Source organism: Stenotrophomonas sp., assembly GCF_032056425.1.
Classification (GTDB): domain Bacteria; phylum Pseudomonadota; class Gammaproteobacteria; order Xanthomonadales; family Xanthomonadaceae; genus Stenotrophomonas.
On record NZ_DAMBCN010000004.1, the window covers coordinates 169,538 to 227,208 of the forward strand.

The 57,671-nt window shown below is 67.2% G+C and carries 35 protein-coding genes (2 of these 35 running past the window's edge); 23 read left to right on the forward strand and 12 right to left on the reverse strand.

What is annotated here, in order from left to right; translation table 11 throughout:
* From RTY46_RS05060 to RTY46_RS05070, 3 genes are all read right to left on the reverse strand, one after another.
* Window positions 1–1,115: the 5' portion of an efflux RND transporter permease subunit gene (locus RTY46_RS05060; protein ID WP_312706972.1), read on the reverse strand. Its footprint begins 2,008 nt before the window's first position; only the first 1,115 of its 3,123 coding nucleotides appear in the window; its start codon is at window positions 1,113–1,115; its stop codon lies beyond the left edge, outside the window.
* Between the two features lie 31 nt (window positions 1,116–1,146).
* Window positions 1,147–4,380 carry an efflux RND transporter permease subunit gene (locus RTY46_RS05065; protein ID WP_312706973.1) on the reverse strand — a complete coding sequence of 1,078 codons (3,234 nt, stop codon included), beginning with the start codon at window positions 4,378–4,380 and terminating at the stop codon, window positions 1,147–1,149.
* Window positions 4,381–4,454: 74 nt separating this feature from the next.
* Window positions 4,455–5,696, reverse strand: a complete 1,242-nt coding sequence (locus tag RTY46_RS05070) for an efflux RND transporter periplasmic adaptor subunit (RefSeq protein ID WP_312706974.1) — start codon at window positions 5,694–5,696, stop codon at window positions 4,455–4,457.
* Between the two features lie 185 nt (window positions 5,697–5,881).
* On the opposite strand from RTY46_RS05070, the gene RTY46_RS05075 reads away from it, so the two are divergent.
* The 11 genes from RTY46_RS05075 (at window position 5,882) to RTY46_RS05125 (ending at window position 17,630) form a co-directional block, all read left to right on the forward strand.
* A complete protein-coding gene (locus RTY46_RS05075; protein WP_312706976.1) occupies window positions 5,882–7,189 on the forward strand; it encodes a M20 family metallopeptidase in 1,308 nt (435 codons plus the stop codon).
* Between the two features lie 583 nt (window positions 7,190–7,772).
* Entirely contained in the window at window positions 7,773–8,591 is an 819-nt protein-coding gene (queF, locus tag RTY46_RS05080) for an NADPH-dependent 7-cyano-7-deazaguanine reductase QueF (protein ID WP_312706977.1), read from the forward strand.
* A 205-nt stretch (window positions 8,592–8,796) separates the two neighbouring features.
* Entirely contained in the window at window positions 8,797–9,090 is a 294-nt protein-coding gene (locus RTY46_RS05085; protein WP_312706978.1) for a LysM peptidoglycan-binding domain-containing protein, read from the forward strand.
* A 57-nt stretch (window positions 9,091–9,147) separates the two neighbouring features.
* Complete coding sequence (locus tag RTY46_RS05090; RefSeq protein WP_312706979.1) at window positions 9,148–9,657, forward strand: hypothetical protein; 510 nt, start codon at window positions 9,148–9,150, stop codon at window positions 9,655–9,657.
* A gap of 354 nt (window positions 9,658–10,011) precedes the next feature.
* Window positions 10,012–12,234 carry an NADP-dependent isocitrate dehydrogenase gene (locus tag RTY46_RS05095; RefSeq protein WP_312706980.1) on the forward strand — a complete coding sequence of 741 codons (2,223 nt, stop codon included), beginning with the start codon at window positions 10,012–10,014 and terminating at the stop codon, window positions 12,232–12,234.
* A 342-nt stretch (window positions 12,235–12,576) separates the two neighbouring features.
* Window positions 12,577–13,524, forward strand: coding sequence for a hypothetical protein (locus RTY46_RS05100; protein ID WP_312706982.1), 948 nt, complete (start codon window positions 12,577–12,579; stop codon window positions 13,522–13,524).
* Window positions 13,517–14,065 carry an ATP/GTP-binding protein gene (locus RTY46_RS05105; RefSeq protein WP_312706984.1) on the forward strand — a complete coding sequence of 183 codons (549 nt, stop codon included), beginning with the start codon at window positions 13,517–13,519 and terminating at the stop codon, window positions 14,063–14,065. Before RTY46_RS05100 ends, RTY46_RS05105 begins: the two co-directional genes overlap by 8 nt.
* Entirely contained in the window at window positions 14,058–14,474 is a 417-nt protein-coding gene (locus RTY46_RS05110; RefSeq protein WP_312706986.1) for a roadblock/LC7 domain-containing protein, read from the forward strand. The genes RTY46_RS05105 and RTY46_RS05110 overlap by 8 nt, the downstream gene beginning before the upstream one ends.
* Window positions 14,475–14,528: 54 nt before the next feature.
* The gene (locus RTY46_RS05115; protein ID WP_312706987.1) at window positions 14,529–14,888 is read left to right on the forward strand and encodes a hypothetical protein; all 360 of its coding nucleotides are present in this window, start codon (window positions 14,529–14,531) and stop codon (window positions 14,886–14,888) included.
* A 76-nt stretch (window positions 14,889–14,964) separates the two neighbouring features.
* Window positions 14,965–16,695: a bifunctional isocitrate dehydrogenase kinase/phosphatase gene (aceK, locus tag RTY46_RS05120; protein WP_312706989.1), complete on the forward strand. Its 1,731-nt coding sequence runs from the start codon at window positions 14,965–14,967 to the stop codon at window positions 16,693–16,695.
* A gap of 62 nt (window positions 16,696–16,757) precedes the next feature.
* Complete coding sequence (locus tag RTY46_RS05125; RefSeq protein WP_312706991.1) at window positions 16,758–17,630, forward strand: energy transducer TonB; 873 nt, start codon at window positions 16,758–16,760, stop codon at window positions 17,628–17,630.
* A 25-nt stretch (window positions 17,631–17,655) separates the two neighbouring features.
* Here the strand turns inward: RTY46_RS05125 and RTY46_RS05130 are convergent, their stop codons facing one another.
* The 3 genes from RTY46_RS05130 to RTY46_RS05140 form a co-directional block, all read right to left on the reverse strand.
* Window positions 17,656–19,230: a sensor domain-containing diguanylate cyclase gene (locus RTY46_RS05130; RefSeq protein ID WP_312706992.1), complete on the reverse strand. Its 1,575-nt coding sequence runs from the start codon at window positions 19,228–19,230 to the stop codon at window positions 17,656–17,658.
* Window positions 19,231–19,336: 106 nt separating this feature from the next.
* Window positions 19,337–20,353 (reverse strand): cupin-like domain-containing protein, encoded by a 1,017-nt coding sequence (locus tag RTY46_RS05135; RefSeq protein WP_312706993.1) that lies wholly within the window; start codon window positions 20,351–20,353, stop codon window positions 19,337–19,339.
* A 62-nt stretch (window positions 20,354–20,415) separates the two neighbouring features.
* On the reverse strand, window positions 20,416–23,406 hold the full coding sequence (locus RTY46_RS05140) for a TonB-dependent receptor (RefSeq protein WP_312706995.1): 2,991 nt from the start codon (window positions 23,404–23,406) through the stop codon (window positions 20,416–20,418).
* Here RTY46_RS05140 and RTY46_RS05145 point away from each other — a divergent pair.
* Window positions 23,405–23,794, forward strand: coding sequence for a hypothetical protein (locus tag RTY46_RS05145; RefSeq protein ID WP_312706996.1), 390 nt, complete (start codon window positions 23,405–23,407; stop codon window positions 23,792–23,794). The genes RTY46_RS05140 and RTY46_RS05145 overlap by 2 nt on opposite strands.
* A 176-nt stretch (window positions 23,795–23,970) precedes the next feature.
* Here the strand turns inward: RTY46_RS05145 and RTY46_RS05150 are convergent, their stop codons facing one another.
* Entirely contained in the window at window positions 23,971–24,978 is a 1,008-nt protein-coding gene (locus RTY46_RS05150; protein WP_312706997.1) for a LacI family DNA-binding transcriptional regulator, read from the reverse strand.
* Window positions 24,979–25,319: 341 nt separating this feature from the next.
* Here RTY46_RS05150 and RTY46_RS05155 point away from each other — a divergent pair, with 341 nt between their 5' ends.
* Together RTY46_RS05155 and RTY46_RS05160 are read left to right on the forward strand one after the other, a co-directional pair.
* Window positions 25,320–27,851, forward strand: coding sequence for a glycoside hydrolase family 3 N-terminal domain-containing protein (locus tag RTY46_RS05155; RefSeq protein ID WP_312706998.1), 2,532 nt, complete (start codon window positions 25,320–25,322; stop codon window positions 27,849–27,851).
* Between the two features lie 117 nt (window positions 27,852–27,968).
* On the forward strand, window positions 27,969–29,042 hold the full coding sequence (locus RTY46_RS05160; RefSeq protein ID WP_312706999.1) for a hypothetical protein: 1,074 nt from the start codon (window positions 27,969–27,971) through the stop codon (window positions 29,040–29,042).
* 104 nt (window positions 29,043–29,146) lie between these two features.
* On the opposite strand, the gene rho is transcribed toward RTY46_RS05160, so the two are convergent.
* The gene (gene rho / locus RTY46_RS05165) at window positions 29,147–30,898 is read right to left on the reverse strand and encodes a transcription termination factor Rho (RefSeq protein ID WP_108754357.1); all 1,752 of its coding nucleotides are present in this window, start codon (window positions 30,896–30,898) and stop codon (window positions 29,147–29,149) included.
* 227 nt (window positions 30,899–31,125) lie between these two features.
* The gene (gene trxA / locus RTY46_RS05170; RefSeq protein WP_025878607.1) at window positions 31,126–31,455 is read right to left on the reverse strand and encodes a thioredoxin; all 330 of its coding nucleotides are present in this window, start codon (window positions 31,453–31,455) and stop codon (window positions 31,126–31,128) included.
* 521 nt (window positions 31,456–31,976) lie between these two features.
* On the opposite strand from trxA, the gene rhlB reads away from it, so the two are divergent.
* The 5 genes from rhlB to ung all read left to right on the forward strand — a co-directional run bounded on the left by rhlB (window position 31,977) and on the right by ung (window position 37,015).
* The gene (gene rhlB, locus RTY46_RS05175) at window positions 31,977–33,695 is read left to right on the forward strand and encodes an ATP-dependent RNA helicase RhlB (RefSeq protein ID WP_312707000.1); all 1,719 of its coding nucleotides are present in this window, start codon (window positions 31,977–31,979) and stop codon (window positions 33,693–33,695) included.
* A 122-nt stretch (window positions 33,696–33,817) separates the two neighbouring features.
* The gene (gene ftsE, locus RTY46_RS05180; protein ID WP_312707001.1) at window positions 33,818–34,504 is read left to right on the forward strand and encodes a cell division ATP-binding protein FtsE; all 687 of its coding nucleotides are present in this window, start codon (window positions 33,818–33,820) and stop codon (window positions 34,502–34,504) included.
* Window positions 34,505–34,507: 3 nt separating this feature from the next.
* Window positions 34,508–35,455 carry a permease-like cell division protein FtsX gene (gene ftsX, locus RTY46_RS05185; RefSeq protein ID WP_312707003.1) on the forward strand — a complete coding sequence of 316 codons (948 nt, stop codon included), beginning with the start codon at window positions 34,508–34,510 and terminating at the stop codon, window positions 35,453–35,455.
* Between the two features lie 7 nt (window positions 35,456–35,462).
* Entirely contained in the window at window positions 35,463–36,305 is an 843-nt protein-coding gene (locus RTY46_RS05190) for a response regulator (protein WP_312707005.1), read from the forward strand.
* Window positions 36,302–37,015, forward strand: a complete 714-nt coding sequence (ung, locus tag RTY46_RS05195) for a uracil-DNA glycosylase (RefSeq protein ID WP_312707006.1) — start codon at window positions 36,302–36,304, stop codon at window positions 37,013–37,015. Before RTY46_RS05190 ends, ung begins: the two co-directional genes overlap by 4 nt.
* 23 nt (window positions 37,016–37,038) lie before the next feature.
* Here the strand turns inward: ung and RTY46_RS05200 are convergent, their stop codons facing one another.
* Window positions 37,039–37,389: a helix-turn-helix transcriptional regulator gene (locus RTY46_RS05200; RefSeq protein WP_312707007.1), complete on the reverse strand. Its 351-nt coding sequence runs from the start codon at window positions 37,387–37,389 to the stop codon at window positions 37,039–37,041.
* Between the two features lie 433 nt (window positions 37,390–37,822).
* Here RTY46_RS05200 and RTY46_RS05205 point away from each other — a divergent pair, with 433 nt between their 5' ends.
* The 4 genes from RTY46_RS05205 (at window position 37,823) to rpoH (ending at window position 55,820) form a co-directional block, all read left to right on the forward strand.
* On the forward strand, window positions 37,823–39,907 hold the full coding sequence (locus RTY46_RS05205) for a hypothetical protein (RefSeq protein WP_312707009.1): 2,085 nt from the start codon (window positions 37,823–37,825) through the stop codon (window positions 39,905–39,907).
* A gap of 110 nt (window positions 39,908–40,017) precedes the next feature.
* Window positions 40,018–51,000 carry an Ig-like domain-containing protein gene (locus tag RTY46_RS05210; protein ID WP_312707010.1) on the forward strand — a complete coding sequence of 3,661 codons (10,983 nt, stop codon included), beginning with the start codon at window positions 40,018–40,020 and terminating at the stop codon, window positions 50,998–51,000.
* Window positions 51,001–51,010: 10 nt separating this feature from the next.
* Window positions 51,011–54,625, forward strand: a complete 3,615-nt coding sequence (locus RTY46_RS05215) for a hypothetical protein (RefSeq protein WP_312707012.1) — start codon at window positions 51,011–51,013, stop codon at window positions 54,623–54,625.
* 319 nt (window positions 54,626–54,944) lie between these two features.
* Entirely contained in the window at window positions 54,945–55,820 is an 876-nt protein-coding gene (gene rpoH, locus RTY46_RS05220; RefSeq protein WP_108751041.1) for an RNA polymerase sigma factor RpoH, read from the forward strand.
* 135 nt (window positions 55,821–55,955) lie between these two features.
* Here rpoH and purD read toward each other — a convergent pair whose 3' ends face one another.
* Window positions 55,956–57,239, reverse strand: coding sequence for a phosphoribosylamine--glycine ligase (gene purD, locus RTY46_RS05225; protein WP_312707013.1), 1,284 nt, complete (start codon window positions 57,237–57,239; stop codon window positions 55,956–55,958).
* Window positions 57,240–57,297: 58 nt separating this feature from the next.
* Window positions 57,298–57,671, reverse strand: partial view of a hypothetical protein gene (locus tag RTY46_RS05230; RefSeq protein WP_312707014.1) — the 3' portion only. Its footprint extends 493 nt past the window's final position; the window shows 374 of its 867 coding nt (coding positions 494–867); its start codon lies off the right edge, out of view — the gene reads right to left on this strand; it ends in the stop codon at window positions 57,298–57,300.

The window sequence follows — 57,671 nt, forward strand, 5'->3', positions numbered from 1 at the left end:
CCGGCCAGCGACAGCGGCACGGTGACCGCGGCGATCAGGGTGGGGGCCAGGCGACGCAGGAACAGCGCCATGGTCAGCACCACCATCGCAAGGCTGATCAGCAGGGTGATCTGCACTTCATGCAGCGACGAGCGGATGGTCGGCGTGCGGTCGAAGTACGGGGTCATGGTGGTGCCGGGCTGCAGGTAGTCGCGCAGCGCGGGAATCTGCGCCTTCACCCGGTCCACGGTTTCCACGATGTTGGCGCCGGCGCGGGTGAACACGTACATCACCACCGCAGGTTTGTGGTCGAACCACGCGGCCTGGTAGGCATCCTGCTGGCCGTCGTAGACGTTGGCGATGTCCTTCAGGCGGATCACCCGGCCATCGCCCTGGGTCTTCACCACCAGGTTGGCGAAGTCGGCCGCACGCGCCACCGAGTCGTTGGCAATGATCGCGGTGGTGGTGTTGCCGTCGCTGAGGAAGCCCGTGGGCGAGGTGACGTTGGCCGCGCGCACGGCGTTGCGCAGGTCGTCGGCGGTCAGGCCCAGCGCGTTCATCAGGCGCAGGTTCACGTCCACGCGCACGGCCGGCGTTGAAGCACCGGCGATGTCCACCGAGGCCACGCCGCCGATCTGGCGGATACGCTGGGCCAGCAGCGAATCGGCCACGTTGTACAGCTCGTCGGCCGACTGCGTCTGCGAGGTCAGCGCGATGGCGATCACAGGGTCGTCGTTCGGGTTCGCCTTCTGGTACATCGGCGAGCCCATGCCCGAGGGCAGGTCGGCCTGCGCCGAGTTGATCGCGGTCTGCACGTCCAGCGCCGCCGAATCGATATCGCGGTCGGTCTGGAAGATCATGAACACCAGCGAGCTGCCTTCCGAACTGGAAGATCGCATGCGGTCGATGCCGGGCAGCTGGCCCAGGTGGCGTTCCAGCGGCGCGGTGACCGTGGACGCCATGGTGGCCGCGTCGGCGCCGGACTGGCTGGCGTGCACGAAGATCACCGGAATCTGGATGTTCGGCAGGGCCGACACGCCCAGCTTCAGGTAGCAGATCAGGCCGATGATGAACAAGCCGATGGCCAGCAGCGCGGTGCCGATCGGGCGGCGGATGAAGGGGCCGGACAGGTTCATCGTGCGGCCCCCCGCAGGTGCGGGGCCTGGGTCATGCCTGCGGCTCCTGCAGCGAACCGTCGCGCAACGCGCGCTGCTCGCGGCGGCGGGCCAGCCATTCCGAGAACCGTTCCATGTACAGGTAGATCACCGGCGTGGTGTACAGCGTTACCAGCTGCGACAGCAGCAGGCCGCCGACGATGGCGATGCCCAGCGGGCGACGCAGTTCCGAACCGATGCCGGTGCCCAGTGCCAGCGGCAGCGCACCCAGCATGGCCGCGGCGGTGGTCATCATGATCGGGCGGAAGCGCAGCAGGCAGGCGCGGCGGATCGCTTCGTGGGCGTTGGCACCGGCGCGGCGGGCTTCGATCGCGAAGTCGACCATCATGATGCCGTTCTTCTTCACGATGCCGATCAGCAGCACGATGCCGACGATGCCGTCCACCGACAGGCTCAGGCCGCACACCATCAGCGCCAGCAGCGCGCCCACGCCGGCCGGCGGCAGGGTGGAAATGATGGTGATGGGGTGGATGTAGCTTTCGTACAGCACGCCCAGCACGATGTAGATCACCACCAGCGAGGCCAGCAGCAGCCACACCACATCGGTCTGGCTGCCGGTGAACTCGGCCGCCTTGCCGATGAATTCGGCGTGCAGGTGGGCCGGCATGTCCAGGCTGGCCTTGGTCTCTTCAATCGCCTTGACCGCATCGGACAGCGAATAGCCCGGCGCCACGTTGAACGAGACGGTGACCGCCGGCAGCTGCTGCTGGTGGCTGACCACCAGCGGTGCACTGGTCACCTTGCCTTCGGCCAGCGCCGACAGCGGAATGATGCTGCCGGCACCCACGGTGATGCCGGTGTTCTGCGCGCCGATGCCGGTGGCGGTGGACGAGTTCGACGAGGTGACCTGGCCGAAGCTGGTGGCATTGGTGCCGGTCAGCGCGCCGGCGCCGTTGGAGGCGACGGCCAGCTGTTCCATCAGCGCGGTGCTGGTACGGAACTCCGGCGCCACTTCCAGCACCACGCGGTACTGGTTGAGTTCGGTGAAGATGGTGGAGATCTGGCGCTGGCCGAACGCATCGTAGAGCGTGTCGTCGATGGTCTGCATCGGCACGCCCAGCACGCTGGCCTTGTCGCGGTCGATGTTCAGTTCCAGCGCACGGCCCTGGTTGGACAGGTTGTTGTCCACGTCGGCCAGTTCCTGGCGCTGCCGCAGTGCCTCGGTCAGGCGCGTGGCCTGGGTGGCCACGGTGGCACTGTCTACGTCCGACAGCGAGTACTGGTACTCGGTGGCGGCCACGCGCGTATCCAGGGTCACGTCCTGCACCGGCTTCAGGTACAGCGCCACGCCGGGAATGCCGGCCACGGCCTTCTGCAGGCGCGGCAGGATCTCATCCAGGCCATCACGCTGGCCGCGCTCCTTCAGCACGATCGACAGCTGGCCCTGGTTGAGCGTGGGGTTCATGCTGCCGGCACCGATGAAGGCTGATACGCCGGTCACGTCCGGATCCTGGCGCAGAGCCTCAGCCACCTGCCTGGTGCGCTGTTCCATCTGCGGGAAGGCGATGTTCTGGTCGGCCTGCACCACGCCGGTGATCAGGCCGGTGTCCTGCTCGGGCAGCAGACCCTTGGGGATCAGCACGTACAGCAGCACGGTCAGCACCAGCGCAGCGGCCGCCACGACCAGCGTGGCGCGCTGGTGGTCCAGCACCCAGTCAAGGCTGCGCTCATACACGCCCACGGTGCGCGTCCACAGGTTCTGCTTGCCGGCGGCCGCTGCGCGCTCATGGGCGTCCTCGCCCTCGGGCAGGGCGTCGGGCTTGAGCAGGTAGGCGCACATCATCGGGGTGAGCGTCAGCGAGATCAGCATCGACAGCACCACGGCGATGCTGAGCACCCAGGCGAATTCGTGGAACAGGCGGCCGGTGACGCCCGGCATCAGCAGCAGCGGCAGGAACACGGCCACCAGCGAAACGGTCAGCGACAGCACGGTGAAGCCGATCTGGCGCGCGCCGATCTCGGCCGCTTCGCGCCCACTCTTGCCTTGCTCGATATAGCGCACGATGTTCTCGATCATCACGATCGCATCGTCCACCACGAAGCCGGTGGCCACCACCAGCGCCATCAGCGAAAGGTTGTCCAGCGACATGCCGGTGAAGGCCATCACCGCGAACGTGCCGGCCAGCGACAGCGGCACCGCCACCGAGGGAATGATGGTGGCCCACAGCCGGCGCAGGAACACGAAGATGACCGCCACTACCAGGCCGATGGTGAGGATCAGGGTGAACTGCACCTCGTGCACCGACGCGCGGATGGTTTCGGTGCGGTCGTTGAAGATCTCCAGGTGCACGTCGGCCGGCAGCACGCCCTGCAGCTGCGGCAGGATGGCGCGGATGCGCTCGACGGTCTGCACGATGTTGGCACCGGGCTGGCGGCGCACTTCCAGCAGCACCGCCGGCTTGCCATCGGCCCACGCGGCCAGCTGGTCGTTCTCCACACCGTCTACCACTTCGGCCACGTCGGACAGCCGCACCGGGCGGCCGTTCTTGTAGCTGATGATTGTGTCGCGGTACTCGGCGGCACTGGCCAGCTGGTCGTTGGTGCCGATGCTGTAGGACTGGGTCTTGCCGTTCAACGAACCCTTGGGCGCATTGACGTTGGCCTGGGTGAGCGCGCTGCGCAGCTCCTCCATGGTCAGGCCCATGTTCGACAGCTGGGCCGGATTGACCTGGATGCGTACGGCCGGGCGCACGTTGCCGGCGATCGACACCAGGCCCACGCCCTGCACCTGCGACAGGCGCTGGGCCAGGATCGAATCGGCGTAGTTGTTGACCTCGCGCAGCTGTCGCGTGTCAGAGGTCAGCTTCAGGGTGACGATGGCCGCGTCGGCCGGGTTCACCCGGTTGTAGACCGGCTGGTAGGGCAGCGACGAGGGCAGGGTGGCCTGGCGGATCGCCGCCTGCACGTCCTGCGCGGCGATGTCGATGTCGCGGTCCATCGAGAACTGCAGGATGATCGTGGACAACCCGGCCGACGAATCGGAGGTCATCAGTTCCAGCCCGGAAATCTGCCCGAACTGGCGTTCCAGCGGGGTGGTGACCAGCGACGCCATGGTGGTGGCGTTGGCACCGGGGTATTGGGTGGTGACCACCAGACTGGGCGCATCGATTTCCGGCAGCGCCGACACCGGCAGCTTGCGGTAACCCAGGATGCCCAGCAGCAACAGGCCCGCCATCAACAGCGAGGTAGCGATGGGACGGCGGATGAAGATCGTCGAAAAGCCCACGGACTGATCCTTGCTGGCGCTTCAATGGCTGCGCCGGCAGCAGGGCCGGCGCGAAAGGAAAGGGTGGCCTGCGCTCAGCGCGGGCCACCACCGGGACGGCCGCGGCCGCCACTCTTCTGTTCGGCGGCCTTCAGTTCGGCCTCGGTGGGCGCAGCGGGGGTTTCGCCCGGCTTCAGCGCCGTCACCTTGCTGCCCGGCTTCAGGCGGAACTGGCCTTCGCTGACCACCCGCTCGCCGCCCTGCAGGCCTTCGGTGATCTGCACGTGGCTGTCGCCCACTTCCACGCCACTGCGCACGGTCTGCATCTTCACCGTGTTGTCGCCCTGCACCAGATACACGTACTCGCCATTGGGCCCGCGCAGCACGGCCTGGGTGGGAATGACCACGCCACCGGCAATGGTGCGCAACTGCATGCGCACGTTGACGAACTGGCCCGGCCACAGGCCGTTGTCGGTGTTTTCAAATACCGCGCGGGCCTTGAACGTGCCGCTGTCGGCGCTGATCAGGTTGTCCACCACATCCAGCGAGCCGTCGCCGGACAGTACGTGCGAGTCGGCGCGGTCCAGCGCGGCTACCGGCACCTTGCCTGCGGCCTGCGCCTGGCGAACATCGCCCAGCTGGCGTTCGGGCAGGTTGAACAGCACATGGATCGGGTGGATCTGGGTGAGGGTGACCAGCGCGGTACCGGCATTGACCACGTTGCCAGCGTCGACCGCACGGATGCCGGCGATGCCCGAGATCGGCGCGGTGATGCGGGTGTACTGCAGCTGCACCTGTGCGGCGCGCGCGCTGGCTTCATTGGCGGCCACCGCGCTTTCGTACTGTGACACCTGGTTTCGTTGGGTATCCAGATCCGTTTTCGCCACGAACTGGCGGTACTCCGGCGCATTTGAACGCTGGTAGTTGGAACGGGCGGTGGCCAGCAGCGCCTCGTTCTGGCGCTTGGCGGCCACGGCCTGGTCATAGCTGGCCTGTGCGCTGCGCGGGTCGATCTGCGCCAGCAGGTCGCCCTGCTTCACTTCCTGGCCTTCGCGGAAATTCAGGCTCATCAGCTGGCCACCCACCTGCGGGCTGACCGTGACAGTGTTCATGGCGGTCACCGTCCCCAAGGCGCTGGCATATACCGGCACGTCCTGACGGGTGGCATCGACCACCGTAACCGGTACCGGGCCGGCATCGGGATCTTCGCCGCCCTGGCGCGCCGCGGCGCCCGGGCCTGCTGCCTTGTCCTTGCCACCGCCCAGTACCCGCAGGCCCACCACCGCCAGCACCAGCACGGCCACGACCAGCAGCACGATCTTCCAAACACGTGACATTCAAGGACTCCAAGAGGGCTGGACGGGGCGGCGCCCCGGTTGGCAATGCGCAAAGCATACCTGTGACCCATGCCATTTCCTGCATGACGGATGGGACGGGCGCTCAGACCCGGTGCGGCGAAAGAGGTTCCCGTGGCAGCGACCTTGCCCTACATTCAGGGTCACCCCCTTCCGTGGAGCCCGTGATGCGCCGTTCGCTGCTGCTGTCCGCCCTGCTGCTGGCTCTGCCGGCCCTTGCCCATGCCGACGTGGCCGAGCGCCCGGAGGTGACCGCCGCCGCGCAGCGCCTGCAGGCGCAGGTGGTGGAATGGCGCCGCGACTTCCACCAGCACCCGGAGCTGTCCAACCGCGAAGCACGTACCTCGGCCGAAGTGGCCAAGCGCCTGCGCGCAATGGGCCTGAAGCCGAAGACCGGCATTGCCCACCATGGCGTAGTGGCGATCATCGAAGGCGGCAAGCCGGGCCCGAAGATTGCCCTGCGCGCAGACATGGACGCGCTGCCGGTGACCGAACACACCGGTCTGCCGTTTGCCTCCAAGGCTACGGCCCAGTACCGCGGGCAGACCGTGGGGGTGATGCACGCCTGCGGTCACGATGCACACACGGCCACCCTGCTGGGCGTGGCCGAGGCGCTGGTGGCCATGAAGAAGGACCTGCCCGGGCAGGTGATGCTGATCTTCCAGCCGTCGGAAGAAGGTGCGCCGCCGCCGGAAGAGGGTGGTGCCGCGCTGATGCTGAAGGAAGGCCTGTTTGCCGACTTCAAGCCCGAGGCCGTGTTCGGCCTGCATGTGTTCTCCAGCGTGCAGGCCGGGCAGATCGCGGTGCGCGGTGGCCCGCTGATGGCCGCTTCCGATCGCTTCGGGATCAAGGTGATCGGCCGCCAGACCCATGGCTCGGCACCGTGGAACGGCGTGGACCCGATCGTGGCCACCGCCGACCTGATAGGCACCGCGCAGACCATCGTCAGCCGCCGCACCAATCTGTCCAAGCAGCCGGCGGTGCTGACCTTCGGCGCGATCAATGGCGGCATCCGCTACAACATCATTCCCGACGAAGTGGAGATGGTCGGCACCATCCGCACCTTTGATGAAGGCATGCGCCAGCAGATCTTCGCCGATCTGCGCAACGTGGCCGAGCACACGGCCGCCGCGCACGGGGCCAAGGCGGTAACCGAGATCTACGAGGCCGAAGGCAACCCGGCCACGGTGAACGACCCGGTGTTGACTGCGAAGATGCTGCCGAGCCTGCAGGCGGTGGTGGGCAAGGACAATGTCTACGAGCCGCCGCTGCAGATGGGGGCGGAGGATTTCTCGCTGTACGCGAAGGAAGTGCCGGGCATGTTCTTCTTCGTGGGTTCGACCAGCGTGGGCATCGACCCGGCGACGGCGCCGGCGAACCATTCGCCGAAGTTCCTGCTGGATGAGAAGGCGCTGGACGTGGGCCTGCGTGCGTTGCTGCAGGTCAGCCTGGATTACCTGCACGGCGCCGGCTGAGGGGTAGCGGCAGGGCTTGCAGCCCTGCACCCGCTGCAATCAAAGGCAACATCAACGTCAACGTCAAAAGCGGGGCTGGTTTTCTGTGGGTTGGGCGGGGCGGTGTGGGCTTGCAGGACACGCCGTAAATCCATCCATGGAGGCTCGTAGGCGCCATCCATGGCGCCTGCGGTCCTGCAAGCCCACACCACCCCGCCCCCGACAGTTTCCCGCAACTGTCGGAAAGGCACGGGGTCTGATCCCGTTCCTGCTCTGGTAGGTGTCGACCTTGGTCGACACGGCGGACGTCATGAACGTCCGAAGCATCGGCTTTTGAATTTGATTTTCCTGATCTTTCCCGTGGTGGCGCGGGAAACTGTCCTCGGGCGGGTTGGGCAGGACGCCCAACTCCGGTCTTGCCGTGGGCGCAGGACAGCGCACACGAGCAAGCGGCGACCGAGCCTCCATGGACGGATTCACGGCGTCCCCCAGCCAACCCAACCTCCCGGCCAACCCCGGGATCCTGCTCTTGACCACCACGGAGGGGCTCCGCCGTTGGCCGGCCCGGCCGAAGGCCCGCCCTGTGCGCGATACAATGACGTCCATGAACACCCCCCAGGACTCCAGCCTCGGTCGCGAGGTCAGTTACCCGTCGCAGTACGATCCCGGCCTGCTGTTTCCCATCCCGCGCATCGGCGCCCGTTCGGAAATCGGCCTCGACGAAGCCGCGCTGCCGTTCGTCGGCCACGACCGCTGGCACGCCTTCGAACTGAGCTGGCTCGACCCGCGTGGCAAGCCGCAGGTGGCCGTGGCCACCGTGCAGGTGCCGTGCACCTCGCCGCGGCTGATCGAATCGAAGTCGTTCAAGCTGTATCTGAACTCCCTCAACAGCGCGCGCATCGACAGTGCCGAAGCACTGCGCGAGCGGCTGGTGGCCGATCTGTCGACCTGCGCCGGCGCGCCGGTCGACGTGGTGTTCGGCCTGCCGCCGCTGCGCGAGGTACCGCTGGGCGATTGCATCGACGGGCTGGAGGTGGAAATCGACTGCTACGGTCCGCCGCAGGCCGGTTTCCTGGCCGCCGACGATGCGGAGGTGGTCGAAGAGACGCTGGTCTCGGCGCTGCTGAAGTCCAACTGCCCGGTGACGGGCCAGCCGGACTGGGCGACGGTCAGCCTGCGCTACCACGGCCCGAAGATCGACCGCGCCGGCCTGCTGCGGTATCTGGTCAGCTACCGCGAGCACGCCGAGTTCCACGAGCAGTGCGTCGAACGCATTTTCAGCGAGGTGTCGGCGCGCTGCCGGCCGCAGTGGCTGGAAGTGGAAGCGCGCTACACCCGCCGTGGCGGCCTGGACATCAACCCGTGGCGTGCCAGCCCGGGTATCGCAGCCCCGACTGCGACCTACCGCGAGCTGCGCCAATAAGCGCCGCCGGGCATGGCCCGGCGCTACCGCAGGGCATGGCCGGCGTGTACGGGTAGCGCCGGTCCACGCCCGGCGAGCACAGCGGCCATCGAGCACCCCGATTGTTCAGCCGCCCCCGGGGGCGGCTTCACATCTGCACCATCCCCATTTAACAACCGTCGTGGCACCGTGCGTATCACGTAGTCATGCAGACGGGAGTGTGTGGATGAGTACCGACAAGAAGGCCGATTTCTCCGGCGTAAGCGCCAGCGTCGACAGCACCGCCCAACAGGTTCCCAAGGCGGACTTTTCCGGCGTAAGCGCATCGGTGGACAGCACGGCTGACGTCGTCAGCGGCGGCAGCTACACCGTGCAGAAGGGAGATTCGCTGTCGAAGATCGCCAAGCAGCACCTGGGCGATGCCAATGCCTGGAAGAAGATCTTCGAGGCCAACCGCGATGTGCTTGACGACCCGGACAAGATTTTCCCGGGCCAGACCCTGAAGCTGCCGCCGAAGTAAGCCGGCCCCGCAACCGGCCCACGAACGCTATCCGAACATGCCTGGGAGAAACCACGAATGATCAAGACCACACCGCTTCAGAATGCCCTGATGGCCGCCCTGCTGGGCAGTGTTGCCCTGGTGGGCTGCAAGAAGAAGGAAGAATCCACCGACACCAACGCCGCTCCGGCCGCCACCGCGCCGGCCGAGCCGGCACCGGCGCCGATGACGGGCGCACCGCCGCCGATGGCGGCCGCAAGCGCCGTTGCCGTGTCCTCGGTGACCGTAGGCAAGAGCGCTGCCGCGGACAAATCGGTAGCCACCGCCGCCCTGTTCGCCCCGAAGGATGATGTCGTGGTGTCGGTGAAGACCGATGGCGCGGCCAGCAATGTCAACGTGGGCGCCAAGCTGACCTTCCAGGATGGCCAGGTGGCAGGGGAGCAGAGCGCGACCCTCAATACCAGTGGTGCCGAAACCACCAACATCACCTTCAAGAATGCCAATGGCTGGCCGGCCGGCAAGTACCGCGCCGAAGTCATGGTTGATGGTAAGGCGGCAGGAACGCCGCAGGAGTTCGAGGTCAAGTAAGTCCCGCCGACTCTCTCCCGGTTGGACTCACGATGGACGCAGCCGCGAGGCTGCGTCTTTTTTGTTGGGCGGTGGCAGGGGGCATCCACGCATGGCGTGGGGGAGGTCCACGCCACGCGTGGATGCGCGGAATTGGTTGCAGCCGTTACCACACCCGCGGATCACAGCGTTGCCGCAGCGCAGTACCTTGGCGTATGGCATGGCTTTGCCCCGCGCGGCTGAAAACGCGACAATGCAGGGGTTTCCCCGGCGCGCGCCCACCCTGACGGCGACGAGGGAAAGTGACACGGTTGCACGTGGCCCGGCACTGGCGCCGGCCTTCCCCTGAGAACTGCTACAGAGTCCAAGTCCCCCATGTCCAAGATCCTCTATACGCTGACCGACGAAGCACCGTTCCTGGCGACCCAGTCGCTGCTGCCGATCATCGACGCCTATACCGCCACCGCTGGCATCGTGGTGGAAACCCGTGATATCTCGCTGTCTGGCCGCATCCTCTCGCAGTTCCCGGAACTGCTCAGCGATGCGCAGAAGGTCAGCGACGACCTGGCCGAGCTGGGCCAGCTGGCAACCACCCCGGATGCCAACATCATCAAGCTGCCGAACATCTCCGCCTCGGTGCCGCAGCTGAAGGCGGCCATCAAGGAACTGCAGGACCAGGGTTACCCGCTGCCGGCTTACCCGGAAACTCCGGCCGACGACCAGCAGCGCGACTACAAGGCGCGCTATGACAAGGTCAAGGGCAGCGCGGTGAACCCGGTGCTGCGCGAAGGCAACTCCGACCGCCGCGCACCGCTGTCGGTGAAGAACTACGCCCGCAAGCACCCGCACCGCATGGGCGCCTGGGCGTCGGATTCGAAGTCGCACGTTTCGCACATGGCGTCCGGTGATTTCTACGGCAGCGAAAAGTCGGCCACGCTGGCCAACGCCGGTGCGCTGAAGATCACCTTCCACGGCAAAGACGGCAGCGCCGTCGTGCTGAAGGAAAAGACCGCGGTCAAGGCCGGCGAGATCGTCGATGCCGCGGTGATGAGCCGCAAGGCGCTGGCCAGCTTCATCGCCGCGCAGATCGAAGATGCCAAGGCGCAGGGCGTGCTGTTCTCGCTGCACCTGAAGGCCACCATGATGAAGGTCTCCGACCCGATCATGTTCGGCGTGGTGGTGAACGAGTTCTACAAGGACGTGCTGACCAAGCACGCCGATGCCATCAAGCAGGCCGGTTTCGATGCCAACAACGGTATTGGTGACCTGGCTGCGCGCCTGCCGTCGCTGCCGGAAGCCACCCGCGCCGCCATCGAGGCCGATCTGAAGGCCGAGTACGCACAGCGCCCGGGCGTGGCCATGGTCAACTCGGACAAGGGCATCACCAACCTGCACGTGCCCAGCGACGTGATCGTCGACGCCTCGATGCCGGCGATGATCCGCGACTCGGGCAAGATGTGGAATGCCGAAGGCAAGCTGCAGGACACCAAGGCGATCATTCCCGACCGCTGCTATGCCGGTGTGTACCAGGCCGTCATCGACGACTGCAAGGCCCACGGTGCGTTCAACCCGGCCACCATGGGTTCGGTGCCGAACGTTGGCCTGATGGCGCAGAAGGCCGAAGAATACGGCTCGCACGACAAGACCTTCCAGATCGCCGCCGACGGCGTGGTCAAGGTCACCGACGAGGCCGGCAACGTGGTGTTCGAACACGCCGTGGAAGCCGGTGACATCTGGCGCATGTGCCAGACCAAGGACGCGCCGATCCAGGACTGGGTGAAGCTGGCCGTCGAACGCGCCCGCCTGAGCAGCACCCCGGCCGTGTTCTGGCTGGATGCCGCCCGCGCCCACGACGCGCAGGTCAGCGCCAAGGTCGAGAAGTACCTGAAGGACCACGACACCAGCGGCCTGGATATCCGCATCCTGCCGCCGGTGGAAGCCACCGCGTTCTCGCTGGATCGCATCCGCAAGGGCGAGGACACCATCTCGGTCACCGGCAACGTGCTGCGTGACTACCTGACCGACCTGTTCCCGATCATGGAACTGGGCACCAGCGCCAAGATGCTGTCGATCGTGCCGCTGATGGCCGGTGGCGGCCTGTTCGAGACCGGTGCCGGTGGTTCGGCCCCGAAGCACGTGCAGCAGTTCGTGGAAGAGGACTACCTGCGCTGGGATTCGCTGGGTGAATTCCTGGCCCTGGCCGCGTCGCTGGAACACCTGGGCAACCGCTACGACAACGCCGCTGCCCGCGTGCTGGCCAAGGCGCTGGATGAAGCCAACGGCCAGTTCCTGGACAACGACAAGTCGCCCTCGCGCAAGCTCGGTGGCATCGACAACCGCGGCAGCCACTTCTACATCGCCCTGTACTGGGCGCAGGCGCTGGCGGCGCAGAACGACGATGCCGCATTGAAGGCACGTTTCGCCCCGCTGGCCAAGGCACTGACCGACAACGAGCAGAAGATCGTTGACGAGCTGGTGGCGGTGCAGGGCAAGGCCGTGGATATCGGCGGCTATTACCGTCCGGACGTGGCCAAGGCCAGCCAGGCCATGCGCCCGAGCGCCACCCTGAATGCTGCGCTGGAACAGCTGCGCGGCTGATCCATCGTCGCCCGGTTGTAGAAACGGAACCCGCGCTTCGGCGCGGGTTTTTTTTCCTGCGGCGAGGGAGGCGGCAATGGGGTCAGAGCCCTTCTGCACACAGAAGGGATCCGACCCCTCGTCGCCTGGGGTCGGATCCCTCTGCGAAGCAGCGGGCTCTGACCCCACTCCCCAACATCGTCAAAACGGCATGAAACTTGCCCTCGATCGCCGTCGCAGAACCGCGGTGTGCGGTTTCACTACCCACCGCAATCTGAGCAATGTGTCACGGCCGGCCGTGTCTCACTTGCCCTAGCCTTGGCCTGCGAAACCGCCGGGGAGGCGGTTGCCCGGGGAACTCGGATGGCGCGCGTACTGGTGGTGGGAACCGATATCCAGGGCGAACAGGCGCTGCTGCAGCGCTTGCGGGTGGCGTCGGCGCTGCCTGCCGGGCAGATCCGCCGCAGCCAGGATCTGGATGACTGCGATCTGCTGGTGATCCGCGATACACCGGCGCTGCGCAACGCGGCGCTGCGCATGCGCCAGCAGCGGCCCCGCCTGCAATGCTGGATCGAAAGCACGGGTGGGCAGCTGCGCCGCGGCGATGGTGGCCAGGATGTGCTGGATGACGGCGCCATCGGCCATGCCCTGCGCGGCATGCAGCGCGCGGCCGAACCCTCGCCGGTGCGCCTGGCCGATGGTGCCCATGCCATCACCCGCCTGCTGCGCGAGCGACTGCCGCTGCGCCAGGGCCAGGCGCTGCTGGGGTTGGGCGGGGAACCGGTGCTGCTGATGGACATCGAACAGGACCAGGCCGTGCTGCTGCACGAGCCGCCTGCGGTGCTGGTGGAACACTTGGCCCACGGCTTCGAGCAGTTGCATCTGGATGCGTTGACCAGCGCGCAGCTGCAGGCCCTGGCCGGCACCCGCGCGCGGCAACCACTGCGCCCGCTGCTCTGGCAATGGGCGCAGCGCAGCCCGCATTGGCAGGCGCTGGATGAACGCCTGCGCGTCACCACGGTGAAGCTGCTGCGCTGGCCGGACTTCCGCGTGCTGGGCCACGACCACGACGCCTTCCGTCTGTGCTCGCTGCTGCTCAAGCGCGCCAGCACGGTGGAAGAGTGCGCGATGCTGCTGGATCTTCCCGCCACTGCGGTGCGTGACTTCGTGCATGCCGCCTATCTGTGCGGCTATGCGCAGTTGCAGCCGGCCGCTGCCACCGCGCCGCTGGCCCCGCGCGCCGGGGCCGGCGACAGCGGTCTGTTGGCACGCCTGTGGCGCAGCCTGCGCGGGAGCGAGCGCCATGCGTGAGCATAAGGTTGTTGTGCTGGGCGGCATGGGCAGCGGCAAGTCAACGCTGGTGCGCAGCATTGCCGCAGGCCCTGTGGTCGACACCGATGTGGCCAACAGTGATCGCACGGGCGCGGACAAAGCATCCACCACAGTCGCGCTGGATTACGCCGATATCGACCTGCCCAATGGTGAGCGCCTGCGCCTGTACGGTACGCCCGGCCAGCACCGCTTCGACTTCCTGTGGCCGATCCTGCTGCAGGGCGCACGCGGCGCGGTGCTGCTTATCGATGCGCGCCGTGCCGGTGTGTCGGCCGAACTCGATACCTACCTGCAGGCCCTGCAGCCCTTCGCGGGCACACTGGCGCTGGTGGTGGCGGTCACCCATCTGGACCAGGCACCGACGGCGGTCCTGGACGCCTGGAGTGAACATGCCGTGCTGGACGGACAGCCATTGCCGCTGCTGCCGTTGGATGCGCGCGACCGTGAGCAGGGACTGATGCTGATGGATCTGTTGATGAGCGAAATGGAAGCCCATGCCCTGGTGGCCGCGCATGGCTGACGGGCAGCCGGCGCTGCTGCCGGACGAACGACACCGTGCACGCCTGCAGCCGCTGTTGCACGACCTGCGCCAACGCGTGGAAGGCGTGCGGGCGGTGGTGCTGGCCAGCGTGGATGGTTTTGCCGTGGTCAGCGCCGGTGCCGAAGGGCGTGGCGAACGCCTGGCGGCGATGACCAGCGCGATGCTGGCGCTGGCCGGTGCGGTGGGGCGGGAACTGGCACTGGGTGAGCTGCAGACGCTGATGCTGGAGGCGGCCGGCGGCAAGGTGCTGATGCTGGCGGTCACCGCCGAAGGACGCGCGCCGCTGCTGCTGATGGCGGCGTGCGACCAGCGCAGCGTGATCGGCCAGGTGCTGTGGCAGAGCAGGGAATGTGGCCGGGCGATCCTGGCCGAACTCGGCGGACCGTGAGCCCGGCCGCAGGGGAACGAGGGGCTCGAACCTACATCGACAAGGGGTGCGCACGTGGCTGGACTGACTGAATCGCTGAATGCACTGATGGGTATCGACGGCGCACAGGCCGTGGCACTGGTCGATTACGAGAGCGGCATGCTGCTGGGCGAGGCCGGCGCCGGCATGGACATGGAGGTGGCGGCCGCCGGCAACACTGAAGTGATCCGCGCCAAGATGAAGACCGCTGCCTCGCTGAATCTCAATGACAGCATCGAGGACATCCTGATTTCGCTGGGCAAGGCGTACCACATCATGCGCCCGGTGGCGAAGAAGAAAGGGCTGTTCTTCTACATCGTGCTGGACCGGACCAGGAGCAACCTGGCGCTGGCCCGGCGCAAGGTGCAGGACGTGGAAACAGAACTGGCGATCTGACCACCTGACCACCTTTCGTAGAGTCGAGCTTGCTCGACTCTACACAACGCACCCCACGCCGGCGTATGGTGGGCCCATGGCCGCCCTCGACCTTCCGCCGGAACTGCCCCTGCGCCTCGCCCAGGCCATCGCCGCCGGTTTCGAGGATTACCACGCACGCTTCGCCGCCATCACCGCGCGTGCGCGCAGCCGCTTCGAGCAACGCGACTGGACCGGTGCGCGCCAGGACGCAGTGGAGCGCATCGCCCTGTACGATCTGTGCATCGCCGCGTGCATGGATTCACTGCGGCGGCTGGCCGGCGACAGCATCGGCGAGCGCGCGCTGTGGCTGCAGGTGCATGCACACTTCAGCGCACGACTGCAGGGCCTGATCGACGCCGAGCTGTACAAGACGTTCTACAACACGCTGTCGCGGCGCCTGTTCGCCACCCGTGGCGTGGACCCGGCCGTGGAGTTCATTGCCTTCGATGTCGAGCCGTCCGATGCGATCACCCACCCGGTGGCCCGGCACACCTACGCGGTGTCCGCCACGCGCCCGGTGGAAGCCCTGCAACGGGTGCTGGCCGACTATCGCTTCGACGTGCCGTATGCCCACCAGTTGCGCTGCGCGGCCGCCATTGCGGTGCGCCTGCAGGACGACCTGGCCCATTGGGGCGATACCCCGGTGCGCAGCATCGAACTGCTCGACACGGTGTTCTACCGGGAGCGCCGCGCCTATCTCGTCGGCCGCGTGTTTGGCGAACATCGTTTCTCGCCCTGCGTGATCGCACTGGTGAACGACGCAGGCGGTCTGCGTGCCGATGCGGTGCTGACCCGCCGCCGCGATGTAGCGCATCTGTTTGGTGTGTCGCGCAGTTATTTCCAGGCAGACCTGGCCACCGTGGGCGATGCGGTGGTGTTCCTGCGCAGTCTGCTGCCGGGCAAGCCCATCGATGAGCTGTACACGGTGCTGGGCCGCGCCAAACAGGGCAAGACCGAGCGCTATCGGACCTTCTTCCGCCACTTCACCGAACATGGCAACGAACAGCTGGTGCATGCCGAGGGCACGCCGGGCATGGTCATGGCGGTGTTCACCCTGCCCAGCTATCCGCTCGTGTTCAAGTTGATCCGCGATCGCTTCGCCTGGCCCAAGGCGATGTCGCGGCAACAGGTGGAAGAAAAGTACGCGCTGGTGTTCAACCTGGACCGCGTGGGTCGCCTGCTGGACGCGCAGCCCTATCGGCACCTGCGTTTCCCGCGGGCACGGTTTGCCCCGGCGCTGCTGGACGAGCTGCTGCAGCAATGCGCGCAGAGCGTGCGCGTGGATGGCGATGAGATCGAGATTGCGCTGTGCTACGTGCAGCGGCGCTTCCGACCGTTGAATCTCTACCTGCGCGAACAGGGTGGGGAGGCCGTGCGTGCGGCGGTGCTGGACTACGCACAGGCCATCACTGACATGGCCCGCAACAACATCTTCCCGGGCGACATGCTGCCGAAGAACTTCGGCGTGTCGCGCCATGGTCGCGCGGTGTTCTACGACTACGACGAGCTGTGCCTGGTCAGTGAGTGCGTGTTCCGCCATTGGCCACAGCCACGCTCAGCGGAGGAGGCGATGGCCGACGAGCCGTGGTTCCATGTGGGGCCACGTGACGTGTTTCCCGAGCGCTTCGGTCCGTTCATGGGGTTGCCTGCACGGGAACTGGCAGCGCTGCGCGAGCACTATCGGCACCTGTTCGATCCTGCCTGGTGGCAAAGGTTGCAGGCCCGCTTTGCCGCCGGCGACTACCCTGATACCCCGCCGTACGCAGGGGCACACCGGCTGGCCTGAGCCTTGGATGCGCTGGCCGTGATGGGGTAGCCTGTAGGCTTCATGCACAAGGAGTGGCTGTGATGCGTACGTCTCTTTTCCTGGCCGTGGCCCTGGCAATGGGTGCCGGTGCAGTGGCCTTCGACAGCGCGCAGGCGCAGACGGCGCGGGAAGTGCGCAAGCAGGCCGAAGCCAGCATGACGCTCAGTGGCGTCATCGACATTGGACGTGAGGGCCAGGTGGAAGGCTTCCAGCTGGATCATCGGGACAAGGTCGCCGTTGACGTGGCGGCGATGGTGGAGGGCGCCGTGAAGTCGTGGCGCTTCGAGCCGGTACGGGTCGATGGCCAGCCCGTGGCTGCGCGCACCTATGCCCAGCTGCGCCTGCTGGCCTCCAACTTGAGCGACGGCACGATGCAGGTGCGGCTGGCAGATGCGAATTTCGGCAAGTCGCCGGATGCCCCTGCGCAGAGCACCAACGATGTCACCGCAGTGCGGATGCGGCCGCCGGCGTTTCCCGCCAATGCGGTAGCGATTCGTGGCCAGGGCCAGGTGATGCTGCTGCTCCGGGTGGGGCGTGATGGCAAGGTGGCCGACGTGATCGCCGAGCAGACCAACCTGACCGTGGTCGCACCTGAACGCACTATGCAGATGCTGCGCGACGCGTTCGCCAGAACAAGCATCAGCGCGGCGCGTGGCTGGATCTTCAACCCGCCCACCACCGGTGAGGACAAGGACCGCGAATTCTGGACCCTGCGCGTGCCGGTCAGCTATTCGTTCGAACCCAGGGAAACGCGCTACGGGCGCTGGTCAGCCTATATTCCCGGTCCGCGCCAGAAGGCGCCGTGGAAGACCGGCGAAGACGAGAAAGCCACCGGCACCGACCTGCTGCCAGAAGGCGGCGTCTACATGGTTGGCCGCGACGAAGGCCCGCGCCTGTTGACCCCGCTGGGCTGAGGCGGCGGCGGGCGCGCCCGCACGCTCAGTCTGCGTGCGGGTACACCACCACCCGGTTGCGCCCCTGTTCCTTGGCCAGGTACAGGGCCTTGTCGGCCAGCCGCAGCGCCTGCTCCACATCGGCGTGGAAGCTGGGGAAATGGGCCACGCCCAGCGAGACGGTGATGGTGCCGACCGGGGCGAACGGTTCCTCGGCGATGTGCCGGCGCAGGCGTTCGGCGGCGTGGCTGGCCGCGTCAGTGCCGATGCCGGGCAGCAACAGCAGGAATTCCTCGCCGCCGGCACGGCACAGCACATCGGTTTCGCGTGAATGGCGGCGCATCTGTTCGGCGATGTGCACGATGGCCGCATCGCCGACATCGTGGCCGTGGGTGTCGTTGATCGACTTGAAGCGGTCGATGTCCAGCGCCACGATCGCAAACGGCGCGCCCTGCGCCTGCAGCACTTCCAGCGCATGCTGCAGGCCGCGGCGGTTCAGCAGTCCGGTCAGCGGATCGGTGCGGCTGGCACGGTTCAGCGAACCAATGCGGTCCTGCAGGGCGTTGAAGCTGTACAGCACCGCCTGCTTCAACTGCGCCACTTCGAAGTACCAGGCGCGGATGCCGGTCACGTGGTCGATCGCGTTGCCGGTGTCCTCGCCTTCCTGCACGTTGCGCGCCAGCTGCCACAAGGGCATCGAGATGCGCCGCGCGAACCACCAGGTGATCAGCAGCGACAACACGCCCAGCGGAATGGCGTTCCAGATGACCGAGGTCATCAGGCGGGACAGCGGTTGCAGGGTTGCTTCGGTGGGACGCTGGGCAATGACCCCCCAACCGGTGGCCGGTACCGGCGCATAGCCGGACAGCTGGGCCACGCCATGGTTGTTGACCAGCTGCTGGCTGCCGGAATGACCGCGCATCACCGCCTTCACCGCTGGATTGTCCAGCGCGTAGGTGCCTACTTCCTTCGGATCGTTGTGGTAGATGATGCGGCCGTTGTGGTCCACCACGTACAGGTAGGAGCCGTCGCGGTAGTAATGCTTGCCCAGCAGGGTGTGCAGGGCGCTGCGCTGGCGCAGGTACAGGGTGCCACTGACATAGCCCAGGTAGGTGCCCTGGCGATCGAAGACCGGGTGCGACAGCGAGATCAACAGCTTGCCGGTGGCCGACTGGTAGGGATCGCTGATCAGTGGCTGTCGCCGTGCAAGGGCCATCTGGCTGCCCACGCTCTTCAGCACTTCGCCCTGCAGCTGCAGGGTCTGCGGTGAGGTGGCGATGACCTTGCCATCCACATTCACCACCAGTGAGGAGTTGAAGCTGCTGGATTGCAGCTGCAGGCGGCTGGCCTCGCGCTGCGCCTGCTCCGGTTCCAGGCCCGTTTCCCCCAGACGCGTGGCGGCGTAGGCCAGCTGTTGCTGTGCCGACAACAGGAAGGTCTGGGTCGTCTCGGCCAGCTTGCTGGTGTAGACGCGGTTGGCTTCCAGGGTGTTGCCCACCAGCTGATCACGCTGCACGCGGTAGCTGGCCAGCAGGGTGTTGGCCAGGGCAATGAGCGTACTCAGCAGGGCCAGCGCAAGAATCAGCTTGCCCAGGTTCAGGCGGTTGGAGATCGGTGGCATGCGGCAGCGGAGCGCGGCGCGAACAATCGCAGCCGGCGCAGACGGTGGGGGAACCGCCATTATGGGCACATTCGCGCGTGGCGGGGTTAACTCCGGTGCCCCGGTGTCATCGTTGCAGGCGGCGCCGCAGCGTATCGCGCACGCGTTCGGCGCCGGCTGCCTCCAGCGGAGCGAGCACGCCACGCGCGTCCTGTGGCACATGCGCGGCCGTATGCTCGCCTGCCTCGAACACATAGTGGTCGAGCATCGTGCGCCAGTGTGCGCGTTGTTCCGGCGGCAGGTCGCGCAGTGCAAGGATGGCCAGCATCAGCGCGTTCATCGGTGAATCCATCCACGCCGGCACCGGTCGCCACCAGCTGTTCACCAGTACGTTGAACGCTTCCAGCCCTTCCATGTGGTGCCACCACAGCGACGGAATGAACACCGCATCGCCGGGCGCCAGCTCGGCCACCTGGGCCTGCGCCCACGCCTGGGCGAAGCGCGGGAAGCGCTGCAGGTCCGGTGCATGGAAATCGACCAGGCTGATCGCCTGCCCGGCCGGGGTGAAATCCAGCGGCCCCACGTACAGGTTGTCGATCTGCTCCGGTGCGAACAGGGTGACGCGGCGGCGGCCGGCCGCCACGCAGGCCAGGTTGTCCGGCACGTCCTGGTGGGCGGCGATGCGCGAGCGGTTGCCGATCCAGATGCTGGCCAGCGGGTCGGCCACGCCGAGGTGCAGCGGATTGGCCTGGCTGAAACCGGGCAGGAAGCTGTCCAGCGTGGTCGACGCCACATAGATGGACGGCGGCGCGGGATCACTGGCGTACTTCAGCAACGTGGCCAGCACCACCTTCAGCGGAATCTGTTCGCGGCGGAAATTGAAGCCGCTCATGTCTTCGTTGTAGAACAACCGGCCGCGGGTCTCGGGCGCGGCGGTGGTCGCCGTTACCGGCATCTGCCCATGGTCGAAGCCGGCCAGGTGGGCCACCGCTTCGGCCGCGGAGCGGCGCGCTGCGGCCACCAGGGGCCAGTGCGCCACCAGCCCACGGATCACCTTCGGCGTCGTCCAGGTGCGCAGCTGCACGTGCAGCTGTGCCGGGTCCAGGCGGTGGATCTCTTCGATGGGGCGGGGCGGAGGCAACATGCGCGGGTATCCGGGGTACTGTGGAGCCGGGCCCATGCCCGGCCCCACGGTACCGCAGCAGGTCAGAACTTGTAACGCACGCCGAACATGTAGCGCGGGCCGGTCTGGGTGGCGTAGCGCAGCATGTTGGTGTGGCGCGCGTAGGTGCGCATGGTTTCGTCGGTCAGGTTGATCGCTTCCAGGCTCAGGGTCAGCTGCTCGCTCACCGCGTAGCTGATGTTCAGATCCAGTTGACCATAGGCGGCGGTGTAGTTCGGGTTCGGGCCCTGGCCACCGATGCCGTTGAGGAACTTGTCGCGCCAGTTGTAGGCCGCACGGATCTGCCAGGCGTTCTTGTCGTAGAAGGCCACCACGTTGGCCGAGTCGCTCAAGCCGATCATCGGGTACTGATCACCCAGGCTGAGATTGTCGAAGGTCAGCCCCGACTTCACCTTGGTGTAGTTGGCCGCCACGCCGAAGCCGGACTGGCCGAACAGGTGCTGCACCGCCACTTCCCAGCCATCAAGGTGGTCCGAGCGCTGGTTGGCCGGCAGAGTGATGTCAAACCCGGCAATCGGGTCGCCCGGCTGGCCGACGATGCTGCCCGTCTGCTGGCCGGCCGAGTTGACGCCCGTGGAGGTCACGCCCGGATCGCCAGCGTGGTTGGTGAAGATGTAGTTGCGGATGCATACCGTGTCGGTGGTCACGCAGCCTGATGCCAGCGCTTCATTCCAGTAGGCGCCACCGACCGGCGTATGCAGGCTGCCGGCGTTCTCGCGCGCGATGGTGTTGCTGATGAAGTTCTTGATGTTCTTGCGGAAGAAGCCCACCGAAGCGTAGCTGGCCTCGCCGTAGTACCACTCCAGCGACAGGTCGAAATTGTCCGACAGCAACGGCTCCAGTGCCGGATTGCCGCGCGAGCCGGTGCCGCCCTGGGTGCGTACGATGTTGTCCAGGCGCTGGCCACTTTCGATCTGTGTCCAGCCAGGGCGACCGAGGCTCCGGCTGTAGCTGCCGCGCAGGGCCAGCGACTCGCTGAAGTCGAGCTTCAGGTCGACGTTGGGCAGCACATAGTCGTACTTGCCTTTGCCGCCAACGAATGCGCCTTCGTCGGCATAGGTGATGTTGAATTCGTTGAGCGAGTTCCAGCTGATCGAGGTCGGCACCCTGACCAGCGCCAGCGATTCAACTTCAGTCTGCTCGTAGCGCACGCCGGCAGCGACGTGCAGCGGCATGTTCCAGTCGAACGTGGTGCGGTACTGCAGATAGGCGCTCTTGGAAGTCTCCTTCGTGCGGATATCCTCGGAGTACTCGGTAGGGGCCAGATAGCAGGTGGGGCAGGCGGGCTCCGCTCCGTTGGCGACCTGCGCGGCGCGGTCGCGCAGGCGGTCGAAGTCGAACACCAGGAACTGGCCGGTCAGGCGGGGATCGTTGTGGCCGGAGAACGCCTTGAAGTACTTGCCCATGTCATCGGCGTACCAGATGCTGTCGTCGTAGTCTGCCGGTGTGCCCACGCCGCCCCAGCTGTCGCGCTGTTCGATGGCAGCCGCCGAGCGGTTGTCGACCTGGGTGTGGCCCACGCCGAAATCCAGTGCCGAGTAGTCAGCAAAACGGAACACGCCCTTGGCCTGGAACTGCTCAACCTCCGACTTGTTGTAGCTGTTCTGGAACACCGAGCCGGTCACCAGGGCGTCCGATGCCTGCACGCCACCGGGCGGAAGGGCGATGTTGATGATGGGCAGCTCGCCGCTGTAATCCACGGTGGTTTTGCCGCGCACGTAGGCGGCTACGCCCAGCACACCGGCGGAGCCGTAGGGGCCATCCGGCTGGGATTCAGCGCTGGCGCGGTGGTAGTCGAATGACAGGTCCAGCGCGTCGTTGACTTCCCAGTCCACGTTGAAACCTACCGCTTCCATGCTGTTCTTCGTGGCCAGCTTCATGCCACCCATGGCAACATCGCCGTTGACCACGTCTTCGCTGTAGACGATCGGCGCAGCCACGGGGCCGTTGGTCCAGGTGCTGTCGCCCGGGCCGTAGTTGAACCACACGGAAAGCTCGCTGCGCTGCTGCTGGACCTTGTTTTCCACGTAGGTGTAATCCAGCGTGGTGGTGACGTTGTCTACCGGCTTCCATTGCAACGTGGCCTGCCCGTTGGTGCGCTGGCGCTGCACCGCGTTGACGTTGTAGGCGGTGTTCTGCGGCCGGCCGTAGATATCGTTCGGACCGGGCCGGTTGCTGATGCGGTCCGAGTAGCCCTGGCCCGGCTGCGGCAAGGCCCGCCAGTCGGAGGCGTCATCGCCGCGCAGGGTGGCCCAGCCTTCGGCCACAGTGGCCTGGTTGAACCCCGAGTCACGTTCCTGATGGCTGCCACTGAGGGCGATGCCGAAGCGGCCATCGGCATAGGTCTGGCTGAAGATGCCCGACAGCTCACCGGTGATGTTGGAGCCCTGCATCGTGCGTGGCACATTGTCGTTGGAGGTGTCGTGCACCGCCTTCATGCCCAGGCTGATGACCGGTGCCGCCTCCAGTGGGCGCATCGTCTTGATGTTGATGGTGGCGCCGATGCCGCCGGTCGGGTTGTCGGCGCGGGTGGTCTTGTAAACCTCCACCGCCGAGATCGATTCGGAGGCGATGTTGGCGAAGTCGAACGAGCGCGAGCCGCTCAAACCACCGCCACCGTTGCCGAGATTGGACGCAGGCATCTGCCGGCCGTTCAACAGCACCAGGTTGTAGTCGGGGCCGATACCGCGCACGGTCACCTTCGAGCCTTCGCCGCTGGACGTGCGGTCGATCGACACGCCGCTGATGCGCTGCAGAGACTCGGCCAGGTTGGTATCGGGGAACTTGCCGATGTCCTCGGCGACGATGCCATCGACCACACCCTGGCTGTCGCGCTTGAGGTTCATGGAAGACTGCAGGCTGCCGCGGATACCGGTGACCTGCACCGTATCGAGCGTGGCCGGGTCGGGAGCTTCGCCGGCAGGTGCATCCTGCGCCCAGGCCGGTGCGGCGAGCGCTGCGAGCAGCGCGGAAGTGAGCATCGTCTTGCGAGGTACTGCCTTGTACGTCTTCATGGAAGCTCCCTCCCCAGGGAATTCGGTGGTGTCGTTGCGGCGTCTTCTCGATGGCGGGTTACTGCACGTGGCCGGATTGGAGCGACGGTTGACAGCGTTGTCAACAAACTGCCATCAAGTGCGCCTCGGCAACGTGCGCGCAGGCCGCGATGTAACCGTTGCCATGAACGCGCTCATGCTGATGAATTGCCTTTGGTTACAGCATTTGCAGCGGTTTTTAAGCCATGACAGCGCTGCCAACCGATCGCTGCATTGGTGTTGTGCGGTGCAGAACAAAACTGCGCAGATGCCGGTGCGACGTGGCGGAGGCGAGTGCATCGGCGTGACTGACAGCGCTGGACAACTGGAATGTCGAGAGGATGTCGGGCGTGTCCTCTGGATGGCTTGAATCTATGACCGGAAGGACAAGTTCTGGACATGACAACAACGATGGACGGACAAGGCATGCAACTCAGTGCCGGCGTGCTGGCCTGTCATCGTGTACGACGAAGCTGCCGTGGCTCACGCGCACGTGCATGCGCAGGAACCGGCAACGGACGCGTAGGTCCGCTGCGGCAGGGGGCATCAGCGCCGGCGCGGTGCGGCGGTCGATTCGCGATCCAGCACCGCGTGCTCGACGGTGATCATGCGTCCGGCCGACTCGGCGCGGATGTGCTCGATCAGCTGCTCGGTCGCCAGCCGGCCCATGTGCGCGGTCGGCTGGCGCACCGTGGTCAGCGCCGGATAGATGTGGCCGGCGATCGGCGTGTCGTCGAAGCCGCACACCGACAGGTCGCGCGGCACGCGCAGGCCACGCTCGCCCGCCACGCGGTACACCGCCGCGGCCATGTCGTCGTTGGCGGCGAAGATCGCCGTCGGCGGGTCATCCAGGTCAAGCAGGGTGTTGGCGGCGTGCACGCCGGACTCGAACGAGAACTGGCCGCTGACCACCAGTTCCGGGTCGTAGGCGATGCCCGCCTCGCGCAGTGCCTGGCGGTAACCGGCGTGGCGCCACTGGCAGGCACCGTGCGCGCGCGGGCCCTTGATATGGCCGATGCGGCGATGGCCCTGCGCGACGAGGTGGCCGATCAGTTCGACCACGGCGGTGGTTTCATCCATGCGCACGCCGATGCGGCCTTCCGGGTAACGTGGCGCGATGCAGGCGAAGGGGATGTCCTGTTCTTCCAGGTACGACAGCACCACCTCGTCGTCGGTCAGCGGTGGAATCAGCACCACGCCATCCGGGCGCGAGTTCTCGAACAGCGCGGCCAGGTCGGGCAGGGTGCGGCGGCCGGTCCCGACCGGGCCCAGGATCAGGTTGTAGTGCTGCGCATGGCAGGCTTCCAGCATCCCGCTCTGGATTTCCATCAGGTAATTGCGCGACGGATTGTTGTAGACCAACGCCAGCGCATACGATCGCTGCCCGGCCAGACTACGCGCCGACAGGTTGGGCTTGTAGCCCAGCCGCGCCACCGCCGCCAGCACCCGTTCGCGGGTCTGCTCGCGCACGTTCGGCTCATGGTTGAGCACGCGCGACACGGTCTTGATCGAAACCCCTGCAACAGCGGCGACATCCTCGATTCGACTGCGCATGGTGCGATGGTTCCTCCTGGAAGGCGGCGGGCACGCGGCGATGGTAGTGCGTGCTGGCCCGGTCGGTGTTGCCGAAGCAGGCGGATGTTGCCACGACATGAGGGGCGCTGGCACGTCCCGATTTCGTGTCGCGATGCAGCACCCACGCGTTGCGCTGGCGTGTCGATGGTGCGCCAGGCCCCGTGGTTGCAGGACGGTCGGCACGTTGCCCGCGAACAACGATTGACATCAGCGGAGTCGCCTTATATGACAGCGCTGTCAGGAGCGGTGCGCAAGCGCCCACGCCGGCGTGCGGTCGCATACACGCGCGCCAGGAACTTCATCCACGGAGGTAGAGCCCAGTGAATCGCCCCACCCAGACCCTTCTTGCCAGCTGCCTGCTGGCCGCCCTTGCCGCGCCCGTCGGTGCCGCACCGGCCAGCGGTGAACGCCTGCAGGACTGGCCGCGCGTGCACAGCGCGATCACCACCGATGCGCAGATCGAAAGCCGCGTGCAGCAGATTCTTTCGCAGATGACGCTGGCGCAGAAGATCGGGCAGATGACCCAGGCCGAAATCAAGACGATTACGCCCGAGCAGGTGCGCCGCTACTACATCGGTTCGGTGCTCAACGGCGGCGGCTCGTGGCCGGGCATGGACAAGCACGCCAGCGTGCAGGACTGGCTGAAGCTGGCGGACGCCTATCACGCCGCCTCGCTGGCCACCGATGCGAAAACGCCGGTGCCGGTGATCTGGGGCACCGATGCGGTACATGGCCACAACAACGTGCTGGGCGCCACCCTGTTCCCGCACAACATCGGCCTGGGCGCGGCCGGTGATCCGGAACTGATCGAACGCATCGGCGAAGCCACCGCGCGTTCGGTGCGCGCTACCGGCATCGGCTGGGTGTTCGCGCCCACCCTGGCCGTCGCCCACGATCCGCGCTGGGGCCGCACCTACGAAAGCTATTCGTCCGACCCGGCGGTGATCCGCAGTTTCGCCCATGCCTACGTCAAGGGCGCGCAGGGCGCGTTCAAGGATGACGGCAACGTGGTCACCACCGCCAAGCACTACCTCGGCGATGGCGCCACCGACAGCGGCCGCGACCAGGGCGAGGCGCTGGTCGACAAGGCGACGATGATCAACGTGCATGCGCAGGGCTACTACGGCGCACTCGCCGAAGGCGCGCAGACGGTGATGGCCTCGTTCAACAGCTGGAACGATCGTGCCGCCGGCGTCGACTACGGCAAGATGCACGGCAGCAAGGCGCTGCTGACCGACGCGCTGAAGGACAAGATGGGTTTCGACGGCTTCGTCGTCTCCGACTGGAACGGCATCGCCCAGGTGCCCGGCTGCCGCAACGACAGCTGCGCGCAGGCGATCAACGCCGGCATCGACATGGTGATGGTGCCCGACGACTGGAAGGCCTTCATCGACAACACCACCGAGCAGGTGAAGAAGGGCGAGATCCCGATGACGCGCATCGATGACGCGGTGACGCGCATCCTGCGGGTGAAGCTGCGCGCGGGCCTGTTCAACCACAAGCCGTCCGACAGCCGCTATGCCGGTGATGCCACCGCCGTGCAGCACCGTGAACTGGCGCGCCGTGCGGTGCGTGAATCACTGGTACTGCTGAAGAACGAAGGCAAGGCCCTGCCGTTGCGTCGCGATGCGCGCGTGCTGGTTGTCGGCAAGGGCGCCGACAACATCGGTGATCAGTCCGGCGGCTGGTCGCTGACCTGGCAGGGCACCGAGAACAGGAACGCCGATTTCCCCAACGCCGATTCGGTGCTGGGCGCGCTGCGCGCCGAACTCGGCGCGGACAAGGTCAGCTTCAGTGCCGATGGCCAGGGCGTCGACCCGAAGGCGTTCGACGTGGTGCTGGCGGTGATCGGCGAGACGCCATATGCGGAAACCAACGGTGACATCCTCGCCTCGGACACCGTGAGCCACAGTCGTGCCTACCCGCAGGACTTGGCCGCTTTGAAGACCGCCGCTGCGACCGGCAAGCCGGTGGTCACGGTCTACATGTCCGGCCGCCCGATGTACACCAATGACCTGCTCAACCTGTCCAGCGCGTTCGTGGCTGCCTGGCTGCCGGGTACCGAAGGCAAGGGCGTGACCGACGTGCTGGTGGCCGGCAAGGGTGGCAAGCCCGTGTACGACTTCCGCGGCCGCCTCAGCTTCCCGTGGCCGGGCGTGCCGTGCCCGGCACCGATCGACCAGCCGGATGCGAAGAAGCCGTCGCTGTTCGCGCTCGGCTATGGCCTCAGCTACGCCAAGGGAGGCAAGGTCGCCAGGCTCGACGAGGCCGACCCGGACAGCTGCGGCGAAGTGACCGTGCTGCCGATCTTCAACCGCGCCGATACGCCGCCGTTCGCACTGCACGTGGCGGCCGCGGGCGCGACCCAGCCGCTGGGCAATGATCTGAATGCCACCCTGCGCTGGCCGACCGCCACGCCGGTGGTGCAGGTGCGCACCGTGCAGGTGAACACCCAGCAGGATGCCAAGGAAGTGACCTGGCTGGCCCCGGCGCAGCTGATCGCACGCAGCACCTCGCGCCGCAACCTGGGCGCCCTGGCGCGCAGCAATGGCGCGCTGCAGTTCGACGTGCAGCTGGTGAAGCGCCCGGCCTCGCCGGTGAAGGTGACCATGCAGTGCGGCAGTGGCTGCGAGGGTGGGGTGGACATCGCCCCGTTGCTGGCCAAGCTGTCGCCCGGGCAGAAGCAGACGGTGACCGTGCCGCTGGCGTGTTTCGCCAAGCAGGGCGTTGCCCTGGGCGCGGTGGAAGCGCCGTTCGTGGTGACCGCGGACAAGCCGTTCGCGGCTGCGTTTACCCAGGCCAAGCTGACCGCCAACACGGCCAACGCCGAGGGCGCGGTGGCCTGCCCGTAAGCAGCACGGTAGCGCCGGGCCATGCCCGGCGTTTCCCCGGCACGTTATACAACTTGTCCGATGGCCAAGGGGCCTGCGGGGGAAGACGATGGATGACTTTGGCCAAGGTCATCCATCATGCGACGCTTTCTCCAGACCCTTCGGGTGATTCCCTGTGCGACGCACCGGCCGCACTTCATCGAGCCGCATGTCTCGCGGGCGTTGGCTGGGCTGAAGAAAGGGGACTTCGCCTCGCTTGATGCTTGGCTGGCAACGCTGCCGGCTGAAACCTACGAACGCCTCGTGTGGCGGCTGGCATCGAACCGCGACGCGCGTCGAAGGCTGCAGGCATGGTCAGGCGCCATCCCGACGTCTCCCCATCCGCCGCTGATCGCTGCGTATGGCGATGTGGTCGATGCCTGGGCGGTACGCGGGGAGACCTACGCCAACGACATTCCTTTCCTGCGTCGGCGCCGGTATCCGAAGATCATGACGAAGGCCTATGAGAAGTTCGTCTGCATCGTCGAGCGGGACCCGGCAGACGCGATGGCGCTGGCCGGGCTCATCCACTGCAACGTGGTGATTGGTGCAGGGGATGGAAAGCGGGTCGAATGGCTCGAGCAGGTGCTGGCGACCAGCGGATTCCACGCCCCGACCATTTATCAGTACGCGCGTGGCACGCTGCCGCGATGGGGTGGGGAATGTGACGAACACGTCCGGTTCGCCGAATGGATCGTGGAGCGAGCGCCCGCTGGCAGCTGCTCGCACATCGTGGCTGCACAGGCGGTACTGGATGACGCGCTGACCGTTGCCGGGGAAGATGACAACCACACAATGCGTGGGATCGCCCGTCAGCTCGGCGACGCGGAGACGGCTGCCTGGCTGCGCCGCGCGATATTGAAGTGGGCTGATGCGGTTCTGGAGACCCTGCAGAGTCGTGTGCAGGACATCGCCTCCCGGCAGGGCGACAGCTATCACGGAATCTGCATGGAGACATTTGCGTTTGCAGCGTACTTCGCGGGTGCGAAGGATGAGGCCCGGCTGCTGCCGATCACACTGAGGGGACGATTGCAGGTTGACGTATGGGAAACGCTGACACCACCTGTTCCCGGCTGGCTGGGCGCCGTTGGCCTCAGGCATCGAGCAGCGCACCTGGTGCATGATCGCGTCTGTCGTGACCTGGAACTCGATCCGCGGCAGGTCTGCGCGTAGATGCATTCCGCCGGGCATGGCCCGGCGAACGCAGTAGATCCACGCCATGCGTGGATGAGCCATCCCGAAGGCAAAAAGAAGCCCCGCACTGCGGGGCTTCTTTCTTATCGCTTCATGGAACCAAAGAACTCGTCGTTGGACTTGGTGTTCTTCATCTTGTCCAGCAGGAATTCCATCGCGGCCATTTCATCCATCGGATGCAGCAGCTTGCGCAGGATCCAGATCTTCTGCAGCAGTTCCGGTTCGATCAGCAGGTCTTCGCGGCGGGTGCCCGAACGGTTGATGTCGATGGCCGGGAACACACGCTTTTCAGCGATGCGACGGCTCAGGTGCACTTCGCTGTTGCCGGTGCCCTTGAACTCTTCGTAGATCACCTCGTCCATCTTCGAGCCGGTGTCGACCAGCGCGGTGGCGATGATGGTCAGGCTGCCGCCTTCTTCCACGTTGCGTGCGGCACCGAAGAAGCGCTTCGGGCGGTGCAGGGCGTTGGCGTCCACACCACCGGTCAGCACCTTGCCCGAGCTCGGCACCACGTTGTTGTAGGCGCGGGCCAGGCGGGTGATCGAGTCGAGCAGGATCACCACGTCCTTCTTGTGCTCGACCAGGCGCTTGGCGCGCTCGATCACCATTTCGGCCACCTGCACGTGGCGCGCAGCCGGTTCGTCGAAGGTCGAGCTGATGACTTCGCCGCGCACAGTGCGCTGCATTTCGGTCACTTCTTCCGGGCGCTCGTCGATCAGCAGCACGATCAGGTGCACGTCCGGATGATTGGTGGTGATGGCCGTGGCCACCTGCTGCATCATCATCGTCTTACCGGCCTTCGGCTGGGAAACGATGAGCGAACGCTGGCCCTTGCCCTGCGGCGCCATCAGGTCGAGGATGCGGCCGGTGATGTCTTCCGACGAGCCGTTGCCGCGCTCCAGAGTGAAGCGGCGACGCGGGAACAGCGGGGTCAGGTTCTCGAACAGCACCTTGTTCTTCGACGCTTCGATCGGCTCACCGTTGATGGTGTCGACGATGTTCAGTGCGAAGTAGCGCTCGCCGTCCTTCGGGAAGCGGATGCGGCCGGAAATGTGGTCGCCGGTGCGCAGGTTGAAGCGGCGGATCTGGCTGGGCGAGATGTAGGTGTCGTCCGGGCCGGCCAGGTAGCTGGCCTCGGCCGCGCGCAGGAAGCCGAAGCCGTCGGGCAGGATTTCCAGCACGCCGTCGGCGGCGACGCCGTCACCGTGGCGGGTCAGCACCTTCAGCAGGGCGAAGATCACATCCTGCTTGCGGGCGCGGGCAACGCCTTCGGAGATCTGCAGCTGCTCGGCGATTTCCAGCAGCTTCTGTGCCGGCATGCGCTTGAGGTCGCTCAGCGAATAGACCGGGAAACCTTCCGGCACGTTGGCGTGCGGGCGCGGCACGAAGGGCTGCTGCTCGCCGCCGTCCTGCGGCATGCCGTCATCGCGGCCACCGCGGTTGCGGTCACGGTCGCGACGGTTGCGGAAGCGGTCGCGGCGGTTGCCCTGGCCCTGCTGGCCGTTCTGGTTGTACGGGTTGTTGTTCTGGCCCTGGTTCTGGCCGCCACCCTGACCCCCCTGGTGGTTCTGCTGGCGCGGCTGGCCGGATTCGCGGCCTTCGCCGGCGTCACCGCCGCCGGAGGCGGGGGCTTCAGCGGCGGGCGCGCTCGGCGCGGGGGCGGCTGCGGCCGGTGCCGGCGCTTCGGGCGCGGCTGCCAGCGGCAGGGTCGGCTGCGCGGGGGCAGCGCTGGTTTCGGCGGCTGCCGGAGCGGCGGCCTTGCTCACGCGGGGCTTGCGCACGCGCTTTTCGGCGGGCGCATCGGCGCTGCCGGTTTCGGAAGTGTGATCGGACAAGAGCGTTATTCCTCGCTTGAAGGTGCGAGCGCCCGGCTGGGGCGGCGAACGTTGGGAATGGGTCTGGAAGAAACTGCGTCCAGAGGGTGCGGCACGCGAACGCGGCCGGATATGCCGACACTATCATCGGCCCGCGGCGCCTTGCAAGGGTCACCGGGAATGGCATTCATGCGGGCGCGGGGCGCCCAGCGGCAGCCGCGGTCAGCGGCTGCCGTAAAACAACAGGATCAGGCCAGCGCCTTGTCCAGCAGGCCAGCCAGCTGGGCCTTGCCGACGGCACCGATCTGCTCGCCCACCTTCTCGCCGTCCTTGAAGACAACCAGATAGGGGATGGAGCGCACGTGGTACTTGGCGGCCAGCGCACGGTTGTTGTCCACGTTGACCTTGGCGATCTTGGCGCGGCCCTGGTAGGCGTCGGCCAGTTCGTCCAGCGCCGGGGCGATCATCTTGCACGGGCCACACCACTCGGCCCAGAAATCGACCAGCACCGGTTCCTTGGAATTCAGTACTGCGCTATCGAAGTCGGCATCGCCGACGTGTACAACCTTGTCGCTCATCTTGGTTTCTCGTCTTGGATTGCACCCGGCCAGGCCGGAGGTGGGTGAACTGGGCCATGCCCGGTGGCGCGACCCTCGTCGTTGCCTCGTGGCGGTCCGCCACGGTGCGTTCGGCGGGATGCCTGGACGCTCACGGCCGGCAGTGTACCCCTATCGCAGCGCGGGGACAGAGGCTGGCTGGAACCCAGCGTATCGTGACCGTGTCCGACGACGGTATGTGTCGGATTTCACTGTCCTGGCCTGATATGGGGATGCTGCCCTGTCCGCCCACCCCTCCAGGTACGGGCGTTCAAGTGCGGTGTGGCTGGGTGAAGAGGGGATCTCCGAAGCCGTCTCGGTGCTTGATGAGACGGGCGCGGCAGTTTGCCGCTCCGAGTGCGGTAAACTGACGCATTGTGCGGCGTGCGGACCGGGTGGTCCCAGCCTGCCAACCCGCCGCAGGGGCCGCAGTTTGCGACGGTGCCCCCAGACGATGAAGTGCCAGCCGCCCCATGGGCCGGCGGCCATACCAAGACGGACTCATGAGCGACAAACCGCTGACCGATTTGACCTTCTCCTCCTTCGAGCTGCACCCGGCCCTGCAGGCGGGCCTTGAAGGAGCCGGATTCACCCGCTGCACGCCCATCCAGGCGCTGACCCTGCCGGTCGCGCTGCCCGGTGGCGATGTGGCCGGCCAGGCCCAGACCGGCACCGGCAAGACGCTGGCCTTCCTGGTCGCTGTCGTTAACCGCCTGCTGACGCGTCCGGCACTGGCCGACCGCAAGCCCGAAGACCCGCGTGCGCTGATCCTGGCCCCGACCCGCGAACTGGCCATCCAGATCCACAAGGATGCGGTGAAGTTCGGTTCCGACCTGGGTCTGCGTTTTGCCCTGGTCTACGGCGGCGTTGATTACGACAAGCAGCGCGAGCTGCTGCAGCAGGGCGTGGACGTCATCATCGCCACCCCGGGCCGCCTGATCGACTACGTGAAGCAGCACAAGGTGGTCTCGCTGCACGCCTGCGAGATCTGCGTGCTGGACGAAGCCGACCGCATGTTCGATCTGGGCTTCATCAAGGACATCCGCTTCCTGCTGCGCCGCATGCCCGAGCGCACCACCCGGCAGACCCTGCTGTTCAGCGCCACCCTCAGCCACCGCGTGCTGGAGCTGGCCTATGAGCACATGAACGAGCCGCAGAAGCTGGTGGTCGAAGCCGAGACCATCACCGCTGCGCGCGTGCGCCAGCGTATCTACTTCCCGGCCGACGACGAGAAGATCCCGCTGCTGCTGGGCCTGCTGTCGCGCAGCGAAGGCGCGCGCACCATGGTCTTCGTCAACACCAAGGTGTTCGTCGAGCGCGTGGCGCGTTCGCTGGAAAAGGCCGGCTACCGCGTCGGCGTGCTGTCCGGCGACGTGCCGCAGAAGAAGCGTGAGAGCCTGCTCAACCGCTTCCAGAAGGGCCAGCTGGAAATCCTGGTGGCCACCGACGTGGCGGCCCGCGGCCTGCATATCGACGGCATCAAGTACGTCTACAACTACGACCTGCCGTTCGATGCCGAAGACTACGTGCACCGCATCGGCCGTACCGCGCGCCTGGGCGAAGAGGGTGATGCGATCAGCTTCGCCTGCGAGCGCTACGCGATGGGCCTGCCGGACATCGAGGCCTACATCGAGCAGAAGATTCCGTCCGAGCCGGTCACCAAGGAACTGATGACCCCGCTGCCGCGCCCGGAACGCCCGGCCCCGGCCGCTGGCGAAGAAGGCGAGGACAACGAGAGCGTCGGCCAGATCTTCCGTGAAGCGCGCGAAGCCCGCGCCGCCGAGGAAGAGCGTCGTGGCGGTGGCCGTAGCGGCGGCCGTTCCGGCAGCGGCGGTGGTGGCCGTGGTGGTCGCGACGGTGAGCGCAGCGGCGAGCGCCGTTCGCGTGGCCCGCGCAAGCCGCGCGTGGAAGGCGAGCAGGGTGCGGCTGCGCCGGTCGCCGGTGCCGAAGGCGCCGCTGCCCAGGCCCCGCGCCCGCCGCGTCCGCCGCGTGCCGAAGGCGCAGTGGAAGGTGCCGTCGATGGCGAGCACAAGACGCGCAAGCGTCGTCGTCGTCGCCACGGCCGTCCGGTCGAGGGTGCCGAGGGCGCGCAGAACACCGTCGCCGGTCCGGTCGCCCCGGTGCAGGTGGTGGCCAAGCCGGTGCGTACCGCCGCCGATACCGGCGATTCGTTCCTGACCCGCATCGGCCGCAAGATCCGCCGCATGCTGTCGGGCAGCTGATCGGCGCCGCCGATCAGCGGGTAGCGCCGGGCCATGCCCGGCGAGCGCAGCGGTTGAACGAAATTCTGCCGGGCATGGCCCGGCGCTACCGATCCGTCGCGTCGGTCCTGCATAATCGGGGCATGAGTGTCCTGCGCTTTGACAATGTCAGCAAACAGTACGCCGGTGGCCACGAGGCGCTGATCGATGTCAGCTTCGAAGTGGCCCCCGGCGAAATGCTGTTCGTCACCGGCCATTCCGGGGCGGGCAAAAGCACCCTGCTCAAGTTGATCCACCTGGACGAGCGGCCCAGCCGCGGCGCCGTGGTGTTCGACGAGCGCAATCTGCTGAAGGTGCGCGGCGGCGACATCCCGCGCCACCGGCGCGCGGTCGGTGCGGTCTACCAGGACCACCGCCTGCTGATGGACCGCTCCATCGCCGAAAACGTGGCCCTGCCCCTGATCCTGCGCGGCACCCGACGGGCCGACATCGCCAAGCGCGTGCGCTCGGTGCTGGAACGCATGGGCCTGGGCCACCGCGAGAAGGCGCTGCCCTCGCAGCTGTCGGCCGGTGAGCAGCAGCGCGTGGGCATCGCCCGCGCCATCGTCGGCGAACCCAAGCTGCTGGTGGCAGACGAACCCACCGGCAACCTCGACCCGACCCTGGCGGCGGAGATCATGGCCCTGTTCGCCGAGCTGCCCTCGCGTGGCACCAGCGTGCTGGTGGTCAGCCACGACCTGCCGCTGCTGCGCCGCATGCGCAAACGCGTGCTGATCCTCGACCACGGCCGGTTGGCGGACGACATCTCGCCGCAGGACCTGGCGGAGTAACGCATGGGCAAGAACGAAAACAGCGAAGCCGCCGCACCGTCGCGCCTGGGCGTGTGGTTCCACCACCACGCGCACAGTGCGGTGTTCAGCCTGGGCCGCGCCTGCCGCAAGCCCTGGGCCACCCTGCTGACGGTGATGGTCATGGCGCTGGCGCTGGCCCTGCCGCTGGGCCTGTCCATTGCCCTGGACAACCTCAAGCAGTTTGCCGGCAGCGTGCAGCAGTCGCGCGACATCAACGTGTTCCTGAAGGCCGACGTGGATGGCCCCGGCGCGCTGCGCCTGGCCGGCGAACTGCGGGACCGCCAGGACGTGGCCAATGTGGCCGTGCGCACGCCGGAACAGGGGCTGGAGGAACTGCGCCAGGCGGGTCTGGGCGAGGCGATCGACGCCCTCAACGACAACCCGCTGCCCTCGCTGCTGGTGGTGACCCCGGCGCAGGGGCAGGACGATGCGCGACTGGCGCGCGCGCTGGAAAGTCTGCCCGGTGCCGACCTGGTGCAGCACGATGCGCTGTGGCGCAAGCGCCTGGATGCCTGGCTGGCATTCGGCGCGCGCCTGGTACAAGTGCTGTCGGCGCTGCTGGGCGCGGGCGCCGCGCTGGTGGTGGGTAATACCGTGCGCCTGGATATCCAGGCCCGTCGTGAGGAAATCGGCGTGCTGCAGCTGCTGGGCGCCAGCGATGGCTTCATCCGTCGTCCGTTCCTGTACCTGGGCGCGTGGTACGGCCTGGGCGCCGGTGCCGTCGCGCTCGCGCTGATCGGCGTGGCCGGTGCAGCCTTGCGTGCGCCGCTGGCCGAACTTTCGCGCAGCTACGGCAGCCCGTTCGTACTGCACGGGCTGGACCTGTTGCACGGCAGCCTGGTGCTGCTGGGCACGCTGCTGCTGGGCTGGCTGGGGGCGTGGCTGGTGACCGGTCATTTCCTGCGCCAGACCCGACCTACCGACACCTGAGACTGGCATGCAACCGCAAGCGCTGAAGCATCTTGAAGGGCCCGCGACGCGGGTGATGGTGGTCGACGGTTCCAAGCTGGTGCGCAAGCTGATTGCCGACGTGCTGCAGCGCGACCTGCCCGGCGTGGACGTGATCGGTTGCGACAGCATCGAAGAAGCACAGCAGGCGTTGGCGCAGGGGCCGGTCGATCTGGTTACTACCTCGCTCACCCTGCGTGATGGCGACGGCCTGGACCTGGCCCGCAAGGTGCGCGAGGCCGCCGGCCAGGCCTATGTGCCGGTGATCGTGGTGTCCGGTGACGCGCAGCAGCACCTGGAGCAGCGCCGTTTCACCGAGTTCGTCACCGACTATTTCGACAAGGCGCTGGGCCATGAAGCCCTGGCGACGTTCATCCGCGGCTACGTGCAGCCACAGACCATCCCCGGCGCAACCATCCTGTATGTCGAGGACAGCCGGGTGGTGGCCGAAGCGACCAAGCGGATGCTCGAGCGCCAGCAGTTGAACGTGCTGCACGTGGTGAGTGCCGAAGAAGCCTTCACCCTGCTTACCGCCGAATCGCTGGGCCGCAGCCGCCACCGCATCGACCTGGTGCTGACCGACGTGACCTTGAAGGGGGAGCTGAGCGGCCGCGACGTGGTGCAGCGCGTGCGCGTGGATTTCGGCTACGGCAAGCGCCGCCTGCCGGTGCTGGTGATGACCGGCGACGGCAACCCGCATAACCAGACCGGCCTGCTGCAGGCCGGTGCCAACGATCTGGTGCTCAAGCCGATCGAAGAACGCCTGCTGGTGACCAAGGTGCTGTTCCAGTTGCGCCTGGCCCGCTTGAACGATGGACCCGTATTGAAATGATCGATGATGTCGTGGAAACCCCGGCGATCCAGCTGGAGCCGAGCTGGAAAGCGCGCGTGGGCGATTATCTGCTGCAGCCGCAGATGCGCGAGCTGTCCGCGTTCCTGCGCCAGCGCAAGGCCAGTGGCGCAGCGGTGTTCCCACCGGGGCCGCAGATCTTCGCCGCGTTCGACGCCACCCCGTTCGAGCAGGTGAAGGTGGTGGTGCTGGGGCAGGACCCCTACCACGGCCAGGGTCAGGCCCATGGCCTGAGCTTCTCGGTGCAGCCCGGCGTGCCGGTGCCGCCCTCGCTGCTGAACATCTACAAAGAGATCGAAGGCGACCTGGGCATTGCCCGGCCCGATCACGGTTGCCTGATGCCATGGGCGCAACGCGGCGTGCTGCTGTTGAACGCCGTGCTGACAGTGGAAGAGGGCAGCGCGGGCGCCCACCAGGGCCGTGGCTGGGAAGGCTTCACCGACCACGTGGTGGACGTGCTGAACCGTGAGCGCGACGGCCTGGTGTTCATGCTGTGGGGCGCGTATGCGCAGAAGAAAGGCAAGGTGATCGACACCGGCCGCCACCGCGTGCTGAAGGCGCCGCATCCGTCGCCGTTGTCGGCGCACCGCGGCTTCCTGGGCTGCCGCCATTTCTCCATGGCCAACGAATACCTGCAACGCCACGGCCAGGCGCCGATCGACTGGTCACTGCCGCCGCGCGCCCGCCTGTAACCCCGGGCGGGCCCGCCGCAGCGTCATACCCCCAGCATTTCGATGATGTCGTGCGCCACCTGGCGCTTGCGCGGCGGCAGGCGCCGCACCAGTGACAGGATGTTGCCCTCCAGGTCATTGCGCGCGTAATCGGCGCTGGGCGGCGCCGCGCTCAGTTCTTCATCATCGGCTCTGCCGCAGCCGCGGCCGGTCGCCAGCCATTCAAAGCGGACCTGGGTCACCACCGCGATCCGGGCCAGATGCGACACGCTGGGATGGGTGCCGCCGCGCCGCTCCCATTGCGCGACCGCACTGCGCTTTACCCCGGTTTGCTGCGCCAACTGTGTCTGTGAAAGGCCGGCCGCCGTGCGCGCACCGCGGATTCGATCAGCCATCGACAACATCGGTATTCCCCCTTTCCCTGTCCCTAGTTGATGGGTGGTTATCGATACTTACCGGGCAGCGATTCTTTTACGTGCTTGTACAGAATGACTGTCCGCCCTTGCCGCACCTGGGTTTCCCATCGTCTCCTCCCTGGCGACAGTGCTGCTTACTACGGTCTTCACGCCGTCTTGTTTGACCCCCACGTGCGCAAACGTAATTAATCGCCAAACCGGCCACGCAGCGCCGGAAAACATCAGAAACATCGAAGCCAGTGTGCGTCACATGCCTCATCACCGGCAATGTCCGGGCGGTGTTGGGCGCGTGCAGCCGCGGCGCAGGGGATGGGCGATGGATAAGGCTTCAGTCGTGAAGCGGGTGTCAGCGTTACTCACCAAAGTAAATGTCCTGCTATTTAGTGTGATCCTGTGCACATTAATAATGGCCGTGCCGACGGCTCGCGCCCAGGATGCCTGTACCGCCAATGGCGCCTGTGTTTCCGCCGGGCCGCGCCTGGTGTCGGTGGATTCCACCCAGAGCCCCGTGTTGAATCTGTTGTTCAGCACGCTGCTGCCCGGCACCAGCGTCCAGCTGACCGCGTTGGACTGGAACAACCTGGCCGGCGCCGACATCAATCTCAATGCGCTGCTCACCCAGCTCAACGGCGGGGTGGTGGTCAGCGATCCCAGCCAGGTGCTCAACGCCAACATCACCCTGGCCCAGCTGCAGGCGGCGATGGTGTCGGTGCTGCAGGCCGACGGCAAGACCGCAGCCGCCAGCGCGCTGGGCCTGCTCAGCCCGTCCATCGGTGGCCTGACCGGCAACATCCGCCTGGCCGATCTGCTGCAGGTCAGCCTGCCGCCGGGCTCGCTGGCCACGGTGAACCTGGACGTGCTGGACCTGATCACCGGTGGCGTGCAGCTGTACAACTTCCGCAACGTGGTCACCACGCCCACGCCGATCACCCTGACCACCGCGCAGCTGGGGCCGCTGGGGCTGGGCGGGCTGGCCAATGTGCGCGTGTGGGCGCAGGTGGTGGAACCGCCGGTGTTCAACTGCGGCCCGGTCGGCACCAGCTTCCACAGCGCCGCGATCCGCATCAAGCTGGACTTCGACATCGTGCAGGGCCTGAGCGTGGCGCCGCTGATCTCGGCGGTGAACGGACTGAACGTGGGCGGGCTGGTCTCGCTGTCGGGCACCAGCATCAATGCATCGCTGGTGCATCTGTCGGTCTATGCCGATGTGGCGCGCGCCGAGGGCACCATCAGCGCGGTCAGCCTGGCCAGCAACGCGGTGACCCTGCAGGCGCGGCCGGGCCTGGTGAACGTGTACGTGGGCACGATCAGCGACGCGGTGTTCTTCAACCGCAGCGCCGTGCTTACGCCGGCCAGCGTGACCCCGATCAACGCCACCACGTTGAACGTCACCGTTGCGGTCAGCCTGTTGTCCACCAGCGTGAAAGTGGCCGACGTGGATGTGCCGCTGACCGTGTCGGTGCGCGCCGTCGCCACCGCCACGCCCGGCCTGCAGTCGGTGGTGGTACCCGGTGCATTTCCACAGACACGCACGCTTACCGCGGGCACGGTCAGCGCCAGCACCATGGTCACCTCGTTGATCAATTCGCTGGACGTGACCATCACCAGTGGCACGCCGGTGGTGCGCCTGGTCAATGCGCTGATCACGCTGCCGCTGCCGGTGAACACCATCGTCAACGCGCTGGTATCCACCCTGCTGCCACCGCTGCGCACCGTGGTGAATGCACTGGTGGGACCGGTGCTGACGACGGTGCTGGGCGGGGTGGTCGACAACCTGCTGGCCCTGCTGGGCATCCGCATCGGCCAGGCGGTGTTCACCGTGGAAAGCATTTCGCAGAGCTGCGCGGCCACCGTGCAGCTGGTGAAGACGCTGGCGCCGACCACCGACACCGGCGTGTTCAACCTGAGCGTGGCACAGGGCGCGACGGTGCTGGCCAGCGTGGCCAACGTCGGCAACAACGGCGCCACCAGCGCCGTGGTCACCACGCCCGGCACGGTCTACACCCTGGCTGAAACCGCCGGCACCGCAACGGTTCTGGCGCGCTACGCCAGCAGTTGGGAGTGCAAGGACCAGGCCGGCATCACGCTCAGCAGCGGCACTGGCCAGAGCTTCAACTTCACTGCGCCCGCATTGGCCGCGCAGCCACTCACCGTGGTCTGCCGCATCACCAACCGCACGCGCCAGGCCGATCTTTCGATCAGCAAGAGTGATGGCAGTGCGACCTACACACCGGGCGGCAGCGCGAGTTACGTGCTCACCGTCAGCAATGCCGGCCCCGATGCGGTGACCGCCGCGCAGGTCAGCGACACGCTGCCGGCAGGCGCCACGCTGAGCGCGCCGTGGACCTGCAGTGCCTCGGCCGGCAGCGCATGCAGTGCCGCCAGTGGCGGTGCGGCCGGCGGCACCAGCGTCAGCCTGGGGGTCAACCTGATCAATGGGGGGCAGGCCACGATCACCGTGCCTGTCAGCTTCAGCGCCGATCCGGGCGCGTACTAGCCGTATCCACCCGGGCCGCTGCGCTGTGCGCGGCCCGGCAGCAACGACGCTTCATGTGACGCGCAGGTGGGGAACGCCAGAGCCTGCGCGGTGCTTTCGAGGATGATAGCATGCCCACCGCCCGCGCCCGTCGCTTGATCCGCCTGCCCGGCCACGATTGCCTGCGCGTGCGCGCGCTGCAGTGGGGCGCGGCGTTGCTGGCTACCCTGGCGATGAGCGGCGCGCAGGCACAGGCGTACCGCAACCCGCTGGTGAACACCGCCACGGTGACCGCGCCGGCCGATGTGTCCGATCCCACCCCGGGCAACAACAGCAGCAGCGACAGCAACACACTGGCCGCCAGCGCGCAGCTGAGCATCGTCAAGACCATCACCACGCCGGTGCCGGTCGCGGCCGGTGGGGCGGTGCAGTACCGCATTGAAGTGCGCAACACCGGCCCGTCGCAGGCGGTGGGCGCCACCCTTACCGATTCGGTGCCCGCGCAGCTGAGCGGGGTCACCTGGACCTGCGCGGCCGTTTCCGCCGCCACGTCCTGTTCGGCGGCGTCGGGCACCGGCAGTCTGAATGTCGGCGTCAACGTGGGCGTGGGCGATGTGCTGGTGGTGCTGGTCAATGGCACCGCACCGACGGTCACCCCGGCCACCATTTCCGCCAACGTGGCCACCATCACGCCGCCGTCGGGCACCACCGATCCGACCCCGGGTGACAACACCGCCACCACGTCCACCATCGCCGTGCAGGCGGCGGCCATCGTCGCCAACAACGATGACTACAGCGCCACGCCGTTCCCGCCGGGCGGCGGTGGCAGTACACCGCGCGTGTTCGGCAACGACACCCTGGGTGGTGCGGCGTTTGCCGATGCCGCGGTCGTTGCCACGCTGACCAACGCCCCGTCCGGCTATGCCATCGCGGCCAACGGCACCATCAGCGTGCCGGCTACCGCAGCGGCCGGGCCGGTCAGCCTGACCTACCAGATCTGCGAAGTGGCTTCGCCCAGCAACTGCGCCAGCGCCACGGTCACCTTGCTGGTCAGCCCCGATGCGCTGGATGACAGCGTGGCCGTGCAGGCCGGGCAGGCGGTGAACGGCAACGTTGCCAGCAACGACAATGTCTTTACCGGTTCCACCTTCGTGCAGACCGGCGCGGCGCCCAGCCAGGGCAGCGTGGTGCTGCAGGCCAGCGGCGCGTTCACCTACACCGCCAACGCGGGCGCCACCGGCACCGATACCTTCGGCTACCAGGTGTGCCTGCCGGCACCGAACGCGGCGGTGTGTGACGCCGCAACGGTCACGGTGAACCTGACCGCCAACACCATCGATGCGGTGAACGATGATTTCAGCGCCGCGCCGATCGCTGCGTCCAGCGGCGGCACCACGGCCAGCGTGCTGGGCAACGACACCTTCAATGGCGCGGCGGTGGTGCCGGCCAATCTGACCACCACGCTGATCACCGCACCGGCGGGGTACCTGATCAACGCGGCAGGCGTGGTCACGGTGCCGGCCAACGCCGTGGCCGGTCCGGTCACCCTGGGCTACCGCATCTGCCTGACCGCCGCGCCAACGCTGTGCGATACGGCCAGCGTGCAGCTGGTCATCGCCCCCGACGCGGTGGACGACAGCATCGCGACACCGGGCGCGGGACAGCCGGTGTCGGCCAACGTCGGCAGCAACGACAACACCCCTGCCGGCTCCACCTTCAGCCTCGGCACCGCCGCTAGCAAGGGCGCGGTGACCGTGAACAGCGACGGCAGCTACACCTACACGCCCAATGCCGGCGTCACCGGCAGCGACACGTTCGGCTACCAGGTCTGCCTGCCGGCGCCGAACGTTGCCGTGTGCGATACCGCGACGGTCACCGTCACCCTCGGCGCCAATGCGCTGGTGGCCAACGACGATCTGTTTGCCACCCCGGTGCCCGGACTTGCGGGTGGCACGACGCCCAGCGTGCTGGGCAATGACACCCTCAATGGCCTTGCGGTTACCGCAGGCACCGTCACTGCAACGCTGCAGGCACCGGTAACGGGCTTCAGCCTGGATGCTTCCAGCGGCGTGATCACCGTGGCCGCAGGCACCACGCCGGGCGCGGCGACCCTGGCCTACCAGCTGTGCGAAGTGGCAGCCCCGACCAACTGCGATACCGCCAGCGTGCAGGTGCTGGTCGCGCCCACCGCCGTAGCCGACAACGTGCCCGTGCAGTCAGGGCAGGCGGTGACCGGCTCGGTGGCCAGCAATGACAGTGCCGGTACCGGTGCGGAATTCAGCGTGCTGGTCGCCCCCACCCAGGGAACGCTGGTGCTGGCCGCCGATGGCGGCTTCACCTACACCTCGGCCGCCGGCAGCAGTGGCACCGACAGCGCCAGCTACCAGGTCTGCCTGCCCGCGCCCAACAGTGCGGTGTGTTCGACTGCAACGGTCACCTTCGTCATTACCGCCAACACGGTCGATGCGGTGGACGATGCCTTCGGCACGCCGGCCATTTCGCCGGTGACCGGCGGCAGTACCCCCAGCGTGCTGGGCAACGATCTGTTCAATGGCGCTGCAGTGACGGCCGCGCAGGTGAGCGTGAGCCTGGTCAACACGCCCCCTCCGGGTTACACCGTCACCAGTGCCGGGGTGATCAACGTGCCGGCCGGCGCTGCTGCCGGTGCGCAGACGCTCACCTACGAGCTGTGCGAGGCGGGTACGAGCAACTGCGATACCGCCCAGGTTGCGCTGGTGGTGGCGCCTGCTGCGGTGGACGATGGTTTCAGCACCTCGGCCGGGCAGACCCTGGTGGGCGATGTCGGTCTGAACGACAACGCGCCGGCGGGCGCGACCTACAGCGTACTGACCCCGCCGGCTGCGGGTACGTTCACCCTGCAGGGCAATGGCAGCTTCAGCTATGTGCCCGGCGCCGCCAGCACGCAGACCGTGCAGTACCAGGTCTGCCTGCCCGCACCGGATGCCGCCGTCTGTGCCGCCGGCACGGTCACGATCACGGTGGTGGCCAACACCCTTGATGCGGTGGACGACAACTTCCGCAGCCCGGTGTTCGCACCGGGGGCCGGCGGCACCACGCCCACGGTGTTCGGCAACGACACCTTCAACGGCGGCCCGGTCAATCCGCTGCAGGTCACGGCCAATCTGGTGGCCCCGCCTACCGGTTTCAGCATCGATGGCAACGGCATCATCACCGTGGCCAGCTACGCGCCGGCCGGTGCCACCACGCTCACCTATTCGCTGTGCGAGCAGGGCGGCAGCACCTGCGATACCGCCGCCGTGCAGGTCCTGGTTGCGCCCGATGCCGTCGATGACAGTGGCAGCGTGACCGGCACCCAGCCGGGCACCTTCGATCTGGCGGCCAACGACAACGTGCCTGCCGGTGCCAGCTATACCGTCATCTCGCCGCCCACGCTGGGCACCGCGGTGCTGGCGACCAGCGGCAGCCTGCAGTACACCGCCAACGCGGGCGCCAGCGGTACCGATACCCTGACCTACCAGGTGTGTCTGCCGGCGCCGGACGGTGCCGTCTGCGATACCGCCCAGGTGACGCTGACCCTGGCGGCCGCTGCACTGGTGGCGGTGAATGATGATTTCAGCGCCAGCCCGGTCCCGCCGGGCGGTGGCAGCACCGCCAGCGTGCTGCTCAACGACACCTTCAATGGTGCGGCCATCATGCCGGGCACCACTCCGGTTACCGCCAGCGTGACCACCCTGGTGTCCGGTTACAGCATGGCCGCCAATGGCGTCATCAGCGTCGCGGCCGGTACCTTGCCGGGCTCGGTGGCGCTGGGCTACCAGGTCTGCGAAACCGCCGCGCCGACCAATTGCGCCACCGCCACCGCGGTGGTGGTGATGAGCCCGGATACGGTGAACGATGCGCTGCCGGCCGCGGCCGGTGCGACCACGGTATTGAATGTACTGGCCAACGACGTGGCACCGGCCACGCCGGTGGTGACTGTCAGCGTGGCGCCGGTGAATGGCAGCGCCGTGGTCAACGCCGACGGCAGCATCAGCTACACCCCCACGGGCGGTTTCACCGGGCCGGACAGCTTCACCTACCAGCTGTGCCTGCCGGCACCCCACGGCAGCGTGTGTGATACCGCCACGGTGGCGGTGACGGTCAGCACGACCTCGCTGGTCGCGGTGAATGACAGCTTCCTGGCCACGCCCATCGATCCTGCTGCCGGTGGCAGCACCGCCAGCGTGCTGATCAACGACACCTTCAGTGGCAGTGCGATCGTGCCGGGCACCACGCCGGTTACCGCCTCGCTGGTGACGCCGGTGGCCGGCTACAGCCTGTCGGCCGATGGCGTGGTGAGCGTGGCCGCGGGCACGCGCCCGGCCGCGACCACGCTCAGCTACCAGGTCTGCGAGAACGCGGTGCCGACCAACTGCGCCGCCGCAACCGCGCTGGTAGCGGTCAGCCCCGATGCCGTCGCCGACAGCCTGCCGGCCACCGCAGGCACCACCACGGTGTTGAACGTGCTGGCCAATGACGCCGCGCCGCTGAACCCGGTGGTTACCGTCAGTGGCGGTCCGAGCCAGGGCACGGCGGTGGCCAATGGCGATGGCACCATCAGCTACACGCCCACCGGCGGCTTCACCGGGACCGACACCTTCACCTACCAGCTGTGCCTGCCCGCGCCGGGCGGCACCGTGTGCGATACCGCCACGGTGACCGTCAACGTCAGCGCTACCTCGCTGGTGGCCAGCAACGATGACTTCAGCGCCAGCCCGATTGCACCGGCCACCGGAGGCAGCACCAGCAGCGTGTTGTTGAACGACACCTTCAGTGGCGCGCCCATCGTGCCGGGCACCACCCCGGTCACGGCGAGCCTGATTGCCGCGCCGGCCGGTTACACGATGTCGGCCAGCGGTGTGATCACCGTGGCCGCCGGAACCACGCCGGCCGCGGCCACCCTGAACTACCAGGTCTGCGAAAACGTGGTGCCGGGCAACTGTGCCGCGGCTACCGCACTGGTGGCGGTCCGCCCGGACGCGGTGGCCGATGCACTGCCGGCGGCCGCCGGCGCCACCACCGTACTGAACGTGCTGGCCAACGATGCTGCGCCGCTGAACCCGCTGGTGACCGTATCGGTGGCGGCGGGCAACGGCACGACCGTCGTCAATGGCGACGGCACCATCAGCTACACGCCCACCGTCGGCTTCACCGGCACCGATACCTTCAGCTACCAGGTCTGCCTGCCGGCGCCGGCTGCAGCGGTCTGTGATACCGCAGCGGTGACCGTCACCGTGGCAGCCACGACGCTGGCGGCGGCCAACGATGATTTCAGCAGCAGCCCGATCGCGCCCGGAGCGGGCGGCAGCACCGCCAGTGTGTTGTTGAACGACACGTTCAATGGCGTGGCCATCGTGCCGGGGACCACGGCGGTGACCGCGTCGCTGCTGACAACGGTGGCGGGCTACAGCATGTCGGCCACTGGCGTGATCAGCGTGGCCGCAGGAGCGCCGCCGGCGGCGACGACGCTGAACTACCAGGTCTGCGAAAACGCGGTGCCGAGCAACTGCGCCTCGGCCTCGGCCGTGGTCGCGGTCAGCCCGGTGGCCGTGGCTGATACCCTGCCTGCCACGGCCGGTGCCACCACCGTGCTGAACGTGCTGGCCAATGACACCGCACCGCAGGACCCGGTGGTGACCGTGTCGGTGGCGCCGACCAACGGCACCACTACGGTGAATGCCGACGGCAGCATCAGCTACACGCCGACGGCAGGCTACACCGGTGCCGACAGCTTCACCTACCAGTTGTGCCTGCCCGCGCCGGCGGCAACTGTCTGCGCCACCGCAACCGTTTCGCTTACGGTCAGCAACACGTCGCTGGTCGCCACCCACGATGACTTCACCGCAGCGCCGATCACGCCGGTCACCGGTGGCAGCACGGCCAGCGTGCTGCTCAACGATACGTTCAATGGCGCGCCCATCGTGCCGGGCACGACCGCCGTGACGGCTTCGCTGCTGGCGCCGCCCAGCGGCTACAGCATGTCGGCCAGCGGGGTGATCAGCGTTGCGGCGGGCACCACGCCGGCGGCGACCACGCTGAACTACCAGGTCTGCGAGAACGCGGCGCCGACCAACTGTGCGGCCGCCACCGCCGTGGTGGCGGTCAGCCCGCAGGCGGTGGCCGATGCGCTGCCCGCCGCCGCTGGCAGCACCACCGTGCTGAACGTGCTGGCCAACGATCGCGCCCCGGCCAACCCGACGGTGACGGTGTCGGTGGCGCCGAGCAACGGCAGCACCACGGTGAACGCCGACGGCAGCATCAGCTACACGCCGACCGCGGGCTTCACCGGAACCGACAGCTTCACCTACCAGGTGTGCCTGCCGGCCCCCGGCGCCACGGTCTGCGATTCGGCGACGGTGACGGTGACCGTCAGTGCGACCACGCTCACCGCGCTCAACGATGACTTCACCACGGCGCCGATCGCGCCCGTGGCAGGTGGCAGCACGACCAGCGTGCTGTTGAACGACACGTTCAACGGCGCAGCCATCGTGCCCGGTACGACGCCGGTTACCGCCTCGCTGGTGACGCCGGTGAACGGCTACAGCATGAACCCGGCGGGGGTGATCACGGTGGCACCCGGCACCACGCCTGCCGCAGTGACGTTGAACTACCAGGTCTGCGAAGACGCCGTACCGACCAACTGCGCCGGCGCCTCGGCCATCGTGGCGGTCAGCCCGGAGGCCATGGCGGACACCCTGAACGCAACGGCGGGGACCACCACGTTGCTCAACGTGCTGGCAAACGACACCGCGCCGCTGAACCCGGTGGTGACCGTGTCGGCCGCACCGGCCAATGGCACCGCCACGGTCAATGCCGATGGCAGCATCAACTACACCCCGACGCCCGGCTTTACCGGCGCAGACAGCTTCACCTACCAGCTGTGCCTGCCGGCGCCCGGCAGTGCGGTCTGCGACACCGCCACGGTCAGCCTGACCGTGAGTGCCAACGGCATCACCGCGCTCGCCGACGACTTCACGGGCACCCCGATTGCGCCCGCCGCCGGTGGCAGTACCGCCAGCGTGCTGTTGAACGACACGTTCAATGGTGGGGCGATCGTACCGGGCACCACCCCGGTCAGCGCCTCGTTGGTGACCCCGGTCACTGGCTACGTCATGAGTGCCTCCGGCGTCATTACTGTCGCGGCGGGCACCACGCCGGCGGCGGTGACGCTGAACTACCAGGTCTGCGAAACGGCTGTGCCCACCAACTGCGCGCAGTCCACGGCCGTGGTGGCGGTCAGCCCGGACGCGGTGGCCGACACCCTGCTGGCCGCCGCCGGTACCAGCACCATCCTGAACGTGCTGGCCAACGATACCGCGCCGTTGAACCCGGTGGTGACGGTGACGGCGGCGCCTGCCAACGGTGTTGCCACCGTGCTGGCAGACGGCACCATCCGCTACTCGCCCTCGGAAGGCTTCACCGGGCCCGACAGCTTCACCTACCGGCTGTGCCTGCCGGCACCGGCCGCCGGTGTCTGCGATTCGGCCACGGTCAGCCTCACCGTCGCCGCCACCACCCTGGTGGCCACGGCCGATGACTTCACCGCTGCGCCGATCGCGCCCGTCGCCGGTGGCACCACCGCCAGCGTGCTGCTCAACGACACCTTCAACGGGCTGCCGATCACCCCCGGAACCACGCCTGTCACCGCCACGCTGGTCACCCCGCCGACGGGCTACACCATGGCTCCCAACGGGCAGATCACCGTGGCACCGGACACGCCGCCAGCGGCGACAACACTGACCTACCAGGTCTGCGAGAACGCAGTGCCGACCAACTGCGCGCAGGCCACCGCGGTGGTCGCGGTCAGCCCCGCTGCGGCCAACGACACGCTCACGGCGACCGCTGGCACCACCACGGTGCTCAATGTCACCGCCAACGACACGCTGCCTTCCAACCCGACGCTGACTGTGCTGGTGGCGCCGGGCAATGGGGCTGCCGTCGTCAACGCCGACAACACGATCAGCTACACGCCTACGGCAGGCTTCACAGGCAGCGACACCTTCACCTACCAGGTCTGCCTGCCCGCACCGGCAGCAGGGGTGTGCTCCACCGCCACCGTCACCGTGAACGTGGGCACGACCAGCGTGAGCGCGCTGAACGATGACTTCAGTACCACGCCCATCGTGCCGGCCACCGGCGGCGCCACCACCAGCGTGCTGCTGAATGACAGCTTCAACGGCGTCGCCATCGTTCCGGGTACCACGCCAGTAACCGCCACGCTGATCACGCCGCCCACCGGCTACAGCATGAGCCCGAGCGGCGTCATCACCGTGGCGGCGGGTCTGGCACCTGTCGCCACCACGTTGCGTTACCAGGTCTGCGAGAACGCGGTGCCGACCAACTGCGCGCAGGCTACCGCACTGGTAGCGGTGCGTCCGAACGCGGCCGACGACACGCTGTCGGCCGGTACCGGCACCACCGTGCTGAACGTTGCTGCCAACGACACGCTGCCGGTGAACCCGGTGTTCACGGTGATCGTCGCGCCCTTGAACGGGACCGCCGTGGTGAACGGTGACAACACCATCAGCTATACCCCGAACCCGGGCTTCACCGGCACCGACACCTTCACCTACCAGGTCTGCCTGCCGGCACCGAACCTCAATGTCTGCGATACCGCGTCGGTGAGCGTGACCGTGAGCGCCACGACCCTGCAGGCGGTGAGCGACAACTTCAGCGGTACGCCCACCTTGCCGGGTGCCGGCGGTTCCACGCCGTCGGTGCTGGGCAATGACCTGATCAATGGTGTGCCGGTGCAGCCGGCGCAGGTCACCGTGTCCCTGATCGCACCGCCTGCAGGCATCAGCATCGATGCCAACGGCATCATCAGCATTGCCGGCAGTGCGGCGGCCGGTGCGCTCAACCTGACCTACCAGATCTGCGAAGCCAGCAATACGGGCAACTGCGCGCAGGCCACGGCGCTGGTGCTGGTGCGTCCGGATGCGGTGAACGATGTGGCCACCACACCGGCCGGGCAGGCGCTGAGTGGCAGCGTGGCGGGCAATGACAATGCCGGCGGCGGTTCGGTGTTCTCGCTGGTGACCGCACCGGCACAGGGCACCGTGGTGCTCAATGCCAATGGCAGCTACACCTACACGCCCAACGCGGGCTACACCGGTAGCGATTCCTTCATCTACCAGCTGTGCCTGCCCGCGCCGTATGCCGGCGTGTGCGATACCGCCACGCTGACCATCACGGTCAGCGCCGCGGGCGGCACCTTGGTCGCGGTCGATGATGCGATTGCCGATGTGCCGGCCACCGGCGCGACGGCGGTGTTGAACGTGCTGGTGAACGACACGTTCAACGGCGCCGCGCTGGACCCGACCACCGTGCTGCTGACCCCCACCAACACCACGGCCATCACCATCCAGGCCAATGGCAGCGTGGACGTGGCGGCCGGTGTGGCCGGTGCCACCTACACCACCACCTACCAGATCTGCCTGGTCAGCCAGCCTGCTGTCTGCGATATCGGCACGGTGACGGTGACCCTGGCCAGCCCGCCGGCTGGCAGCACCGTGCAACCGGCCGACGACACCGCCAGCACGCCGCAGGACAGCCCGGTGGTCGTGCCGGTGCTGGCCAACGATCTGGTCTCCGGCAGCCCGGTGGTGCCATCGTCGGTGGCCGTGACCATCAGCACCGCACCCACCTCGGGCACCGCCGAGGTACTGGCCGATGACACCGTGCGCTACACGCCGGCGGCGACGTTCAGCGGCAGCGACACCTTCGCCTACACCGTCTGCACGCAGGCGGCGCCGGTGCAGTGCGGCACCGCCAGTGTGACGGTGCAGGTACAGGCCAACGCCGTTGAAGTGGTGGATGAGACGGTGACCACGCCCGATGGCGAACCGGTCACGATCTCGCTGCTGGACAACATCAGCACCAGCGGCGCGCCGATCAACCCGCGCTCGCTGCGCGTGCTGGCCGAGCCACGCTACGGCCGCCTGGGCTGCACCGATGGCATCTGCATCTACACCGCCTTCGTCGGCTACAGCGGCCAGGACGCCTTCACCTACAACATCTGCGACGTCTCCATTCCCACCCCGGTCTGCGCCGATGGCCGGGTCAACATCACCGTGACCGCCAGTGGTGCCGTGCTGCGCCTGACCAAGCAGGCGGCGCAGCGCACGGTGAAGGTGGGCGAACTGGTGCGCTACGTGGTGACCGTAGAGAACCTGGGTGAGGTAGACGCACTGGGCGTGAACGTGATTGATACGCTGCCGGCCGGCTTCACCTTCGTGCAGGAAGGCTTCGAGGCCCGCGATCTGGACAACGCCGCGTTCGTGAGCGCGCGTTCACCGCTGCGGGTGGAACGGGTGGATATCGCCGCCGGTGGCCGCGCCACGCTGGTGTACTACCTGCGCGTGGGGGCGGGCGTGGGCCAGGGCATCCACACCAACCGGGTGACCGCGGTGGATGCGGCCAATGCCAGCATCGGCAACGTGGCGTCGGCCGATGTGGAGGTGGTGGGCGATCCGTTGCTGGACGAGAGCCTGATCCTGGGCAGTGTGTTCGAAGACAGCAACGGCAACGGCATCCAGGATGACGGCGAGCGCGGCATTCCCGGCGTGCGCGTGGCATCGGTGGAAGGCCTGGTGATGGAAACCGATGCCTTCGGCCGCTACCACCTGGTCGGCATCAATGGCGGCCAGGCCCGCGGGCGCAACTTCATCCTGAAGGTGGACCCGACCACGCTGCCGGCCGAAGCGCGCTTCACCACGCGCAACCCGCTGCTGCGGCGGATCACCCCGGGGCTGCCGGTGCGCTTCGACTTCGGCGTGCAGCTGCCCGATGCACGGTTCGACAGCGGTCCTCCGGCCATGCGACTGGAGTTCGGCCCCGCACTGTTCGTGCCCGGCCGCGCCGAACTGGCGGCCGGCAACGAGGCGGTGCTGGTGCAGGCGGTCAACGCGTTGCAGGCACGCCAGGGCGGGGTGCTGCAGGTGCGTGCCGAGGCAGGGCAGGAGGCGTTGGCGGAACAACGCGGGCAGGTGCTGCAGCGGGCCGTGCTGGCGCGGTTGCCGGACGGGTGGGTTGACCGGGTGCAGGTGCAGGTACTGCCTGCGCCGGCCACCGTTGACCGCGCGGACCGCTGAGGAGAGGGCCATGATCAAGACGACCGCACTCATCACCCTGGCCACCGCGCTGCTGCTGCCTTCGGCCTGGGCGCAGACCGCAGCGCCCGCGACGGCACCGGAAGTGCCGCAGACCCTGTGCGGTGCAGAAGGCTGCCGCCGCGGCAACGACCTGCTGCTGCAGGTACACGGCGATCCGACCCCGCAGACGGTGCCGACGCCCGCCGACGCGCGGGCGGCCGCACCGGGTGGGCAGTTCGTGACCGAGCTGCCTGACGGCGCGGTGGTATGGGCCACCGAAGATCCGTCGCTGTCGGCGCCGGTGCTGAACGTGCAGACCGGTTCCATGGCGCCGTTCGAGAACGGGCGCCTGACCAAGCCGCTGCGCTTCCATGGCTACAACAACTACGCCTCGTTCATCGAACGCATCGAGATCACGCTGTATCGCGGTTCCGATACCGATCTGGTCACGCCGCTGGCGCGCATTCCCATGCCGGTGGACTACGTGGGCAACACCGAATGGGATGGGCAGCTGCCGGCCGGGCTGAACCTGCGCGAGGGCGACGAACTGCAGTACATCGCCCGCGCCTACGGCCACGATGGCGCGTTCGACGAAACCAGCGCGCAGCGCTTCCAGCTGGTGCTGCCCACCGACTACGAGCGGGGCACGCAGCAGGTGCGCGACAACGTGCAGAAGACCCTGGGCAAGGTGCTGAACGGCGAGGAGGCGCGCGACCAGCAGCTGACCAATGACATCTATGGACAGAACGCGCTGCGCCAGCAGAACATCGCCATCTACGGCTCGCGCGTGCGCATCTACGGCCGTGGCCTGGCACCCAACGCGCGCGTGCTGATCAACGGGCAGAGCTTCCCGGTCGACCTGGAGCAGAAGTTCGCCGCCGAATTCCTGGAGCCGATCGGCCAGCACAGCTACCAGGTGGAAGTGGAAGCGCAGGACGCGCCGCCCCTGCAGCGCACGCTGGATGTGGAGGTGACCGGCAGCTACCGCTTCCTGGTGGCGCTGGCCGATGTGACCCTGTCGAAGAACACCGCCAGTGGCAACCTGGACCCGCTGGTGGCCGACCAGGACCGCGATGACAGCTTCCTCAGCGAAGGCCGCCTGGCGTTCTACCTGAAGAGCAAGCTGCGCGGAAAGTATCTGGTGACCGCGCAGGCCGACACCTACGACCGCGAATTGAAGCGTCTGTTCAGTGGCTTTCTGGACGCCGATGCACGCGATGTGTTCCGCCGCCTGGACCCGGACCAGTACTACCCGGTGTACGGCGATGATTCGACCACGTACCGCGATGTGGACACCCAGGGCAAGCTGTACGTGCGCGTGGACTGGGACCAGAACCAGGCGCTCTGGGGCAACTTCGCCACCGGGTTCACCGGTACCGAGTATGGCCAGTACGTGCGCTCGCTGTATGGCGCGGCACTGAGCTGGCGGTCGCGGGCAACGACCCCGCTGGGCGATCCGCGTTCGTACCTGAAGGCGTTCGGCTCGGAGGCGCAGTCGGCGCTGGGCCACAGCGAATTCCTGGGCACCGGCGGCAGCCTGTACTACCTGCGCCACACCGATCTTCTGCCGGGCTCGGAACAGGTGGTGCTGGAAGTGCGCGACCGCACCACCGGCCGTACCGAAGTGCGCAGCACTCTGCAGCGCGGCGTGGATTACGAAGTGAACGAGATCCAGGGCCGCATCCTGCTGACCCGCGCGCTTTCACAGATCACCCGCGAGAACGTGCGCACACTCACCCGTGACACGCCGCTGGACGGCTACGACCAGGTGCTGCTGGTCGATTACGAGTACGTGCCTGTGGGCTTCAGCACCAACGATGTCAGTGCGGGCCTGCGGGGCAAGCAATGGTTCGGCGACCACGTCGCGGTGGGCGGCACCTACGTGGACGAAAACCGCAGCGGCGACGACTACAGCCTGATGGGCGCCGACCTGACCCTGCAGGCCGGGCGCGGTACCTACCTGAAGCTGGAACAGACCCGCAGCGAAGCCACTGCCGCGCCGATCTTCTACTCCGACAACGGCGGCCTGAGCTTCATCCAGCGCAACCCGGTGAATGCCGCGCGCAAGGGCGATGCGCGCGCGGTGGAAGCACGCGCCAACCTGCGCGAGCTGGGATGGACCACGCAGGACTGGAGCTTCGGCGCCTGGTGGCGCGACGTGGATGCCGGCTTCTCGGTATCGCGCATGGATACCGGGGTGGCGCTGGAGGAGTACGGTGCCGAGTTCCTCGGCTACTTCACCGACAACCTGAGCCTGTATGGCCGACAGAGCCGCGCCGAACGTGGCGACGTGGCGCTGGAACAATCGCAGCTGACGTTGGACTGGCGGCTGGGCAACAACGGCCAGCTGGGTGCGGAGCTGCGCCGGGTGCGCGAAGAGAATGCAGGCGTGGACGTGGATGGCACGCTGGCTGCGTTGAGCTACCGGCAGCGCTTCGGCGCCAGATGGGAGCTGTACGGTACCGGCCAGTTGACCGTGGATGATGACGGCGGCGCCTACGAGGACAACAACCTGCTGACGCTCGGCACGCGCTACCTGTTCGGTGATCGTTCCAGCGTGGGTGCCGAAGTGAGCAGCGGCAGCCGCGGCGACGGTGCCAAGCTGGAAGCCGAGTACTGGATGACGCCCGAGCACAGCTTCTACGGCAACTACAGCTACAGCACCGACCGCACCACCACCGACCCGCTGTACGACACGGGCCTGCAGTCGGGCTGGACACTGGGCCAGCGCTGGCGCCTGAGCAACCAGGTGAACGTGTTCAACGAGAGCCAGTACCTGAAGGACCGGCGCGAGGACACGGCGGGCCTGGTCAACACCTTCGGCATGGATTTCTATCCGGCGCAGGGTTGGAACCTGGGCTTCAGCGTGATGGATGGCAAGCTGGACGCCACCACCGGCCGCGTCGACCGCCGCGCGTACAGCGTCAGTGGTGGCCGCACCGACGCGAACACGCAGTGGACCAGCAAGCTGGAGTACCGCCGCGACCAGGGCGCCGAACAGCGCGAGCAGTGGGTGACCACCAACCGCCTGCTGTACAAGATCAACGAGGACTGGCGCATCGCCCTGCGCGCCAACTACGCCGATACCCAGGACAAGATCAACGCACTGGCCGATGCCAAGCTGGTGGAATCCAACCTGGGCTTCGCCTGGCGCCCGCACGACAACACGCGCTGGGCCGCGTTCGGCAAGTACACCTATCTGTACGACGTGGCGTCGCTGGGCCAGGAAGGCGGCAACGTGTACGACCAGAAGTCGCAGATCATCTCGCTGGAAGGCGTGCGGCAGATCGGCGAACGCTGGGAAGTGGCGGCCAAGCTGGCCGCGCGCTGGGGTGACTACCGCACCGGCCGCGGCGAAGGCCCCTGGCTGGACAGCCGGGTTAACTTCTCTGCGCTGCAGCTGCGCTACCGGTTGTGGTCGCAGTGGGAAGGCCTGGCCGAGTACCGCTGGCTGGATGTGCGCGAGGGCGGCGACAAGAAGGGCTGGCTGCTGGGCGTGGACCGCCAGGTCGGGCAGAACTTCAAGATCGGTGCCGGCTATAACTTCACCGAGTTCAGCGACGACCTGACCGAGCTGCGGTATGAGAGCAAGGGCTTCTTCCTGAACCTGTCCGGCTATTACTGAGCGCTCTGGCCGCGGCTTGGGTTGCCGGGCATGGCCCGGCACTACCGGACTGGGGCCGCCTGGGCCTGAATGACCGGCAACATTGCCGGGCTGAATGGGGTGCCGTGGTGGGATTTTGCGGCCCAAAACCACAACTCATCCACTGATAATCGCGTAAGTTATTGTTTTGTATTGATTTGATGGGTTCTGGCACGCGCTCGCCATTGTCATCAATTCGCGATAGGGTAGAGATGTTGAACGGCCCATTGTTTCGCCTGCGGAACACTGGAACTTCCTACCGCTTTAGCAGTCCAAAACCCGGACTGCTAAGATGAGCCCTATGAGCCAGAACACCTCTACTGCCCTTGTGGCAAACAATCTCCCGATTCCCAGTGCGCTCGGTTCGCTGGACGCCTACATCGGTGCCGTGCACCAGATTCCGGTGCTGTCGGTCGATGACGAACAGGACCTGGCCCGTCGTTTCCGCGACGGTGACGATCTGGACGCTGCGCGCGAGCTGGTGCATTCGCACCTGCGCTTCGTGGTGCACGTGGCCCGCGGTTACAACGGCTACGGCCTTGCGCTGGGCGACCTGATCCAGGAAGGCAACATCGGCCTGATGAAGGCGGTCAAGCGCTTCGACCCGGACATGGGTGTGCGCCTGGTGTCCTTCGCCGTGCATTGGATCCGTGCCGAAATGCACGAGTTCATCCTGAAGAACTGGCGCATCGTGAAGGTCGCCACCACCAAGGCGCAGCGCAAGCTGTTCTTCAACCTGCGCAAGTCGAAGACGCGCCTGGGCTGGATGAACGCGGCCGAAGTGAGCGCGGTGGCCAAGGACCTGAACGTGTCCGAGCGCGAAGTGATGGAAATGGAATCGCGCCTGTCCGGTCGTGATATCGGTTTCGATGCGCCCAGCGATGAGGACAACGAACACGCCCCGCCGTCGCCGGCCGCGTTCCTGGTCGCCAACGACGAAGATCCGTCGATGGCCTATGAACGTGCCGACAGCGAAGACAACCAGCTGCAGCTGCTGCGCGAAGGCTTGGCCGAGCTGGATGCCCGTTCGCGCGACATCATCCGCCGCCGCTGGCTGGACGCCGACAGCAAGGTGACGCTGCAGGAACTGGCCGATGAGTACGGCGTTTCCGCCGAGCGCATCCGCCAGGTCGAGGCGAACGCGCTGAAGAAGATGAAGGCGCTGTTCAACGCGTAACGCGGTGCAGCGTTGCAAACAGGAAAGGCCCGGCAATGCCGGGCCTTTTCGTTGGCGGGGCTCATCCACGCATGGCGTGGATCTACTGCGATCAATGCCGGTAGAGCCACGCCACCCGTGGCTGCACCCCGCACATCACCCCTCGCGTGCGATCGCGCGCCAGCCGATGTCGGTGCGGTGGAACGCGTTGGCCCAGTGCACCTTGGCTACGCCGGCATAGGCATTGGCCTGTGCCTCGCGCACGCTGTCGCCCAGTGCGGCCACGCACAGCACGCGGCCACCGGCGCTGAGCACCTGGCCCTGTGCGTCCAGCGCGGTACCGGCATGGAACACCTTGGCGCTGGCTGGCACATCGGCCAGGCCGGAAATCACATCACCGGTGATCGGCGATTCCGGGTACGGCTTTGCGGCCAGCACCACGCCCAGCGACGGGCGCGGGTCCCACTGCGCCTCCACCTGGTCCAGGCGACCGTCGATGGCCGCTTCCACCAGGTCGACCAGGTCGGACTGCAGGCGCAGCATCACCGGCTGGGTTTCCGGATCGCCGAAGCGCACGTTGAATTCGATCACCTTCGGCGCGCCGCTGGCATCGATCATCAGCCCGGCATACAGGAAACCGGTGAACGGAATGCCGTCGGCGATCATGCCCTGCACGGTCGGGTTCACCACCTCGCGCATCACCCGCGCATGCACCTCGGCGGTGACCACCGGGGCCGGCGAATAGGCGCCCATGCCGCCGGTGTTCGGGCCGGTATCGCCGTCGCCCACGCGCTTGTGGTCCTGCGAGGTGGCCATCGGCAGCGCATGCACGCCATCGACCATGGAAATGAAGCTGGCTTCTTCGCCGTCCAGGAATTCCTCGATCACCACGCGCGCACCGGCGTCGCCGAAGGCATTGCCTGACAGCATGTCGCGCACCGCGTCCTCGGCCTCGGCCAGGGTCATCGCGACGATCACGCCCTTGCCGGCGGCCAGGCCGTCGGCTTTGACAACGATCGGGGCACCCTTGTCGCGGATGTAGGCCAGCGCCGCGTCCACCTCGGTGTGCACGGCGTAGAACGCGGTGGGAATGTTGTGGCGGGCCAGGAAGTCCTTGGCGTAGGCCTTGCTGCCTTCCAGCTGCGCGGCGGCGGCGGTCGGCCCGAAGATGCGTAGGCCGGCGGCGCGGAAGCGGTCGACCACGCCGGCCACCAGCGGCACTTCCGGGCCCACCACGGTCAGCGCCACGCCTTCGGCCTGGGCCAGCGCCAGCAGACCGTCGATGTCAGTCACCTTCACCGCCACGTTGCGGCACTTGTCCTCGGTGGCGGTGCCGGCATTGCCGGGTGCCACGAGCACTTCACTGACCTGGGGGGATTGGGCCAGCTTCCATGCCAGGGCGTGTTCGCGGCCGCCAGAGCCGATGACAAGTACGTTCATCACGAGATTCCAGATTGCGTGGGAAGGGAAGGACGTTGTCCCCGGCGGCGCGTGTGCCTCACTCGCAGCCCTCGCGCAGCAGCGCCTTCGGGAAGGAATAGGTCCAGGTCTTCGGGTCCAGGGTGAAGCGGTGCTGCCGGCGCACGGCGGCACCGCCGCAGGTGCTGCCGGTTTCCTCCACCTGCAGCGGCCAGACGCGCGCGGTGCGGTCGCTGTCGTCGAAGCGCTGGGTGAAGTCGATGTTGAACACCTGGCTGCGGCAGTCCTCGGCCGACTCGGCGTCGTCGCAGTCGTAGGCCGCGCCATTGTCGATATGGCTGCGCATGCTGCCGGTATCGACCAGGCCCTTCGGGCCGGGCAGGATCAGCGACTGCGAGATCAGCGAATAGCCCTGGCCGAACCAGCCGTCTTCCACGCGGAAGCCGTAGAAAT

Excerpts from the sequence above, each read along its gene's own strand:
- ftsE (WP_312707001.1), top strand. The coding sequence starts at position 33,818 with ATGAGTGTCCTGCGCTTTGACAATGTCAGCAAACAGTACGCCGGTGGC.
- RTY46_RS05110 (WP_312706986.1), top strand. The coding sequence starts at position 14,058 with ATGGCTGACGGGCAGCCGGCGCTGCTGCCGGACGAACGACACCGTGCA.
- RTY46_RS05140 (WP_312706995.1), bottom strand. The coding sequence starts at position 23,406 with ATGAAGACGTACAAGGCAGTACCTCGCAAGACGATGCTCACTTCCGCG.
- ftsX (WP_312707003.1), top strand. The coding sequence starts at position 34,508 with ATGGGCAAGAACGAAAACAGCGAAGCCGCCGCACCGTCGCGCCTGGGC.
- ung (WP_312707006.1), top strand. The coding sequence starts at position 36,302 with ATGATCGATGATGTCGTGGAAACCCCGGCGATCCAGCTGGAGCCGAGC.
- RTY46_RS05090 (WP_312706979.1), top strand. The coding sequence starts at position 9,148 with ATGATCAAGACCACACCGCTTCAGAATGCCCTGATGGCCGCCCTGCTG.
- RTY46_RS05095 (WP_312706980.1), top strand. The coding sequence starts at position 10,012 with ATGTCCAAGATCCTCTATACGCTGACCGACGAAGCACCGTTCCTGGCG.
- RTY46_RS05145 (WP_312706996.1), top strand. The coding sequence starts at position 23,405 with ATGGAAGCTCCCTCCCCAGGGAATTCGGTGGTGTCGTTGCGGCGTCTT.
- RTY46_RS05075 (WP_312706976.1), top strand. The coding sequence starts at position 5,882 with ATGCGCCGTTCGCTGCTGCTGTCCGCCCTGCTGCTGGCTCTGCCGGCC.
- rpoH (WP_108751041.1), top strand. The coding sequence starts at position 54,945 with ATGAGCCAGAACACCTCTACTGCCCTTGTGGCAAACAATCTCCCGATT.
- RTY46_RS05085 (WP_312706978.1), top strand. The coding sequence starts at position 8,797 with ATGAGTACCGACAAGAAGGCCGATTTCTCCGGCGTAAGCGCCAGCGTC.
- RTY46_RS05160 (WP_312706999.1), top strand. The coding sequence starts at position 27,969 with ATGCGACGCTTTCTCCAGACCCTTCGGGTGATTCCCTGTGCGACGCAC.
- RTY46_RS05135 (WP_312706993.1), bottom strand. The coding sequence starts at position 20,353 with ATGTTGCCTCCGCCCCGCCCCATCGAAGAGATCCACCGCCTGGACCCG.
- RTY46_RS05100 (WP_312706982.1), top strand. The coding sequence starts at position 12,577 with ATGGCGCGCGTACTGGTGGTGGGAACCGATATCCAGGGCGAACAGGCG.
- RTY46_RS05130 (WP_312706992.1), bottom strand. The coding sequence starts at position 19,230 with ATGCCACCGATCTCCAACCGCCTGAACCTGGGCAAGCTGATTCTTGCG.
- rhlB (WP_312707000.1), top strand. The coding sequence starts at position 31,977 with ATGAGCGACAAACCGCTGACCGATTTGACCTTCTCCTCCTTCGAGCTG.
- queF (WP_312706977.1), top strand. The coding sequence starts at position 7,773 with ATGAACACCCCCCAGGACTCCAGCCTCGGTCGCGAGGTCAGTTACCCG.
- RTY46_RS05210 (WP_312707010.1), top strand. The coding sequence starts at position 40,018 with ATGCCCACCGCCCGCGCCCGTCGCTTGATCCGCCTGCCCGGCCACGAT.
- RTY46_RS05200 (WP_312707007.1), bottom strand. The coding sequence starts at position 37,389 with ATGGCTGATCGAATCCGCGGTGCGCGCACGGCGGCCGGCCTTTCACAG.
- RTY46_RS05215 (WP_312707012.1), top strand. The coding sequence starts at position 51,011 with ATGATCAAGACGACCGCACTCATCACCCTGGCCACCGCGCTGCTGCTG.
- RTY46_RS05125 (WP_312706991.1), top strand. The coding sequence starts at position 16,758 with ATGCGTACGTCTCTTTTCCTGGCCGTGGCCCTGGCAATGGGTGCCGGT.
- purD (WP_312707013.1), bottom strand. The coding sequence starts at position 57,239 with ATGAACGTACTTGTCATCGGCTCTGGCGGCCGCGAACACGCCCTGGCA.
- aceK (WP_312706989.1), top strand. The coding sequence starts at position 14,965 with ATGGCCGCCCTCGACCTTCCGCCGGAACTGCCCCTGCGCCTCGCCCAG.
- trxA (WP_025878607.1), bottom strand. The coding sequence starts at position 31,455 with ATGAGCGACAAGGTTGTACACGTCGGCGATGCCGACTTCGATAGCGCA.
- RTY46_RS05105 (WP_312706984.1), top strand. The coding sequence starts at position 13,517 with ATGCGTGAGCATAAGGTTGTTGTGCTGGGCGGCATGGGCAGCGGCAAG.
- RTY46_RS05150 (WP_312706997.1), bottom strand. The coding sequence starts at position 24,978 with ATGCGCAGTCGAATCGAGGATGTCGCCGCTGTTGCAGGGGTTTCGATC.
- RTY46_RS05190 (WP_312707005.1), top strand. The coding sequence starts at position 35,463 with ATGCAACCGCAAGCGCTGAAGCATCTTGAAGGGCCCGCGACGCGGGTG.
- RTY46_RS05070 (WP_312706974.1), bottom strand. The coding sequence starts at position 5,696 with ATGTCACGTGTTTGGAAGATCGTGCTGCTGGTCGTGGCCGTGCTGGTG.